Here is a 57082-nt window from a genome sequence, read left to right as displayed (position 1 = left end):
GACGAACGGCTGGCGCTGTTCATCGATGGCTCGAATTTATACGCAGCTGCCAAGTCGCTAGGTTTCGACATCGATTACAAATTGCTCAGGGCGGAATTCATGCGTCGCGGGAAATTGCTGCGCGCATTCTATTACACAGCGCTCCTGGAGAATGACGAATATTCACCGATCCGCCCCTTGGTGGACTGGCTGAACTATAACGGATTCTCAATGGTGACCAAGCCAGCCAAGGAATATACCGACAGCCAGGGTCGACGTAAGGTCAAGGGCAACATGGATATCGAACTGGCCGTGGACGCGATGGAACTTGCGCCGCGCATCGATCATATCGTGCTCTTCTCGGGCGACGGAGATTTCCGCCCATTGGTGGAAAGCCTGCAGCGCCAGGGTGTTCGGGTCTCGGTGGTTTCGACTATCCGCAGCCAGCCGCCAATGATCTCGGATGACCTGCGACGTCAGGCGGACAATTTCATCGAGCTCGAGGATTTGCGCGATGTCATCGGCCGCCCACCACGCGAACCCTCTCCAGACCGGGAAGAGGCTTTCGCAGCCGGAAAATGATACGACTGAAACGGGGCTTCGGCCTCGTTTTTTGTGAGCGTACATCTCTCGCAAAGGGACGCTTTGTGGGCAAAGTAATTATTTTTAGTAAGAGATTTAATGGCGGGTCGCACCGTCAAGTCGACATTCATCGCCCGCGCACTGCTATGGAAACTGCTATTATGACGACCCGCATTGCAAGCTAGGAGGCCTTCGAGATGTGCAGCGGTTCGACAGCCTTCGCGCTTGAGAAAATGTTCGTTAGGAGTGGATGCACCGGAAAGATCGCCGTTCATTTGGATGAGGGTCCTACCGGTTTTCCCGAGCCACCCGGTCGTCAGGAAAAAGACTACAAAACCCGCCGCAAGGCTGAATTTGACGCGGGTAGAAAGATGGCAGGCCGCTGCCTTGAGACGCTGGGTTGTCCCGATCACACCATCGGGCGAGGCCCCCATCGGGAGCCGATATGGCCTGATGGGATCGCCGGGTCGATCACCCATACGGACGGGCTTGTCATTGCCCTTGCCTGCGAGGTGCCCGCGATGGCGTCGCTTGGCGTCGGCATTGATGCGGAAAGACTGGGAAGCGTAGAGGACGATGTATACGAAACCGTGTTCACCAAGAAAGAGCGTTTGTTTCTGGCTCGCGTCAACGCCGCTGACCGAACCCTGTGGGCGACTTGCGCCTTCAGCGCGAAAGAGGCCTTCTTCAAGGCGCAGTTTCCGCTGACGCGCGGGTTTGTCGACTTTCCGGATGTTGAAATCGCGTTTGACACCGAGATCGTTGAGACCGGTACCCTCCAGCTTAAACACCACATCGCCGCCTTGGAACTCTATCGCATCGTCGTTTCCTATCGCTGGCTCCGCGACTTCGTTGTGACCGCAGCCGTGGTACTCAAAACCACGGACTAAAGACCCGGGAGGTGGGCCGCGGGGCGACTGGGACGCCTACATGATTCACACTTGGCTAAAGTGATAATCAGCGATCTGGCGGGCGCTCAGCGCCTGCTCGCCAGTGGAACGGTGGAAATACTGCAGAATTTCGAATTCCGAGTCGCCCTCGCATCCGCTGGTGAGATAGTCGGTGAATTCCGCGGCGCCACGGGCATGAACGAAGTTCCAGGTGACGGAAACCGAATCCTCGACCGCAAGAACGTCATGCAGCCATCCATGCGGAATATAGATCATCTCTCCGGGCCTGACGAAGCCGTGAAAATCCGGCTCGATTGACAGTTTTTCGAGCGATGCATCGCGCACATCAACAAAACCGCCGAAAGACGAACCGTCGCGCTCTTTGCTGAGTTCTCCTGCGCGGTCTGGGTGGTAGAGAGCCGCTTCCTTCGTGCCATGAAACTGGCAGACCACCGCATCCGAGCAGAACGGGTCGCGGTGCATCCGGGTGCGTGCGCCACGCGCGGCCACCAGCAATCCGCGATAGGGGAAAGCGTCGGAGACCGGGTTGGCGCCCGCGCCCGTCCTGCTGACCGGTACGATCAGGTCGGATGTCGGCAGGCATCCCGGCATTCTCCAGGTCGCGGCGATGCGGGCAAACGCCTCGTCCCCCCAGGCGAATTCGACATCGCGCAGCTTGTTGTACCAGCGGACGTAAGGGACATCGGGTTCCATCTCTCCCTCAAGGCCGAACCATGTCTCGATATAGTCTTCGAGCGTCTGGATATCGTCGAGTTCGAAAAGAGATCCGTAGACCAGAGATGTCAGGTCGCCGATCCGTTCGACCAGCGCCGCAGGTTCCCATTGCGCGGCGTCATAGTCCAGCCCACGCACGACGACCGGGCGATTCCTGGCGATATAGTCCGCGACGAATTCCTCTGATGAGGGCATCGCGATGCTTTCGATCGGGTTCACCATCGTTTCTCTCCTGTTGTTGTTTTCGCGTCCTCTTTCGTCGCCGTTTCGCGCGCCGGATTGCCAGACCAGCGGGTGCCGGCCTCCACCAATGATCCTTTCATCAAGAACGCATCGGCATCCAGGGTGGCATCGTCCTGCAACGTGCAGCCGTAATGGATGAAGCCACCGACCCCAACGGTACAGCGCGCACCAAGGATGATACGGTCGGATTTGAACGTGCCGTCTTCGAGCGAGTGGCATTGCAGGCTGGAACCGAAGTTCAGCATGCAGTTATCCCCGATCTCGGTCATGCTGGGTTCGGTCAGCCCGGCGCCGTCGTCAAAGACATGCTTGCCGACACGCGCGCCCTGCAATCGCAGAAAGAACGGTTTCATCGGGGTGCCGTTGAACACTGTCAGGAAGGCGTTGTAGCTTAGTTTCCAGTATCTTTCGTGGTCCCAGAAATCAGGGTCATAGAGCGAGCAGTAGCGCGACTCGAGGGGCCGGAACCCGCTGGCGGCCCGCTCGCAGAAGATCGAAATGAGCGCCGCGACCAGCACGAATGCGAGGCTTGAGAAGGTCAATGCGAGGCTGGTCTGCACTGCGCCGGCTGACGCGCTACCGAGCATGCTCAGTGAACCCACCGCCAGCAACAGAGCCACGAAGGTCAGCGCCCATGATCGCAACATGTAAAGACCCAGCGTGATCAGGTTGGAACGCAATTTCAGCCGCAGACGCTGTTCCAGAATGCCCGGTCTCTTATAGTGGTCAAACCGCTGGTCACGCGCGACAGAGCGGGGAATTTCGAAAGATGGTGACCCGAGGAGGCCCACATTCCTGCGTTCCACACCGTCAATAGGCAGCGCCGCTTTCGTGGCGATAAGGCAGTTTTCTCCCAGCCTGGCATCTGCCGGATAATGAACGTCATTGCCGACATAGGTGTCGGGCGGCATCGACACCTGCCGCAACCTGAACGCGGTGGCCGAGGTCTCCTTGTTCAGCATCCGCAACCCGTCGGAGATAAGAGTGTTGCGGTCGAAACGGCACAGGAAAGGTGAATGGTGGCGCTGATCGACGCCGAAATTCGAGCCGGTCTGTGTGGTGCGCGACAGATCGTAACCGACCGCCGAAAGCCAGTAGACGATCATCGAACTGTCGCCGAAGATCGTGTTGAGCAAGCGGTTGTTGCTGAGCCGCTCGATGGTGCGAACCAGCTCGTATTGCATGCCGTAGATCGGGTGCGACACCTCGGGTATGACAAACAGGTTCAGGATGCGCGGCACCGCCAGAACGACAAGCATCGCCAGCAGCACCCCGCCGAAATAGAGGGCCGCAGCGCTGATCGCGAGGTTTATCAGCCGACCGCCCGGGATTGCGTAGAAAGGAAAATCGAACGAAATGCCGATGTCGACGGCGATGACCGCACATATGGCCGCGACCGGCAGGGTAATCAGGCTCAGGCTCATCAGGTGCACGACAGAAAAAACCGCTTTGCGTCGTGCGGAAGGCGGGTGCGGTTCCACCCGGTCGAAGCTGCTGGTCGCCTGTTCTGCCGGTGATCCCTGATAGGTTTTTACCGCGGGCACTTTCTGGCCTTCGAGCAGGCAAGAGGTGGTGCCGATCTGGCTGCCATCCCCGATCCCGCTGTCGATATCAAGCACCACCGCATCGCAGATCAGCACATCTTGCCCGATGTCGATCATCCCCGGATACACATAGCCGTCGCGGACCGTATAGCCGGGAAAAACCACATCCTGCCGCAGGGTGCTACGTGCGCCGATGCTGACAAGATCAGTGCAGACCGGCGGCGGCGACAGGATCACCGTATCGCGCCCCACCTTCACGCCGAGCAGGCGTAGGTATGACGCGTAAAGCGGCGTTCCCGCGAACAGGTTGAGCGGGTTGGCCTGGATTGCCTGCCGCGCGATCCAGAAGCGCAGATAGCCCAGGCTCCAAAGCGGTATCGGCCGGGTGGTGAAACGACCAATGACAGCCCACTTGGTCGCGATCAGCCCGGCGGCGGTGCCGAAAAACACCAGACACGTTGTGATGGCTGCGCGCAGATAAAGCGCTGTCAGTCCATCCGCGCCCTGCGCCCAACCGTATCCAAGCACCCCCCCAAACACCACTGCGAACACGGCGGCGGCATAGACCAGCACCTGCGCCACGCCGGTCGCCACGCATGCAAAACCGGTCGCGACATAGGGCGCGTCCTTGTGCTGGTCGGACCGGCGCATCGCGCCCTGTTCAGGCGCGGCGGTGTCCCCGGCGACCCGGGTAGCGGCCCCCGTGTCGATTCCGGCCTTCTGCGCTTCGTCCTCCAGCAACGCCGCGAGGGCCGCAATCGACGTATGCTCATAGAGCTTGCGCATCGAAACGCGGCGAATGCCGAGCTTTTTTCGGATCGCGGTGACATAGGCCGCCAGTTTCAGTGAATCGGCGCCGAAATCATCGAAAAAATCCGCCTCGACCGAGACCTGCGGGATCATCAGCACATCGGCGAGCAATTGCGCCAGTTCCGCCTCGAACACGGTCCGCGGCTCGACCATGTTCGCGGTGGTTGCCCCGCGCCGCACCGTTGTCGGCGCCGGCAGCGCCTTTCGGTCCACCTTGCCGCTGGCAAGCATTGGCAGCGTGTCGATCTGCTCGTAGAAATCCGGCGTCATGTAGCTTGGCAGCGAGGCCCGCATCACCATATCAAGCTGCGCGACATCCACGCTGTCGCCGAAACGCTCAGGTGTCACGTAGGCGACAAGCGCCGCCCCGCTGCCTTCGAGGTCTCTGAGGTCGGCAACCGCCTGACCAACGCCGTCAACGCCGCGCGCAACCGCTTCGATCTCGCCCAGCTCGATCCGGTAGCCGCGCAGTTTCACCTGGGTGTCGATCCGTCCAAGGTACTCGACCTCGTTCGTGTCGGTAAGGCGTCCCAGATCACCGGTACGATAGATCCGCGCGCCGGAATTATGCGGCAGCCCGAGAAAATCCGGAATGAAGGCCTGCTGCGTCCGTTCGGGCCGGTTCAGGTAGCCGTCGCTTACACCAATGCCACCGATACAGATTTCACCCGCGCTGCCGCGCCCCACCGGATGCCCGGTGTCAGGATCAAGGATCACGACCGAGTAACTCGGCAGTGGCCCGCCAATGGTAATCCCCCGCCCCGGTTCAAGCACGCACCAGGTTGCCGTGACGGTGGTTTCGGTCGGCCCGTAGAGGTTGAGAATACGCCGCCCCGGCCTGAACCACGGGTCGATCACATCGGCAGGGCAGGTTTCGCCGGAAACCAGCAATAGCCGCAACAGCGGCAGATCGGGTTCCAGTGTCGCAAGCAATGTCGGCACGCAGCATAGCGCGGTGATCCGGTTCGCCATGAGAAACTCATGCAGATCATCGCCCGCCAGCTTCGTGCGCGCAGGTGCGGGCACCAGCGTCGCCCCGGCGATGAGTGGCAGCCAGATTTCCTCGACCGAGAAATCGAAGGCGACGGTCAGCTGCTGATACACCCGGTCCGCCGGGCGAAACCCATAAAGCTTCCCGGCGATCGTCAGGAAATTGCACAGGCTGGACTGGCGGATCGGAACGCCCTTGGGCACCCCTGTGGACCCGGACGTGTAGACGATATAGGCAAGCGGGTCGGGGTCGAAACCGGCGGTGGCCGGGATGACCGGGCCAGAGGGCAATCCCCCGATCTCCTCGGCGTGGTCGTCAAGGGCAACGACCGGCACCGGCATGGCGCCGACCTGCCCCGCGAGACCGCGCAGGGTAATGATGGCATCGGCACCGCTGTCCCTGACGACAAAGCCGGTCCGGTCCGGCGGAAAGGACGCATCCAGCGGCACATAAGCGGCATCCAGTTTCGACAGCGCAAGGATCAGGGCATAAAGATCGACCGACCGGTCAAGCAGAAGCGCGACCTTGCTTCCGGCCCTGACACCCCGCGCACCCAAAAAGCGCGCCAGCCGGTTGGCGCGCGCCAGCAGGTCGGCATATGTGCAGGTCTGCCCGCCGTGGTCGATTGCAATCTGCTGGCTGGCCGTCCCGGCAAACCGGCGGCACCGCCGCTCGAACAACTCGTGAAACCGCGAGGGCAGGTTGCCTGTTGCCGGCCCGCCCTCTGCGCTTGTCAGAACCCAGGCGTGCGCAGGCCCATCGCAGGTTTTACTGACCGGAAACTGACGCAGATGCCAGGACGGGTTGAAATCCGCCGGTGGGTGCGCGCGCGACGGCAGTCCGGGCAGTTGAACAAGCGTGTCGCTCATGACGCGCGCGGCGTGCGGGCTGCCTGCTGTTCCACGGCGGCGCGCAGGATGCCAAGACCGTCGCCCAGCACCTCATCCGGCGTGGTCAGCGGTGCGAGAACCTTCACCACTTCGCCCCGCGCACCCGAGGTTTCGATGATCAGACCGGTTGCAAAACACCGTCGCGATATCGCGCCTGCGACGCGGCCATTACCGACATCAAGGCCCAGCATCATGCCGCGCCCCTTGACCCGTGCGGCAGGGATCAGTCTGGCCATGTCCTCCAGCGCGGCACGGATCATCTTGCCGCGCCGCCGTGCGTCCCGCATCAGGCCGTCATCCGACCAGAACTTGCCCAAAGCGATCGCCGCGGTGATGAAGGCCAGGCTGTTGCCCCTGAAGGTGCCGTTATGCTCGCCCGGTGCCCATTGGTCGATATCGGGATGGATCAGCACCAGCGACATCGGCAGGCCAAAACCGGACAATGACTTTGAAAGCACGACGATATCGGGCGCAATCTCATGTGGCTCGAAGCTGAAGAAACTGCCCGTGCGGCCACAACCGGCCTGAATGTCATCGACGATCAGCAAGGCACCGTGTTTTCTGGCGATCGCTGCGATCTTCTGCATCCACCCGCCGGATGCCACATTCAGCCCGCCCTCGCCCTGTACCGTCTCGACAAGGATCGCGGCGGGCAGGTCAAAACCGCTCGACGGGTCGGAAAGCGCCTTGTCAAGCTGGTCCGCGGTATCGACGTCGGGGCCCAGATACCCGTCGAAATAGGCGCGGGTCACACCATGTAGCTGAACCGCCGCGCCCATCCGGTGATGGCGATTTGCGGTGGCTGCCAGCGCGCCGGTGCTGCACCCGTGAAACCCGTTGGTAAAGGCAATTATCTGCAAGCGGCCAGTCACCTTGCGCGCCAGCTTCATCGCCGCCTCGACCGCGTTGGTGCCGGTGGGGCCGGGAAACTGCAGCCGGTAGGCCAGAGATCGCGGTTCGAGGATCAGGCGTACGAACGTGTCGATAAACTGCGCCTTTGCTTGGGTATGCAGATCAAGACCCATCGCGACCCCGCCGGTTTCGAGATACTCCAGAAGTGCTGCAACCATGTCGGGGTCGTTATGCCCGTAGTTCAGCGCCGAGCATCCGGCGAGAAAGTCGATATAGCTTCGCCCGTTCGCGCAGGTCAGCCTGCTGCCCTTTGCCGTCGAAAAGGTCGCATCGAAAGAACGGCAATAACTCCGGACTTCGGACTCGTGCAGAAAGGGGTCGGTCTCACTTTCCGCTTTGATACGATGCAGAGGCTGGATGTTTGACATCGGATTTCTCCCCGTTTGACGCAATAAGATCTGCCTTCGACGAGAATTAGAGCCTGTGGCAAAGCGTCTGGCGACGGACCAAGGCCGCACGACCTTTCAGACCTACGTCCGAGATCATGCCGCGCGGCTTGACTTCGGTGGCCGGGCGATGCTTCGGTTGAAATCTCTCAGACCTTCGTCCGCTTCGGCGTATGCGGCCTGAGGCTATGCTACCGCCGGGATTGCGATGTCACAGGCTTGGATGTTTCATGAGCGCTCGTAAGAAGCTGACGCGATACGCAACAGGGGCCGGCACCATGACAGCGATGGTGATGTCATTGCTTGTCGTGCCGGGCCTGCTTGGTCTGAGCGAGGAGCAAGTTTGGATCGTTGCCTCTGCAGCATATGCCAAAGACGGCAACAGCGGCGGCGGTAACAGCGGCAGCGGAAGCGGCAATAGTGGCAGCGACAACAGTGGCAGCGACAACAGTGGAAAAGGCAGCAGCAACAGCGGCAAAGGCAGCAGCAATAGCGGAAGAGGGAAAGGCCGCGGCAGTTATTCGGGCAACAATTATTCGGGCAAGGGCGGCGGGGACGCGGCGGGGCGACAGGCTGCGCCCGACATAATAGTTCGCCACCTCAACGGGTGGGTCGAGGAAATTCTCGCCGGCATATATGTGGTGCGTGACGCCAAAAACAGGACCGTCATACGCCGATCCGCCACGCCAACGGATATTATGCGAATGAACGGCGCCAATAACCGTTAAAGCATTTTGCATTGAAGTGACTGAGGTTCGTCGGTTTTCGAGCGAGCGGATGGTCCTGAAACCATGCGGCGGGTATCAGTTCCGCCCCCATTTATCGGTGGCAATCAGCGCGGCTTCGACCCGGTTTCGGGCATGCAGCTTTTCCATAATTGACGTCATGTAGTGTTTTACGGTTTTTTCCTGCAGCTTTAGAACGTTTGCCACTTCCTTGTTGCTGAGTCCCTTCGCAACCTGCCGCAGGATATCCTCTTCGCGTTTGGTAAGATCGTCGATGGGATCGCGGCCTTGCCCGGTTTTCTTCTGCGTCAGCAGGGTCAGAACGCGGCCTGCCAATCCGGGGGAAATGTGTGCGTTTCCCATCGCGACGCCGGTCAACGCCACGCGCAGTTCTTCGGCAGAGACGCCCTTGAGGACATAGCCCAGCGCACCGGCCTGCAGTGCGGCGGTGACATCATTGTCATCCTCCGACACCGTGAGCATCGAGATTTTCGGAGGCGCATCCATACCGGCAATCTGCTTCACCGCACTGACGCCACCGCCGGGCATTGATACGTCCAGCACAACCAGATCGGGCCGGTGCTTTTCAACCAGCGCCACGGCTTCAGTTGCGGATGCGCCCGCGCCGACCACTTCGAACTGGCCTGTCTCTTCCAGGCTGCGGACCAGACCCTCGCGAAAAATCGGGTGGTCGTCAGCAAGCACTACTTTGATTACCATGGTCATTACCCCTCTTGTATTGGCAATGTAAGGATAAGCGTTGCGCCGGTGTCGGCCGAACTTCGTATATCAATGGCCCCCCCGATACTTTCGGCCCGGTCCATCAGTCCCATCAATCCCTGGCCGCCATCCTCGCGCAAGGTCAGCGCGGATGCGGGGTCAAATCCCGGACCGTTGTCAGAGACAGCAACAACCAGGTGATCCGTGTCAGACTGGCAGGTAATTTCCACGTTCGCGTTTGGGGCGTGTTTCAAACAATTGGTCAGGCACTCCTGCACAAACCGGAAAACACAGAGTTTGGACGTGTATCCCAAACCCGCGATCGGTGGCGTCTCGATCCGCACGGAAACCTCTTGCTCAGTGTGCCGGTCGTGATCTTCAATGGCGCGTGCAATGATCGAACTGATATCCAGGTTATCCAGATCAGGCACCGCCAGCCCGCGCGACAACGCCCGTATCTCGGTAAGGGCGGTGTTCAGCGCCCGTTTGATATCTTTGGCATCTTTCGTACCCTTCCTGGATTTCGGCAGTACCGAATCCAGACGCATCGCAGCCAATGAGATGTACTGCGCCGGGCCGTCATGCAGTTCAGATCCCAACTGCCTCAGGGCACGCTCGGCCTGGGCGTTCGCACGGCCCGAGGCGGCGACGACACGCTGTTTCAGCAAGACGTTCTGCCGCGCCATATTTTGGCTTTTTTCCAGCTGCGCCTTCAGTTGTTCCTGCTGCCGCCGGATCGTGCTGCCACCGGCCTTCACGATCCCGTAAAGCAACAGGCCGCTGACCAGAAATGAAAGCCCGACCACCATCCAGCTTGAGGAACGGGCCCGTATCAGAGCCTTCTCCAGATCATCGGCGCGCTCGTAAAACTCCGCCACCGCGATGACGTCACCGGTCCAGGGTTCGGTGATCGGGCTGTAGACCTCAAGCAGCGGAAATCCAAGCAGGGCTTCCCGCTGGCTCTCTTCGTCGTCCAGCTCTTCATACGCCGCCGAAATACGCCCGTCCCAGGCGTTCAGCAGATCCTCGGACGGTGTAAAGCTTCGTCCAATCAGAGCCTCGTCCGATGCATAGGCAATCAACCCGCCCTTTTTCCATATTTTCACGGAAACTACCCGATCGCCAACAGCCGTGCCGCTGAATATTTCCGAAAGTGAACGCCGTGCGATCTCGGACAACTCGCCGCTGTCTACCAGCTCTTGGCTGAGCGGCGAAATGAAACTGTCCATGTAAAGCGCGACCGTCGACGCGGATTTTTGCACCACCGCTTCTTCGATGCGTTTAGAAACCCAACTGCCGACGAACAGCATTGCCGCCAACATAACAATGCCGCCCGCAAACAAGAACTTTCTGGGTAGTGTCTGCCTAGCCCAAAGCGCATCAAATAATGGCATCGGTTCTCTCTGTTCCTGATCGCACAATACTACCGATCACAGGGTGGGGAATAGACGAAAGTCTGACTGAACCGACGGGCACGTTATACGAGGATAGCTGTGCCGCGCTCACAAACATCACTTATTGGTCCCGCGTCCAAAATCCGGATTTTTCAGGAATGCGAAGCCGAGATTGGCATGCGTCGTCCAGAACCGGCACGACGTTGACCAAAAACCGTCGCGCAATGGCGTCAAAAGAAAATCTTCGCCAGACCTTGGTCCGATGAAAGAGGCGGTCAAATCGCTAGATATATCTGCACTGGCCCGGGCACAGAACTTTGCTCAGTCCCCCCAATGCGACGACGATATCAGGTCGAGGACGCATCGGCGATATGAAACAAATATGCAAATCGATTGCCATCAATTCAGTTTGCGTGGCAGCAATATCTGCGGCACTCATTTCAGGTGTTCCTGACCCTGCCGCTGCCGAAGACAGCGACAGCTGGGTCGAATTGCCCCTCGACGATGCCCCTCATGTCAGCTGGCAGCTTTCCGACAGTATCTCCATTGGTGCGGCCGCCGAAGTTTCAGCCCAACGTTCAGAAAACCTGAACCCGCAACTTGCAGCGGATGAGGACGAGATCGAGATCGATCTGGGGATGCTCCACGACAACGGCGGCGCAGTAACCTCCTACCTGGAGTTCAGTTTGTCGTCCGATATTCTGCACAACAACAGGCTCAATGCCCGCGATCTGATCTTCGATGTGAACGAGGCCTATATCAGCTTCCGCAGTAACGATGGAAACCAAACGCTGACACTCGGTCGCTGGTCCGTCACCGATGATCGCGAATGGCTCTTTGATCAGGAGCTTGATGGCATCCACTTTTTTCGGCGCGGTGAGAAATTTGCCGTCGAATTGTTCTATGCGCGCGAAAGGTTGTTCAATCAGGAATTTCTGAGCAGTGAAGGTGACGATGAACCTGATTATTTCTACGCCCGCGCCTATGCCAGGTTGACCGAAAACAACGTTGGCAGCCTCTACAGCCTGTTCCAGATGGGTCGCGACCCGGGTGACCCCGATTTGCTTTGGCTGGGCGCCTCCTTGGCGGGAACGGCCACCAATGACATCACCTATTGGGCCGAATTTGCCCATGTCCGGGGCACCGAGGCAAACCGCAAGGTGCGCGGCTATGGGTTTGACGTCGGCCTCACCAAGACCTTCGACCAGTTCCGATTTAATCCGAGAGTGACGGCAGGGATTGCTTTCGGGTCGGGCGATACCCGGCGCGGCACTGACACGGCGTTTCGGCAAACAGGCCTTCAGGGTAATTCAGGGCAGTTTGGCGGTCAGACAAGTTTTGCATATTACGGTGAAGTCTTCGATCCCGAACTCAGCAACCTGACGATCCTGACGATTGGAGCAGGATTTGACTGGCTTGAAGATTCATCCCTGGACGTCATGTACCACACCTATTTCCAACACAAAGGATCAGCCAGAATTCGTGACAGTGCGCTTGGTCAAAGACCGTCCGGGCGTAGCCGCCGTCTCGGTCAGGAAATTGATGTCATTGTTGCGATCAGAGAGTTCGAGAGTTTTGATATCGATGTTTTCGGCGGTGTGTATTTTCCCGGCTCTGCTTTTTCCATGAGTGACCAAGTGGCGGGAGCAATTGGCGTGGAAATCAATGCCGATTTCTAGAGTCCGAGCCACTCCTGCCGTTCATGCTAATTTGCCGCTCCGGGCATTTGGGTTCGGAGCAATGGTTTCAGAATTAACGCGAAGCATGCTTACGCTCTCACCTCTGGACCTCCCGGCCGGTAAGCCTTACCTGTAACCCGAACAGGAGGCGTCATGACCAAACCACCGCTGACACTTTATCTGGCTGCGCCGCGCGGCTTTTGCGCCGGGGTGGATCGGGCGATCAAGATCGTCGAGAAGGCGCTGACCAAATGGGGCGCGCCGGTCTATGTGCGCCACGAGATCGTGCATAATAAATTCGTCGTTGATGACCTGCGTGCAAAGGGTGCTATCTTTGTCGAGGAACTTTCGGAATGCCCGACCGATCGTCCAGTGATTTTCTCGGCGCATGGTGTTCCCAAATCCGTGCCCGCCGAAGCCGCCGAGCGTGAGATGATCTATGTCGATGCCACCTGTCCGTTGGTGTCAAAAGTGCATATCGAAGCGGAGCGCCATTCCGCCGCCGGGCTTCAGATCATCATGATTGGTCATGCCGGTCATCCGGAAACCATCGGAACGATGGGGCAACTGCCGCAGGGCGAGGTGCTTTTGGTCGAAACGCCGGATGATGTATCCCACATCGACGTCCGTGACCCGGACAAACTGGCCTTTGTCACTCAGACCACGCTAAGCGTCGATGACACTGCCGATATCGTTACCGCACTGCAGGCACGATTTCCCAACATCCAGGGGCCCCACAAGGAAGATATCTGTTACGCCACCACCAACCGTCAGGAGGCGGTCAAGGCGATGGCAAGGCAGGTGGAGGCGATGCTGGTCGTCGGTGCCCCGAATTCATCCAATTCCCGCCGTCTGGTTGAGGTTGGTGCAAAGGCCGGATGCACCTATTCGCAACTGGTGCAGCGCGCCACGGATGTTGACTGGCGTGCGCTCGATGGGATTGCGTCGCTCGGTATCACCGCAGGCGCTTCAGCCCCCGAGGTGCTGGTGGATGAAGTAATCGCCGCGTTGAATGAGCGCTATGATCTCACGATCGCCGAGGTGGAAACGGCGAAGGAAAGCGTGCACTTCAAGGTGCCCCGCATCCTACGCGAGATCGCCTGAAGACCAAGCGACAATCGGAAACTTGTTTCGACCGGACCGTCGCGCCTGATAGAGAAAACCCCCGCCAAAATCGGCAGGGGTTTCCTTTGTTAATGGCAATGCCGGGTCAGGCGCGACGGCGGCGGCTTCCGGCGCGACCGCCACGGCCACGAACCTCTTCACCCGCTTTGGGGGGCGCTTTGTTGAACTTGATCCAGTTGCCGCCATGCGGGTCGTTGTTGGTCAGGAAGTTGGCGGCCATGATCGCCTCCATCTCTTTGCCGGCCTTCGGCTTGGTCGAACCCAGGCCGAAAAGCTGGCAGAAGGTTTCCATGTCCATATCGTCAGGAATGATCAGACCGGCCGCCGTGATCTCAGCTTTCTTGGCCTCGATTTCTGCCTGTTTCACCGGCAGGGCGATCGGGTTCATGATCGCCGAGGTCATGCCAGCACCCATCGCCATCGGCAGGAAGGCGTTGTTGATGCCGTGACGGTTGGGCAGACCGAACGAGATGTTCGAGGCGCCGCAGGTGGTGTTAACACCCAGCTCTTCGCGCAGCTTGCGCACCAGGGTGAAGACCTGCTGACCAGCAGTTGCCATTGCACCGATGGGCATGACCAGCGGGTCGACCACGATGTCATGGGCGGGGATGCCGAAATCGGCAGCGCGTTCGACGATCTTTTTGGCAACGGCGAACCGCACATCTGGGTCTTCCGAAATGCCGGTATCATCGTTCGAGATCGCCACGACGGGGACATTGTATTTCTTGACCAGCGGCAGAACCAGTTCCAGACGGTCTTCCTCTCCTGTGACAGAGTTCAGCAGCGGACGGCCCTCAGCGGTCTCCAGACCTGCTTCCAGCGCACCGGGAACCGAGCTGTCGATGCAGAGCGGCAGATCGACCAGCGCCTGAACCATCTCAACAACCTTGCGCATCAGCGGTGGCTCGGTCTCGTTTGGGTTGGGGTTCGAGTTATAGACCACACCCGCATTGATATCGAGCACCGTCGCTCCGGCGGCGGCCTGCGCGATAGCGTCGGATTCAACGGTCGAGAAGTCGCCCGCTTCCAACTCGGCCGCCAGTTTTTTGCGCCCGGTAGGGTTGATCCGCTCGCCGATCACGCAGAACGGTTCGTCAAACCCGATGACGGCAGTTTTGGTCTTACTTTCGACGATGGTGCGGGTCATGTCTTATCCTTGTTGGTTGGCGGGCGTGGTCGACGCACCGCCGTTTGCAATCGCCCAGGTGGCGTTGGTTTTTATTCCGCCCAGCGGGAAGAAATGCACATGTGAGATGTTGAAATCCGGGTTAGCGGCTTTATGCGCGGCCAGTTCGGCGACAACATCGGTCGGCTCGTACGGCAAAAGCAGTTTGGTCACGTCCATGGCGCGCTTTTGCAGTACTTTCAGTGAGGGGCCAACACCGCAGGCAATGGCGAACTTAATCAGGGTTTGCAGCTTGGCCGGACCGGCGATGCCGATATGGATGGGCAGGGTGATACCTGCCGCGGCGAGATTATCAGCCCATTCAATGATCGGCTTGGCGTCAAAGGCAAACTGGGTGGCCAGCGCCATTTCGGCATCGGTTGTCTCGTTGAATTTCTGTTTCCAGCGCAACGCGTCGTCGACATTTTTCATCGAGCCGTCGGGGTCAATGTCACGGTTGCCCTCGGGGTGACCGGCGACATGTAGGCGTTTGAATCCCGCCTTGTCGAATTCGCCGGTTTCAAGCAGTTGCATCGAGCTGTGGAAATCACCGTGGGGGGTGGTCACACCACCGGCCAGCAGCAGCGCCTGCTCGACGTTGGCCTCGCCCTGATAGCGGGCAATCCAGTCGGCCAGCGTCTTTTGATCCTTGATGATCCGCGCCGGGAAATGCGGCATCACCGGATAGCCTTCGGCATTGATGCGCTTGGCGGTGGCGACCATGTCTTCGATTGGCGTGCCTTCGATATGGGCGATGTAGACGCGGGTTCCGGCGGGCAGCAGGTCGCGGAAATCCTCGACCTTTTCGGCGGTGCGCGGCATCACTTCGATCGAATAGTCCTTGAGGAAAGCCTCGACCTGACCATTGGCGGGGGTAAACCCGGTTTTCTCACGCTTGCGAAAATTCAAAAGAGCCATTGCGGCCTCCCATAAAGATCGTGGGCTCATGCCCAGCCATCATTGGCGATCAGGGCTTTGATCCGGTCCTGATCGTATTCTGCATCCAGTCTGGCGGCCTCGGATTCGGCCACCTGATCTGCGTCACCTTCGACCGGGTAGGGCGCAGCTTTGCGCCACTCTGCCAGGTAATCATCGGTGCTCTTCGCATTCACCTTCATGGCGGCGCGGTCAATCGCCTGCTCGAAGCGCTCGGGCAGCTGCCTTTTAGCACCCCGACGGCCTTTGCCGACAATAACCTGCGCGGGGATATCCCGCCAAAATACGATGGTCACGTCTACCATGGCTGATTCCTCATTGCCCAGATGCCTTTCTCTAATGCAGCATGGCCCGACTTCGGTGTCGATTTTCGACAGAACAAAGGTCTCAAACGACGCCGCGACCATAACGCGATCCCTCGTGATGACGCTACCGCCCGGAATGCGAATTCCATTCAACATTATGATCAATTTTGTGAAAGCTTGCGCGACGTCGCTTATCGACATAGTTTGGGGTTAACTCGAAATGGAGGGCGTGACGTCATGGCGCCCAAGCGTCCCGAAGGTGCGGGCGCGTTCCCGAAAATGGTAGAGAGCCCCGCACTGAGCTCGCCCGGTCCAGCCGACCTCTATGCAGCGCTGGATTTGGGAACAAATAGTTGTCGTATGCTGATTGCCCAACCGCAGGGCAGTCAATTTACTGTTGTGGACAGCTTTTCCAAATCGGTGCAGCTGGGGGCAGGGCTTGAACGTTCGGGCCGGTTGTCGCGTTCTTCCATCTACCGGACGATCCAGGCGTTGCGGGTCTGTCAACAGAAACTCAAGCGACATCAGGTGGAAAGAATGCGGCTGGTGGCAACCGAGGCTTGCCGCCGTGCCAGCAACGGGCCGGAATTCATGGCGCGGGTGCGGCGCGAAACCGGGCTGAAGCTGGATATCATCGAGCCGCAGGAAGAGGCGCAGCTGGCGGTGGTGTCCTGTGCACCATTGGTCAGCCGCAAGACCGACCAGCTGCTGGTGGTGGATATCGGTGGCGGCTCGACCGAACTTGTCTGGATTGACCTGACGGGCGTGCCGCCCCAGGCGAGACCCAAGTCAATTATGCGGATGCATAACGGGTTTCAGAACGCGGACAGCCGGTTCCCCGCGGCCAAGGTTGTGGACTGGATCAGCGTGCCATTGGGGGTCGCAACACTGCGGGACCAGTTTAATGATGTCGAGGATGACAGCGCCCGCTTCGCGCTGATGAGCTGGTTTTTCGAGGAAAACCTGGCCGAGTTCGCGCCCTACAAGGACGAACCGCCCCGTGAGGGGTTTCAGATCGTCGGCACCAGCGGCACCGTCACCACCGTGGCCGCCAGTCATCTGGGTTTGAAACGCTATGACCGCAACAAGGTCGACGGGCTGCGCATGACCAGCGACGAGATCGACAAGGTGATCCGCAATTACCTGGCGCTTGGTCCGGCAGGGCGACGCCGCGATCCGCGCATCGGCATGGACCGGCAGGCCTTGATCATGTCAGGTGCCGCAATCCTGCAGGCGTTGCTGCGCTGCTGGCCGACGGACAGGTTGTCGGTGGCGGATCGGGGGCTGCGCGAGGGGATGCTTTATGCACAGATGTCAGAAGATGGCGTATTGAAAGACGAGGCAGAATGATGGCCAAGGGACCCGATGGCAAAAACACCTCAGGGCGGGGACAGCGCGACCTGACCGTGAAGGTGAAAACTGCGCGCGGGCGGCGGGCCTCGTCGACCCGCTGGCTGCAGCGGCAATTGAATGATCCTTATGTCAAACGAGCCCAGAATGAGGGTTACCGGGGCAGGGCGGCGTTCAAGATCATGGAACTGGATGACAAGTACCGGTTTCTGGTGCCGGGTGCGCGGGTGGTCGATCTGGGTTGTGCGCCGGGCGGGTGGTGCCAGGTGGCGGTGCCGCGCGTCAATGCATTAGGCGAGAAATCGGGCAAGGCAGTGGGCCGGATCATCGGCGTCGACATTCAGGAGGTCGAACCATTGGCGGGCTGCGAATTCCACCAGCTCGATTTCATGGATGAAGGTGCGGACGACAAGGTCAAGGAATGGCTGGGCGGCCCCGCCGATGTTGTAATGTCGGATATGGCGGCGTCATCATCGGGGCACAAGCAAACCGACCATCTGCGGATCATGTCGCTTTGCGAGGCAGCGGCCTATCTGGCTTTTGATGTTCTCGAACAAGGCGGCACATTCGTGTCCAAAGTGCTGGCCGGCGGTGCCGAGGGCGAGTTGCAGAAAATCCTGAAACAGCGTTTTGCCAAGGTGGCGAACGTCAAACCCCCGGCATCACGCTCGGACAGCTCGGAAAAATTTGTTGTTGCTAGCGGGTTTAGGGGGAATAGCTAACGCTGCTCAACGTTCCGCTTCGGGGCGAAGCGATCGGTCGGCTTGTTTCAGAAAATACTGCATGTCAGCGGTATCAGATACACGTTTGCGTGGCGCGATGCTGTCTCTTTCATTGATGATATTGTCCTGACGGATCAACTCGAACAGGCGGGTGTGCCGGGTTGGCTCGGATCTGTCTAGAGAATAGGTCATGAAACCCTCTACGTGCGCTAAGGTCGCGTTTGCAGGGATTAGACTGACATCGTAATAAGGCAATTTTTGCGCGATGGTGGCGCGAATTCAGGGCTTTTCCGTTAATTAGTTCAGAGGTTCTGGCCAATCCTGTTAAGCGCGGATTGCAGGGCATCGCGCTCCATCGTCTCGAAATCCACCGCGAGCAAGGCGCGCGCGCACCGCTCCAACTGCTGGTAGGCCGTGGCAAAGGCACTGTCCCAATTCGCTGAGTCAGCCGCAGCGGGGTCATCCACACCCCAATGTGCGCGCATCGGCGTGCCGGGCCAGACGGGGCAGGTCTCTCCGGCGGCGGACCCGCAGACGGTGATGACCAGATCCATCACCGGTGCGCTATCGGTCGCGAACTCATCCCAGCTTTTGGACCGGGCGGAACTTATGTCATGCCGCAGGTCCCCGAGCAATTTCAGGGATTGTGGGTGTACCTTGCCCGTAGGTTTTGACCCGGCGGACCATGCATGCACACGGCCCGCGCCAAAGATGTTGAGAATGCTTTCCAACAGAATCGAGCGGGCGGAGTTGCCGGTGCAGAGAACTAGAATATTCATCATGTACCTCTACGCCGGGAATGTATCTGCGGTGTGACGGTACATATTCAATCAGCCTCGTACCACCAGACCTCGGGCAGGAAATGCACCCCGTCGCCATAGATCGGCAAATTATCCTTGGGGTATTTCAGCTCTTTAGTATGCGCTATGCGACCGACCGCGTATTGGTGGATCGGTATGACATAGCGACCGCTTGTCAGCACCCGGTCAAGCGCGCGGGTGGCAGCGATGAATTCGTCGCGGGATGCCGCGCTCAGCATCGCGGCGATCATCGCCTCAGCGGCGGGGGATTTCATCCCCATCAGGTTACGGCCTCCGGGCTGATCGGCGGCCTCGCTGCCCCAATAGAACAGCTGTTCATTGCCGGGGCTGAGCGACAGGGCGCGGCGCAGGAACGCAAGATCGAAATCATATTGCGCCTCACGTTCGGCATATTGCGCCTTGTCGATGCTCTCGACTGCCAGCGTGATGCCAAGCCGTTCCAGCGCGCGGGCATAGATATCCATGATCGCGGTCGCTTGTTGAATAAGCCCGTCTTGCTGCAGCAAAACGGTTAGCTCAAAGGGCTCACCCGCAGCGTTTTTCAGCACACCGTCGTCCTCAACCGTCCAACCCGCCTCGGTCAGCAGGGTTATGGCTTTGCGGATATTGGCGCGGTTGCGTTTGCTGCCATCGCTTTGTGGCATGGCGTAACCGGTGATCGCATCATCTGGCAGATCGGCGGCAAAGGGGGCTAGCAGTTCGCGCACGCGCCCTTCGGCGGGACCCGGTAGCATTCCAAGTTCCGAGTTCGAGAAATACGAGGTAATGCGCGGTTGGCGCCCGCCGGTCAGCGTGTCGTTGATAAACTCGAAATTGAATGCGTGGATCAGTGCGTCGCGCACCCGGATGTCATCCAGTGGCGGGCGGCGGGTATTCATGACGAAACCAGTCATGCCTGATGGTTTTTGATGCGGTATTTCCGATTTCACGATGTCACCACGCTGGACCGCGGGGAAATCGTAGAGGGTTTCCCATTTCTCGGCGTTGAACTCGCGAACATAGGAAACCGCGCCGCCCTTGAACGCCTCTTTCAGGACAGTGTTGTCGCCATAGAACTCGATACGGATTTCATCGAAATTTGCGGTGCCGCGGCGCAACGGCAGATCCTTGCCCCAGTAATCGGGATTGCGGCGCAGTACGACATTGCGGCCCGTCTCGAAACTGTCAACCACATAGGGCGCAGTGCCGATGGGAATGTCGTCAATACGGCTCTCGGCGAAATCCTTACCGTCCCACTGCGCCTTTTTGAGGATTGGGCGCAGCCCGGCGACCAGGGCCAGCTCGCGGTCGGACTGGTTGAACGTGATCCTGACGCTGCGCGGGCCGGTGGCTTCGATCCGGTCGATCTTGGCCCAGATACCACGATAGCGGGCATGTCCCTTGCCGCCCAACGTCTCGTAGGACCAGATCACATCTTCGATGGTGACCGGGCTGCCATCCGAGAATCGCGCCTCGGGCCGTAGCGCGAATTCCACCCATTCGCGATTCGGTCCCGTCTCGATCGATTCGGCCAGAAGACCGTAAAGAGAGAAGGGTTCGTCGTAGGAACGGCCCATAAGTGTCTCATGTGTAAGGAAACGCAACTGCCAGGGTGACGTGCCTTTGACGGTAAACGGATTGAGCGAATCGAAGCTGCCCACATTGCCAGTGACCACACGACCGCCCTTCGGTGCGTTGCGGTTGGCGTAAGGCAAAGACACAAAATCGGGTGGTAGGGCCGGATCGCCATACATAGCTATGCCATGCGCAGGTTCGGAAAGGGCGATATGGGGGGTAAGAAATACCAGGAATGCTGCCATCAATGCCCGCGATGAGCGGAAAAATTCTGATCTCATTTCGGCAACAATCTCCCTGAGTCCTTATTCATCTGGCCCTGAACGTAGATAGGGTTTTGCGTCTTTTCAAACTTTTAGCTTGGATGCGAGCGCCAGATTGCTTATAAAGGGATCACTGCTCGATAGGTTTCTTGCCTGTATGAAACCTGCCTCAATAACTTAACGCCCGCTTCGTGCGGGCGTTTTTTTTGTGTTGTTTGGGCTGGCAGCCCCCTGCACTTTGCAACTGCAGCATGTTAAGTATCCCTCATATACAAAAGGAGAGGTGTCCCATGTCGCTATCAGGCAAGACCGCAATCATCACCGGATCGAACTCGGGCATCGGCCTGGGCGTCGCAAGCGAGCTGGCCCGTGCCGGGGCCAATGTGATTCTCAATTCCTTTACTGATTCGGAAGAGGATCACGCGCTGGCCGAGGAACTGGGTCGGGAACATGGCGTCACAGCGCGCTACATCCAGGCGGACATGTCCAAGGGTGATCAGTGCCGCGCGCTGATCGAAAAAGCCGGGGCCTGCGATATTCTGGTCAACAATGCGGGCATTCAGCATGTGGCGGGAATTGATGCATTTCCGACCGAGAAATGGGATGCGATCATCGCGATCAACATGAGTTCGTCATTTCATACCACGGCCGCGGCGCTGCCGATGATGCGCAAGGCGGGGTGGGGTAGGGTGGTCAATATCGCCTCGGCCCACGGGCTGACGGCGAGCCCCTATAAATCGGCCTATGTGGCGGCCAAGCATGGGGTTGTCGGCCTGACCAAGGTGACCGCGCTGGAAACCGCGGAAGAGCCGATCACCGCTAATGCGATCTGTCCCGGCTATGTGCTGACGCCGCTGGTTGAGGCGCAGATCCCTGACACGATGAAGGAATACGGGATGGACCGCGAGACCGTGCTGCGTGAGGTGATGCTGACGCGCCAACCCAGCCGTGAGATGGCGACGGTGGATCAGATCGGTGGCACGACGGTGTTCTTATGCTCGGACGCAGCAACGCAGATTACAGGCACGACGATCAGTGTCGATGGCGGCTGGACGGCGCTTTGATGGTGTCGAACTGCTGAGGCAATCCGACTGATGCGAGGGTTGTTGTCCCTCGCGCGCTTCAAAGTGTTTTTGGACGATGAAAGGGCAGTGTCGTGGCGGGTGTAAAACGGATCAATCTGGCTTTGCAGGGCGGGGGCGCGCATGGCGCTTTTACCTGGGGTGTGCTCGACCGGTTGCTGGAGGACGAGAGGATCGAGATTGCAGGGCTGTCCGGCACCTCGGCGGGGGCGCTGAATGGTGCGGCGCTCAAGGCAGGCTGGCTGATGGATGGACGCGACGGCGCGAGGGAGAACCTGAACTGGCTTTGGGAGCAGATCGGCGCGGTGCAGGACATGCGCATGCCCGCGTGGATGTCGGGGTTTCTGCCGTCGCCGGGTCTGGTCAGCGATGCAATGCAGCTCTCCTGGCCCTTTGCCGTCACGGATACGATGAGCCGGTTGATATCGCCTTATGCATATGGGCCGTTTTATCGCAATCCGCTGCGCCGGATCGTGGACCAGTTCCAGTATGACATGGTCTGTGCCGATCAGGGTCCTGCGTTCTGCGTCTGTGCGACCAACGTGCATAGCGGCAAGATCCGGGTCTTCACCGGCGACGAGATCAGCACCGACAGCCTGTTGGCCTCGGCCTGTCTGCCGACTTTGTTCCAGGCGGTAGAAATCGACAGTGAGCACTACTGGGATGGCGGCTATACCGGCAATCCGGCTCTTTTCCCGCTGTTCGCGCCGGCGCTGCCGCAGGATATCGTGATCGTCAATATCAACCCGCTTGATCGCGCCGAGGTGCCGAAAGCGGCGCATGAAATACAGAACCGGATCAACGAGATCAGTTTCAATTCGTCATTGCTGCGGGAACTACGCGCCATCAATTTCGTGCAGCGGCTTATCGCGGGCGGTGCCGTGGAAGAGGGCGCCATGAAACAGGTCTTGGTACATATGATCGCCGATGACGAGCTGATGCGCGAGCTGTCAGTCGCGACCAAGCTGTTGCCGAACCCCTATCTTCTTAAACGGTTGAAAGAGGCAGGGCGCAACGCTGCAGAGGGTTTTCTGGATGATCATTTTGATGATCTGAACCAATCCAGCACGACCGATCTGGAAGAGATGTTCGGCTAGCTTTCGGTTCCGCCATTCCCATTGCCGTTCTGCCCCGGATAGACGAGGCCCGCGGAAATCACCAGTTTGGCGGCATCTTCGATACTCATGTCCAGTTCGATCACGTCTTCCTTGGGAAAAAACAGCAAAAAGCCCGAGGTCGGGTTGGGGGTGGTTGGCACAAAGATGCTAAGCATTCCGCCTGTGTTTTCGGCTTTTTCCGCCACCTCGCCCTTGGCGGTGGTCGAAATGAAGCCGATGGCCCAGATGCCCTTGCGTGGGTACTGGATCAGGCAGGCTTTTTCGAAACTGCGCTCGGACTGGGCAAAAACGGTTTCGGCGATCTGTTTAACACCGGAATAGATCGTGCGGACAACCGGCATCCGTTCGACCAGCGACTCGGCATAGCTGATCAGGGATTTGCCGATCAGCCCCTTGGCGATCCAGCCGATGAAAATGGTGAAGGCCAGGAAGAAGATGACACCGACGCCGCGCAGGTTGATGCCGATGTATTTTTCCGGGTTGAAATTATAGGGCACCAGCGGCAGCACGAAGCCGTCGACCCAGCCGATCACGGACCACATCAGCCAGATCGTAAGGCCGACAGGGGCGATCACCACCAACCCTGTCAGAAAGCTGGCGCGCAGCCCTGCGAACCTGCCCGGCTTTTTCGGCTGGGGCGGTTCTTCGTCGAAAGGCGTGTTCATTTATTTGTTCAGGCAGTTGAGCATGCAGGCTATGTAAGCAGAATTCCGCCATACGACAATGGGGCAGAGCGCGGGAAATGACGTTGCTACCAGCAGTTAGAGCGTATTTGCCGATTGGCCACCGTCAGCCGGCGGCAATTTCCATAGCGACCTTGGCCCCGAGACGCGCATTGTTGAGGATCAGCGCGATATTGGCCTTCAGCGATTGCCCGTCAGATAGTTCGTGAATGCGTTTGAGCAGATAAGGTGTCAGTGCCTTTCCGCTGATGCCTTGATCCGTGGCCTCTTGCGTGGCCCGGGTGATCATCGGGGCAAGGCGACCGGCGGGAATTTCATTGGCAACCGGAATCGGATTGGCCACCAATTGGCCCCCGGACAGACCGAGTGCCGCGCGCATCCTGTGGGCGGCAGCAATCTGGGTGGCACTGTCCATGCGCAGCGGCGCGGGCAGGGGCGACGTGGCGGACCAGAAGGCTGGAAAACTGTCCTGGCCGTAGACAATAACCGGCACCCCGAGGGTTTCCAGCACTTCCAGCGTTTTCGGCAGATCGAGAATGGCCTTGGCCCCGGCGCTGACAACTGTGACAGGGCTTTGGGCCAGCTCCTGCAGATCTGCGGAGATATCAAAGCTGGCATCCGCGCCGCGATGGACACCGCCGATGCCGCCGGTGGCGAAAACCTCGATCCCTGCGCGGGCAGCGGCGATCATTGTCGCCGCCACGGTGGTCGAGCCGGTGCCGCCGCGTGCCATGCAAATGGCAAGATCGGCGCGGCTGAGCTTGGCAACGTCAAGTGCCTGAGCGAGACCTTCCAACTGTTCATCGGTCAGGCCCACATGCAGCTGCCCCTTGATCACCGCGATGGTGGCGGGCACAGCACCAGATTGCATCACGGCCTCTTCCACCCGGCGCGCAGTTGTCAGATTGTGGGGATAGGGCATGCCGTGGGTGATGATCGTGCTTTCAAGCGTAACTGCCATATCGCAGTTGATTTCGTCGTTATTGTTTCCCTGTTTTGTATCAAATCTGTTTCGATCCGAAGGTTGGGTGTTTCAATTGTTTCGCCGCGCAGTCAGTGAGAAAGACTTACCCGCCGATCAAGCCATTGAACGAATACGATAACTTCTGGGCAGCTCGAGAATGCCACCGCTGCAACATTTGAAACGTAAAACCGGCAGATATGAAAACAAACTGCAACCTTCGCGGCGCACACCCGCCGCATCGCCGTGCTGGCGGAATTGATACGACCGGCGCGGCGGCACAATATCGACTGAATTGTAGCAACAGCTAAACATACAGGAACCATATATTATGGCGCATTCCATGAATTCGAATCTGAAACAACTTCTGACAACTGACCGACCTTTCCTGACCGATGGCGGGCTTGAAACCACACTCGTCTTTCACGAGGGACTCGATCTGCCTGCTTTTGCGGCCTTTCCGCTTCTGAACGATACCAAGGGTCGCGAGACGCTGAGGAACTATTTCGACAACTTCCTGCAGCTTGCGCAACAAAATGATACCGGATTTGTCCTTGATACCCCGACATGGCGCGCAAGCCAGGGCTGGGCGGATGAGACCGGTTTCAGTAGTGAAGCGATCGACCGGATCAATGCCAGAGCGGTCAGCTTTGCCCGCGACATTGCCGCTGCATGGGGCGAGAAGGGCGTTCCAGTGGTTGTCAATGGTGTGGTTGGTCCGCAGGGGGACGGTTATGTACCCGGACAGACGATGACCGCCGAAGAAGCACAGGAATATCACGCCCGTCAGGTTGTCAGTTTCGCAACCGCAGGGGCTGATATGGTTTCAGCCGTGACCATGAACTATGTTGAAGAGGCAATCGGCATTGCACGCGCGGCGAAAGTGGCCGGGGTTCCGGTGGTGATCTCGTTCACCGTGGAAACCGACGGCAAGCTGCCGACCGGACAGGGTGTTGGTGACGCCATTGCACTCGTGGACGCGGCGACGGATGCATCACCCATCTACTACATGATCAACTGCGCGCATCCCGATCACTATTCTGCCATCCTCGGTGGGGCCGACTGGACAGCGCGCCTTGGCGGGATGCGGGCCAACGCCAGCCGGATGAGCCACGAGGAACTCGACAATGCCGAAGAGCTTGACGATGGCGATCCGGTGGAATTTGGTGAGCTGCACGCGGCAATGATGCGCGGCCTTACCGGCATCAAGGTGCTGGGCGGGTGTTGCGGCACCGATCACCGCCATGTGGGTGAAGTGGGCAAATGCTGTGTGAAAGGCCACGCCCATGCCGCTTGAAGGAGCTGACATGCAGACTGTTCTGCTACGTTCTGCGAAATCTACTGACGCGCCTCACTTCAGGCGCGTCTTTGAACTGGCCAGCGAAGGGTTGGCACCCTGGGACTGGGCGCAGTCTGCTGGTACCGGCGGGGATGCCTCGCAGATCGGTCTGGAGCGTATGCGCGACAAGTTGGCGAAGGCGGCGCCGGGAACGGCGATCGTCGCCGAAATGGGCGGCGAGGTCGCTGGCGGTATCATCACATATGATATCGGCGATGAACCGGAAGCGATCGAAGACGACACACCACCGGTATTCATCCCCTTGATCGAGCTCGAAAATCTGGCACCCGGCACGCATTACGTCAACGCGCTGGCCGTGTTCCCCGAGTTTCAGGGATGCGGCATCGGGCGCAAATTATTGCGGGCGGTTGCGGGTAATGCTGGCAAGAATGGCATGAGCCTGATTGCCGAAGATGGCAACGCGGCAGCACTTGGGCTTTACCGCAGTGAGTGGTACAGCGAGATAGCACGCCGGCCCATCGTCGAGGCCGACGGGTGGCACTGTCCCGGCACCGAGTGGATTCTGATGATCCGGCCACCGGAATAAGACCTTGCCAAGGGGCGCGTTCTGCTTTATCCGCGCCCCATCGAAATCCGCAGGTACGGGCGGGCCCTTGGGGGAGACATCCCCATATGTCCACCGGTTGAGGCATCCGCCTCTTCCCCGTGCCGAGGCGAAAACCGGAAAAGGAAAACGACATGGCTCTTCCAGAGTTCACCATGCGTCAGCTGCTTGAAGCTGGCGTTCACTTCGGCCACCAGACGCAGCGTTGGAATCCCCGTATGGGCGAATTCATCTATGGCGCGCGCAACGGCATTCACATCATGGACCTGACACAGACCGTTCCAATGCTGGACGCGGCGCTGAACGTCATCCGCGAAACCGTTGCCAAGAATGGCCGGGTTCTTTTTGTCGGCACCAAGCGTCAGGCCAGTGCGCCGGTTGCGGAAGCGGCCGAGAAATGCGCGCAATATTACATGAACCACCGCTGGCTGGGCGGCACGCTGACCAACTGGCAGACCGTGTCTAAATCGATCCAGCGCCTGAAACAGATCGACGAAGCGCTTGAAGGCGGCGCCGAGGGCCTGACCAAGAAAGAGCGTCTGGGCATCGAGCGCGATCAGGAAAAACTGCAGGCCTCGCTGGGCGGTATCCGTGAAATGGGCGGTGTGCCTGATCTTCTTTTCGTCATCGACGTAAAGAAAGAAGCGCTGGCCGTTGCTGAAGCCAACAAGCTGGGCATCCCGGTTGTGGCCGTGGTTGACACCAACTGCTCACCCGATGGCATTGATTACATCATCCCGGGTAATGATGACGCGGCGCGTGCGATCTCGCTTTATTGCGATCTGGCCTCGCGCGCGGCACTTGATGGTATGTCGGCACAAATGGGTGCGGCAGGCGTTGACCTGGGCGCGATGGAAGAAGCACCGGTTGAAGAAATCGTCGCCGAAGCACCTGCGGAAGAAGCCACTGCCGAAGCGCCGGCCGAAGCACCAGCAGAAGCCGCCGCTGAAAGCTGAGCCGCTTCTGACAGGACCGATATGGGGGCCGGGGACACCCGCCCCCAGACATGAGCATCGAATTTGAGGAGAGCCGATATGGCGATCACTGCTGCAATGGTAAAAGAACTGCGCGATTCCACGGGCGCAGGCATGATGGACGCGAAAAAAGCGCTGACCGAAAACGAAGGCGACATGGAAGCCGCGGTTGATTGGCTGCGTACCAAGGGTCTGGCGAAAGCCGCCAAGAAATCGGGCCGCACCGCTGCCGAAGGTCTGGTTGCGGTCAAGGTCGAGGGTGGTCGTGGTGTTGCGATTGAAATCAACTCTGAAACCGACTTTGTCGCCAAAAATGCCGAATTCCAAGGCATGGTTGGCGCTGTGGCCGAAGCTGCTATTGGTGCCGCCGACGTTGACGCGCTAAAAGCCACCGACATGGGCGGCAAAACCGTCGAAGAGACCATTACCGCCAAAGTTGCCACCATCGGCGAGAACATGTCGCTGCGTCGCATGGCATCAATCGAAGGTGAAAAGGTTGTTTCTTACATCCACAACGCCGCGACAAAAGGCATGGGTAAAATCGGCGTTCTGGTCGCCTATACTGGTGACGATGCCGAGTTTGCCCGCGGTGTCGGCATGCACATTGCTGCCATCAACCCGGCGTCACTGTCCGAAAATGACGTTGACCCGGCGATTGTTGAAAAGGAAAAAGCAATTCAGATGGATATCGCACGTGAGAGCGGTAAACCTGAAGAAGTCATCGAAAAGATGATTGGTGGCCGGATGAAAAAATGGTTGAGTGAAATCACTTTGCTGAACCAAGCCTATGTGAAGAGCGTTGACGGCAAAACGACTGTTGGCGATTCCGCTAAAGCAGTTGGTGTTGAAATCAAAGGTTTCGTGCGTCTGGAAGTGGGCGAAGGCATTGAAGTCGAAAAAGAAGACTTCGCCGCCGAGGTCGCCAAAGCTGTTCAGGGCTAATTGCTTAGGCGTTGAAGATATTCGGGGCATCCAATCGGGTGCCCCTTTTTATGTTGGGGGAGAGGCAAGATGAGCCAGAAAACCGTCGTCAATAGCTGGAACGAGTGGGATCCGCTTAAACATGTAATCGTTGGTCGCGCGGATGATTGTCACATCCCGCCGGAAGAACCGGCGCTGGATGCCAAGGTGCCTGAAGACAGCGACATGCGTGGCCAGTGGGGCCGCCGTCCGCAGGAAACCATTGATCGCGCCAACGAGCTTCTGGATAATTTCGCAGCGATGCTAGAAAAGCGTGGCATCCGTGTGGACCGCCCGACCTGCATCGATCACAGCTTGCCCGCGACCACGCCGGACTTTCATACCGAAAGTCAGTTTGGCTGCATGCCGCCGCGCGATGTGCTGCTGACGGTGGGCTCGGAAATGCTGGAAGCGACGATGTCCTATCGCTGCCGCTGGTTTGAATATCTGAATTACCGCCCGCTGATGCAGCAGTATTTCAACGAAGACCCGAATTTTCGCCATGAATGCGCGCCCAAGCCGCGTCTGACCGATGCCGATTACCACCCGGATTACCTGTCGGAAAAGATCGGCGTCGAAAAGCGGCTGAAATGGACTGCCGAGAAATTCTTTGTCACCACCGAGGAAGAGCCGCTGTTTGATGCCGCCGATGTGCTGCGCTTTGGTCGCGATCTGGTGGTGCAGCACGGGTTCACGACGAACCTAAAAGGCATCGAGTGGATCAGACGACATTTCCCCGATCATCGCGTGCATGCGGTAAACTTCCCCGGCGACCCGTATCCGATTCATATCGACGCGACCTTCACGCCGTTGCGTCCTGGTCTGATCCTGAACAACCCGCAGCGCCGTCTGCCTGACGATCAGCGCAAGATGTTCAATGACAATGACTGGGAAATCGTTGATGCGGCGCAACCGGCGCACAACACACCGCCACCGCTTTGCTATTCCTCGACCTGGCTTAGCATGAACGTGTTGGTGCTGGATCCGAAAACCGTCTGTGTCGAGGCTTCGGAAGTCTACCAGATGGAGCAGATGGACAAACTTGGCATGGAGGTCGTGCCGGTTGAGCTGCGTGATGCCTATGCCTTTGGCGGGGGCCTGCATTGCTGCACGGCGGATGTCTATCGCGAGGGCGTTTGCGAGGATTATTTCCCCAATATGTGAACCGGGGCAGGGCGGTGCCATCGATCACATCGGCCGGGAGTGAATTCTTCCGGCCAGTTGATCGCATCTGTCAATGCAAACGCTTTCTCGACTTTCTGTATGCATATCCGACCAGACCTAAGTACGACACATCTTAAACGGGTGCGGTGCCGCCTTGAGGAGCGACACCGCAGGTAGTAGGACTGTCCTCTATTTGGGGATGAAACGACAGTCTGGTAAGCGCCGACCACTGACCCGATCAATAAGACCAGTGGCCGACATCCGGAAGAACCGGCAGACTCGAGCGCCCTGATATCGCAGAGGTTCCAAGTCTGGTGTTCCCGGGCTCAAAGCCACCACTCACGGAACTTCACTATATTGCTACTTTACCTTGAGTAACGAAAGTCCGGATTTCCTTACCAAAGACTAAATATGGAGAATATTTGGAAACAATGTTCTCGTTTTGCGTGCATTAGGTATCAATTACGAACATTTGATTCTGAAATGCGGCCTTTAGAACCGCCTGAGCGGTGGTTTCAACACTCAGCGCCTCGCGCGCCAGCCGCAAATGTTTCTCAACCGTTGCCGGTGTCAGCTCCAGCAGCATGGCGATGTCCTGAATGGTCTTACCGTCACCGACCCATTCAAGCACCTCGCGCTGTCGCTTGGTCAGTGACCGGCCGGGCGCCGTATAGGGCAGGGACAGGATGCGCAGATGCGCCATGTTGTTCAGCGCGACGATATCCTCGCCATGCTCTTCCCATATGGCATCAACCTCCTCTTGATCCAGACCCTGGCGTGCCGTCAGGGCGATGGCGCCCTTGGTACGGGGCGAGATGGACTTGAAGCTGACGGAGTAGCCAGCGGTGACGTTCTTTGACTGGTTGAATTCCAAAACCTTGTTTTCCTGGTCGGACATGGTGCCGGAGGCGATCATCATCTTCAGCACCGACCACGAGCATGCACCGTCATGCTCCAGCGCCCAACGCACCATCGGCGCGTGAAAGAAAAGCCCTTCGCCGATGAATACGTCGGTATAGTCCGGGGCGTGGTTGGTCAGCAGCACAAAATCCTCGGGATCACCCAGTGATGTCGCTGTGCGATAGCGCGTATAACCATAGATCAGACGGTCGAACCCGTATCCGGCCATGCATCTGGTGTGCATATCCCAGAGTTCTTCGATGCTGGGCGTATTAAGCAAACGGTTAATCTGTGTTGTCGGGATCATTCGGCTTCTCCCAGATGGCGATGCATGGCTTCGACCGCCATCGGATAACCCGCCGCGCCAAAGCCACAGATCAGCCCAAGCGCGACACCGCTTATATAGGAGTGATGGCGGAATTCCTCGCGCGCATGAATGTTCGACAGATGCAGCTCGATCACCGGCAGCTCAACTGAACTGATGGCGTCGCGCAGTGCCACTGAGGTATGCGTATATGCCCCGGCGTTCAGAATGATCCCATCATGCATGCCGCGGGCTGCATGGATCATGTCCAATATCGCGCCTTCGTCATTGCTCTGATGAAACTCGATTTCAACACCAAGCGCCTGAGCCTTGTCGCGGCACATCTTCTCGATATCTGCAAGTGTCGTATGACCATAGACGTCAGGCTGCCGTTGACCCAGCAGATTAAGATTAGGCCCGTTGAGTACAAGTATTGAAGTCATGGCGATTTTCCCTCGTCGCTCTTATTAGACCGTATTGCTTGACGCTGTCGAGCATCGTGGCGTCAGGTTGTCATAATTCACCACAGTTTGGCGATTTCCGGCGTTTCGCATTTGTCTGAGCTGAGCAGGCGCGCGGTCGTGAACGCATTGACGTCGCGAGATAACTGTTTGTAAACATTACTGTTCACATCTAACGGCGTCATCTACGTTACCCGATTGCCTGTAGGTGTGATACAATAATAACATAATACTGATTATGCGCTATATAGATATAGCGGTTACCAATACTTAACGATTACAACGGTTGCACAATGTATGAATCCGATCCTCCTGATATTTTGCCCCTAATGGGATCAGGTCCTCCTCCGGGTCGGCGATCACCCGCAAGCCGAGTAGCACCGCGAGACCCGCAAAGACGGCACCGCCAGCGGCTTGCCCTACAAGAACGCCCGGCGCGCCCCAGATCGAACCGGCCCAGATCACCAACGGCCATGTGCCCAACGTGTTGCGCCCCCAGTTGATCACGGTCGAATATCCCGGATGTCCCAAATTGTTGAACGAGGCGTTGGCGACGAAGATTGCACCGTTGAAGAAGGAAGCCAGCGCCAGCGGGCCGCAGAACAAAAGGATCAGCGTCCGGGTCATCCCGGTCGCGTCGAAAAGCTCAGCGATCGATTCACGCAGGACAAAAAGCAAGGCGGCGGCCAGAAGCACATAAATACCCGTGAATGTCAGTGCGTCGACGAATGCTTCCTTGACCCTGCTCATCTGCCCTGCCCCGTAATTCTGACCGATGATCGGCCCGATTGCACCGGAAAGCGCCAATACAACGGAAAACACCACCGGTATGATCCGGCTGATCACCGCCATGCCGGCCACCGCATCGGTTCCGTATTTCGCCATTTCGCGGGTGACAATCGCACTGCCAACAGGTGTTGCCACGGTGCCCAGTACAGCGGGAACAGCGATGCGCATGGCCACTTTCGCGTCCCGCCTGACGCATTGCGGTCGGGGCTTGGAAAAGGCCTGGTAGCGCTTGATCGCCGGATAAAGTGCCATACCCAGCGTAACGATGCGCGCGACCACGGTGGCGATTGCCGCCCCGGGAAGGCCCAATCCAAGACCAAAGATCAGGATCGGATCGAGGATGCCATTCGCGGCCCCACCAGCCAGCGCCGGATACATCGCGCGCGATCCGTCGCCATAGGCACGCAATACGGCCACCGTGGTCATCGACAGGCCCGAAATCAGTGTCGTGGGCAGGATGATCCACAGATATTGTGCCGCTTTGTCCGCGACCTCGCCCGTGGCGCCCAGCAAGCCTAGAATTCCGTGGATATTGGGTAAGGCCAGCACCGGCAAAAGGATACCGACTGCGACAGACAGCAGCGCGACGCTGGTCGCGAATTCGCGAGCGTCCACCTCGTTATCGGCGCCCACAGCGCGCGACACCAGGGCGCCTGCGGCGACCGACAGGCCGATATTCACCGCGCTGGCGAAGAACATGACGGTGCTGGCATAGCCTGCTGCCGCGGCCAGCGCATCCTGCCCCAGCATCGAGATGAAGATAATATCGACCAGGTCGACGACAAACACCGCCATCAGGCCGAGGCTGGCAGTGAAGGACATGATCGACACGTGCCGCATCAGGTTGCCCTGGGTAAAGCTGGATTCGGCAAGTGCCATCAGTAACCTCTGGAAAGCCCACTGTGGGCATCATCGGTATGTAACCCTTGCGGTCGCTGTCGCAATGGCAGATTTGCCATGACCAATGTTCAAAAACGCACAAACGGGAATGTCGCTGCGCCCTGCCCTGCGGAATGAGCCGGAAGTTCCCGGCTCATCAGATCATTTGATCAGTAATATCAGAAGAACGCCTGCAACCCGGTTTGCGCGCGGCCCAGGATCAGCGCATGCACGTCATGCGTCCCCTCATAGGTGTTCACCGTTTCAAGGTTCATCATGTGCCGGATCACCTGAAATTCCTCAGAAATCCCGTTGCCGCCATGCATGTCTCGGGCGTGGCGAGCGATCTCAAGCGCCTTGCCGCAATTGTTGCGCTTGATCAGCGAGATCATCTCGGGCGCGGCATTGGCCTGATCCATGAGCCGTCCGACACGCAGCGCCGCCTGAAGCCCAAGTGCGATCTCGGTCTGCATGTTGGCCAGTTTCAACTGGAATAGCTGCGTCTGCGCCAGCGGCCGTTTGAATTGTTGCCGGTCCAGCCCGTATTGCCGCGCGCCATGCCAGCAGAATTCGGCGGCGCCCATCACACCCCAGGCGATACCGTAACGCGCCCGGTTGAGACATCCGAACGGGCCCTTCAGGCCCTGAATATTGGGTAGCAGCGCGTCTTCGCCAACGTCCACGCCGTTCAGCACAATCTCGCCGGTGATTGAGGCACGTAGCGACAGCTTGCCGCCGATCTTGGGGGCGCTCAGCCCTTTCAAGCCCTTTTCCAGTACAAATCCGCGGATCTTGCCGTCATGGGCATCCGATTTTGCCCAGATCACAAAAACATCGGCAATCGGACTGTTCGATATCCACATTTTCGAGCCTGTCAGCCGATAACCGCCCTCTGTCTTTTCGGAGCGTGTCTTCATGCCCGCAGGATCACTGCCCGCATCAGGTTCGGTCAGCCCGAAACAGCCGATCATCTCCCCGCTGGCAAGTTTGGGCAGGTATTTCTGACGCTGTTCTTCCGATCCATAGGCATAGATCGGGTACATCACGAGGCTGGATTGTACCGACATCATCGACCGATAGCCGCTGTCCACCCGCTCAACCTCGCGCGCGACAAGGCCGTAGCTGACGTAAGAACTGCCCAGCCCGCCATATTCCTCGGGGATGGTGGTGCCCAGCAGGCCCATCGAACCCATTTCACGGAAAATCTCGGGATCGGTTTCTTCGTCGCTGAACGCCTTGATTACGCGCGGCTGGAGTTTTTCCTGCGCGTAGGCACGGGCACTCACGGCGATCATACGCTCATCTTCTTCCAGTTGGTCCGTAAGGCGGAATGGATCCTCCCAGTCGAACGCCGCGAGATCAGGGGCGTCTTTGGCTTTGAGTTGGGGGGCGTCAAGTGTCATACTTCACTCCTTCGCATGAGTTTTCCGCAATTAATAATGATTTAAGTGGACAATATAGCTGTAAGAGTCGAAGTAATAGCGATTGTTTTGCATACACACATGAGTAAATTGCAATTATGAACGCACCACGTCGCCTTCTTCCATCGATCGCCTCGTTGCGGGCCATTGAAGCCCTGGACCGGTTGGGCAGCGCTACCGCAGCGGCGGATGAGCTGGCGCTGAGCCAGAGCGCGGTCAGTCGCCAGCTGCAGACACTTGAGGACCAACTGGGCGTCACACTTATTCATCGAAAGGGTCGCGGCATGGTGCTGACCCCGGAAGCGCGCGATTATGCGGTTACGATCCGACAGGCGCTGCAACAAATCACTCAGGCATCACTCAAACTTACAGTAAACCCGTCGGGTGGCAGCCTCGATCTGGCGATCCTGCCGACCTTCGGTATGCGGTGGCTGGTGCCGCGACTGGCAGATTTTACCCGACTTCACCCCGAGGTTACGATCAATCTGGCAACACGGCTGAAATCATTTAACTTTGCCTTCGAACCATTTGATGCAGCGATACATTTTGGCAATCCAGACTGGCCGAACACGAAGCACCTGAGGCTCAAGACCGAGCGTGTGATCGCTGTCTGCGCACCCGGTTTGATCAGCGCGCCGCTCAGCCGGCCCGAGGATGTGCTGCGCCTGCCGATCCTGCACATAGAAACCAGGCCGGACGCATGGCGCCATTGGTTTGAAGCGCACGGGGTCAGCGTTGACACCGTCACCGGCACCGTCCATGATCAGTTTTCTACCATCACACAAGCGGCGTTGCATGGGTTAGGCGTCGCTCTCTTGCCCGATTATCTGGTCGAGCAGGACCTTGCTACGGGCCGTCTTACAAAGGTCTGGGGAGGATCGACCGAGTCGCCAGGCGCCTATTACCTGGTATGGCCGCGGGAAAAATCCGGCGATGCCGCGCTCAGCAAATTCCGTGACTGGCTGGCTGGCCAAAGCGAGGATGAAGATCCCCTGCCCCGATGAACGACCCTTGGACGCTCACGGCTTTCACGTAAGTCATGTGTACTCGTGAGATTCTGCCGAGAATTTTAACGATCCGACAAATTCACACCAAATCTAAAACCTCTCTGCCTAAAGCTGCTCCGTAGCAATCTATTCGGAGTGGTTTCATGCGTATAATTACCGTTGCGACCTTAGCCTTTCTGGCGCTCACAGCTGGCGTCGGGGCCAAGCCAACCACGATCAGGATCGCAACAGGCGAATACAGACCCTTCACGGGCCAGGACCTTCCCGGGCACGGGTTGGTCAATACACATGTGCGCAGCGTTGCAAAGGCCGCAGGTTTTGATGTGGAATTTCACTATATGCCGTGGAAACGCGCGCTTGAGGCAACCCGTCGAGGCATTTTTGATGTATCGTCCTACTGGTATTACAGCGCGGAACGTGAGGATGATTTTATATATGTTGGTCCGATTCAGATGGATACGATCGTCTTTATGGTTCGGGATGATTTTCCGACCGAAGACTGGAACGCGCTGACAGATCTGTCCGGCTTACGCATCGGCGTCGTCCCGGGCTATACTTATACGCAAGAATTCTGGGATCTGGGTGATAGCGGTGTATTGGACCTGTTCGAAGCCCCGTCAGACGAGGCAAATCTGAAGAAGCTGCTCGCAGGTAGGATTGACGTGTTTCCAGTCAATAGCGGGGTCGGCCAGCACACGCTCGAAAATGCGTTATCGCCAGACGAACAGGCCCAGCTTAGGACACTGGAGACGCCACTTAGCACGACGCCAGGATATGTTCTTGTGTCTCGAAGCGCACCTGGCGGCGTAAGCCTTGCCGCCGCTCTGCAGCGCGTTGTCGACAGCGACGAATTCCAGCTGACAAACTGAACGGATGCGGCACCGCAACAATACCACTACCGCCAAAAGCGGGCGTGCCCTCAGCAAAGTCTTGATGAGGGTGACCCTGTTATTGGCTTTGGTATTGGGCGTGCTGGCGGCGTTTGGCCAGTTATATTTGGATTTAAGACAGCAAAAAATAGCAGTGCAGGATACGGCCGAGGCATTTCTGGAAAGCATCGTACCATCGGCAGCCTCTGCTATCTACAACTACCACCAGGAAGCTGCGGAGCAAGCAATTGAGGGCCTCTTTACCCAACAGGCGATCCGCCGCGTCAGCATCCGGAATGATACCGAGGAGGTAGCGAGCAGCGAACGCGACTTAGAACCCACCCTGCCCGCCTTTGGCCCCCTCTCCGGCAGTGATGAGGTGCTTCTGGCGCGTGATCTGATCAATCCCGAAGCTACCGACGGGGAAAAAATCGGTGAAATATTGGTGATCGTTGACCGCTCGATCGTCCCACCTGCGATTGTCCGGCGGATGGTGTCTTATTTCCTGTTCGCAACCGTAAAAAATCTGATTTTCGGCCTTGCGCTTGTGGCGCTGGTTTATGCCGCGCTTGCACGTTACATCGTGCAGATCGCTGAAGCTGCCGGGCGTTGGCGGCCCGGTTCTGGCGCAATCGATGTGCCTGAGCCGCCGAATTTCCTTAAGGATACTGAGATCGAAGTACTGGGAAAGCGGATTGAAGAAATGTCTGGAAGCGCGGCCTTTGCCATCCAGACACTTGAGCATTCAAGCCTTGAGGTTCGCAAAAGCAACACCGAGCTGAACGAGAAGTCCACCCAGCTGTCCGAGGCCGTCAAGGCACGCACCAGCGAGTTGAACGCGGCCAACAGGGCGCTCAAGCGACAGGCGGACCGCGATGCGTTGACCGGGCTTCTGAATCGTCGCGCCTTTGATCGCCAGGCCACGCGGTTCATGGAAAACGCCTGCAAAAAGAGCTTACCGGTGGCGCTGATCATGATCGATATCGATTGTTTCAAAGCCTACAATGATCACTACGGCCATCAGGCAGGTGACGATTGCCTGAAACGCATCGCTACATCGCTAAACACTTTGGCAGGCGATGATGCCGCGATCGTCGCGCGCTATGGCGGCGAGGAGTTCATCTGCCTGATCCCCGGTGGCGGGCGCAACGATGGCAACGAGCTTGCGACACGAATACATGAAGCGATCCGCGAGCTGGCGATTTCCCATGATCGTTCTGGCGTGAGCGATATGGTTACCGCCAGCATTGGATTGTCCTGGGAAACCTGCAAGCCGACTATCGACCTAGAAGCGTTGGTCAGTGCTGCGGATGAGGCGCTCTATGAAGCAAAACACAACGGCAGAAATCGCACAGTCACGTCCAGCAAGAATATCCGCGAACGGGTTCGCAAGCGCCGTGAAATCGTGGGCGACCTTCTGGCTGCGGTCGAACGGCGCGAGTTTGAGCCCTATTTTCAGTCGCAGGTCGACGCCCGGTCCGGTCGGATCGTGGGCATGGAGACGCTGGCCCGTTGGCGGCGGCCCGATGGCACGGTCGTTGGCCCCCCGGATTTCATGCCAACAGCTGAAGAAAATGACCTCGTACGGTTGATCGATGGGATCATGTTCGAAAAATGCGCTATGTTCCTGCGGAACGCGGCCGATCGCGGCATTCATCTCCCCGGCCTGTCGCTCAATCTATCGGAAGATCACCTGAAGGACGATGCGCTGATTGAGCGGTTGAAAGAGCTGCGCAGTTGCGGCAAGACGCCCATTTCGGTCGAACTGCTTGAAACCACAACGCTCGACGATCCATCGGCCGAATTGAATTGGACATTGGACAAGATACGCGATCTCGGTATTGGCATCGAGATCGACGATTTTGGCACCGGCAGAACATCGATCTTCAGCCTCATGACGTTAAGACCTGATCGGCTTAAAATCGCACGCGAGCTGGTGTTGCCCGCTCATGAAGGCGATCTGAACCGGCAACTACTGTCCTGTGTCCTTGAGATCGCCAAATCGCTGGAGATCGATGTCATCGCGGAGGGCGTTGAAACGCCAGAACAGCGTGACATCCTTTTGGGTCTCGGGTGCGACATTCATCAGGGGTTTCTCTATTCCCGCCCGATCAGCGCCAATAATCAGATGGCGCTGCTTAAGCAAGAGCAGGAGCGCAAACGTGCTTCGTGATGCACACACTGCTCAGCGGTGATATCCAGTGGCTATGAGTTTGTGCTTGTCATTTACGGTTACACTTAAAAATACTGTGAGGCTAAAGCCGCGCTTGGCACGATCAAAACACGCTAAGCCTTTGTAATCGAGTATCTAATGGCGCACCTGAGAGGATTCGAACCTCTGGCCTCTGCCTTCGGAGGGCAGCGCTCTATCCAGCTGAGCTACAGGTGCATTGCGCAGCGGTATAGGGGAAAGCCCGGACTGTCTCAATTGCAAAATGCATGTCAATGTCCGGTTTTGGGAGTGTGCCGTCAATTGCCGGATTCGAACGCGTCACGCAATAAAGCCTGGGCCAGCTAGAAGCTCGCCCAGGCTTAAGTGATTCTTTAGGAACTAGGTCGTCAGTTAGACCGGGTTGCCGTATTTGTCATAAACCGGCTCTGGTTCGACCATTACGGGCTCGGGTTCGTCTTGCTGCGCGCAGGCAGTCAGGAATGCGCCGAGCATAATCACTGTCAGGATGTTGAAGAGTTTCATATTGTTCTCCGTTGTTGGCAACATGTGCACTCTAACAACACCTTTGACCTCTTGTCGAATCCTTGTTTCAGATAACGGCGAAGCTGTGCCGGGATTGCAACTTTGCAACAAATACGCGCGTAAAACCGCCGCCCGAAACACCGTAACTATCTGATTTTTCAGACTACAGCGCATATCGGCGAAACACGCCACGCCATATGGCGAATCATGCAAAAAGCTCGTGCGCCAGCTCTAATGCGTCGATCAGTGCATCGACCTCAGATTCGGTATTGTACATCCCGAAAGAGGCTCTGCAGGTCGCAGTTACACCCAGGTGATCCATCAACGGTCCGGCGCAGTGGTGGCCCGCACGCACGGCGACACCCTTCTTGTCGAGAATTGTGCTGATGTCATGCGCGTGCGCCGCACCGTCGAGCGTGAACGAGAAAATGGCCGCTTTACCGGGTGTTGTGCCCTGCAGATTCAACCAGTTAAGGCCGGTCAGCCGATTGACGGCATAAGCGCTCAGCGCGTCTTCATGGGCAGCGATCGCCGCCATGCCGATGCCCATCATATAGTTCAGCGCGGCCCCCAAACCTATGGTCTGCACGATGCCTGGCGTGCCAGCTTCGAACTTCATCGGCGCGCTGTTATAGGTAACGACGTCTTTGTGCACCTCACGGATCATGTCGCCGCCGCCCATGAAGGGGCGCATCTCGGCTAGCCTGTCGCGGTGGACAAAGATCGCGCCCGATCCGGAGGGTCCATAAAGCTTGTGTCCGGTGATAGCGTAGAAATCGCAGCCGATATCCTCGATATTCACCGGCATATGCACTGCGCCCTGGCTGCCATCTACCAGTACCGGCACGCCCGCCGCGCGGGCGCCATCACAGATGGCTTTCACATCCACTTTTGTGCCCAGAACGTTGGAAAGCTGTGTGACCGCAATCAGCTTGGTCCGGGGCGTGATCGCATCAAGTATTTTTTGCGGATCCAGCGCGCCGGTTGCATCGACATCGACCCATTTCAGCACCACGCCTTGCCGCTCGCGCAGAAAGTGCCAGGGCACGATATTGGCGTGATGCTCCATCACGCTCAGGATGATCTCATCGCCTGCTTCCAACCGGGGCATCGCCCAGCCATAAGCGACCATATTGATCCCCTCGGTGGTCCCCGAATTCAACACGATCTGATCCTCGTCCGACACGCCCAAAAAGCGCGCCACGATACCGCGCACCGCCTCGTATTTCTCGGTGGCAATATTGCTGAGCGTGTGCAGACCGCGATGCACATTCGCGTATTCGTGGCTATAGGCAGTCGTCACCGCATCGATCACCGCCTGCGGTTTTTGAGCCGAGGCGCCGTTATCCAGATAGACCAGCGGTTTGCCGTTCACCTCCCGGCTGAGGATTGGGAAATCGGCGCGGATTTTTTCAACGTCCAGCATCGTTCAGGACACTCCGATAAAGGGGGCGGTGACCACCCCGATGATGACCGACAGCCCAAACGGAACCACGAAGGTGGCCATCAGGAAAACGGCGATGGATTTACCGATGCTTTCAAAGCGATGCGCGACGTCGATCACCGAAATCATCGCCCAGATGACCCAGATCGCGAAGACAACAAACAGGACGGCGGACAAGATGGGCAGCAGCATGCTGACAACCCCGATGCCAATCAGTAATACGATGACAGTCCCCTGAAACAGCACTATGGCCGAAAGGATATCGCGTATCTCGCCAGTGCCGCCAAACAGACGGCCTGACCATAGTAGAACAAAAATCGACAACACCACATTACCAAGGTTCAGGATCGCAAATCCCAACGGCGAGCTGTAAAACAGCATCGACGACACAAGTTGCGCCGTGGCCGGATCAGGGATCGGCATCAGATGAAACAGGCCCGAAACGATCGCTGACATAGTGACCGAGATCAGCGTCAGCGCCATCCAAAGGACCTGCGACGACAGGTTCAGCGCAATCATTGTTTGCGCGCCCTCTCGCGGGCGTGTCAGCGTCGTTTGTAGCAAATGCTTAAGAGAAATGTCTGTCATCCCTTGCCCCATTCCGCTTCGCGCAGGTTCATGGTCCAGAACCATCCGAAAACCAAAAGCCAGATCGCACCGACGATCTGCAATTCGATGCCTGAACCGATAAACCCTGCGACGAGACCATGCAGCAATATCAGCGGGCTGGCGGCAAGAAACGCCCAGAACAGTGCCATTCGGGCACCATAACCTGTGCCCTGCCCTCCCATCAGCTTGGCAATCAGATGGCTGACCAACGCCAGCGCATAAAGCAGCAAGGGTGCAATGAAAATCCACGCCATCAGCGCACCGCCCAGAAGCGGGTTCAGCTCCTGCCCGGTCAGATGTGCCTCGCGCGCAAGCCGCGGCCACTGGCCAATAAAGACCACGACACAGCCTGCCATCAGCACCGCCAATGCACGGTCTTCACGCGTTCCCAAGGACAGCAGGCGGCGCATCACCCGGCGCGGCCCGCGATAGGTGGCAACGATATCGGCTGCGACCGGCATCAGCCGCGTCTGCGCTCCAGCCAGCCTGCGAGCCGGCCGTTGATCTCCTCGCGCAACGCCTCGTCCTCGATTTCCTCGACCGCTTCGGCCAGAAAAGCGAGTGTCAGCAGGTCGGTGGCGATGGCTTTCGGAACCCCGCGCGCGCGCAGGTAGAACAGCCCCTCCTCATCGATCGCACCGCTGGTCGAGCCATGCGAACAGGCCACGTCATCGGCGTAGATTTCAAGCTCGGGCTTAGCCAGAAACTGGCTGTCCTCATCCAAGAGCAGCGACTGGCTGATCTGGTAGCCATCGGTTTTCTGGGCCCCTGCCTTGACCAGGATCTTCCCTTGAAACACACCCGTGGCGCCGTTGCGCAGAACCTTTTTAAAGACCTGACGGCTTTCGCAATTGACCGCGTCATGAGTGACGAACACCGTGTCATCATGGTGGAAATCACCGTCCCCGACACAAGCTCCGGCAACATGGGCCACGGCGTCATCGCCGGTCAGTTCGATTACACACTCATTGCGCGTCAGCACGCCGTTGGCAGTCAGCGTGAAGCTTTTGAACACGCTTTCGCGGCCAAGCTGGGCAAAAAGATGCGTGACCGCACGCCGCTTATGATCCCGCCCTTGCGCGCGGATATGATGCAGCGTGCCGCCATCCGCGATGTCAATTTCGATGCATTTGTTAAAACGCGCTGCCGCCGGGCCATTTTCAAGTATTGTCGCTTCGGCGCCGCTTTCCACCCGCACCACATGATGCAGGAAGACGTCCGATGTCTCGTCCTCGTGGGTGTAGATCAGGTTGATCGGTTTCGTCGGCTTGCCGGTCACCCGGATCGTCACACCATCGCCTGCAAAGGCTGTATTCAACGCCGCAAGCGGGCGTTCAACCGGGGTTTGCCCCTTTGTTTCAAGTGTGCCGTACAGGTCTTCGGCCCAGTGATCATCGGTGCAGCAGACATCTTCCAGCCGATCAATCTCGACGCCTGAAAGTGACAGATCGTCTGACAGTGCTGGATCAAAGACGCCATCCACAAAGACGATCTTCAGACGGTCGACATCAGTGAAAACCGGTTTTTCGTCATCGGCAAAGATCGACGCCTCGGGGGCTTGTGATTGTACCAGCGTATCGGGTCGCGTAAATTTCCAGTATTCATCGCGGCGCGACGGCAAGCCCATCGCCCGCAACCGCCCAAGCGCCGACTGGCGCGCTTGAGCAGTGCACCCGACATCGGGCACCGTCATCGTCGCCAACCGCTCTTCGGTTGTCGAGTGTTTGCGGTCGTCGAGCGCCATCACGCGACCTCCGTCAGAATGTCGGCGTAGCCGTTATTTTCAACTTCAAGCGCCAGTTCCGGCCCGCCGGTTTTCACAATGCGGCCATCGGCCATGATGTGCACAACGTCGGGTTTGATATGATCCAGCAGGCGCTGGTAATGGGTAATCACCAGAAAACCGCGGTCCGCGTCGCGCAACGCATTCACGCCCTGCGCAACCAGTTTCATCGCGTCCACATCAAGGCCCGAATCCGTCTCGTCCAGAATGCACATCTTCGGCTCAAGGACCGCCATCTGCAGGATTTCGTTTCGCTTTTTCTCACCACCCGAGAAACCGACATTGACCGGCCGCTTGAGCATGTCGGCGTCGATCTTCAAGTTCTTGGCTTTTTCGCGCACCATTTTCAGAAAGTCAGCCGCGCTCATCTCGTCCTCGCCGCGCGCCTTGCGCTGCGCATTCAGCGCCGTCCGCAGGAACGTCATGTTGCCGACGCCCGGAATCTCGACCGGATACTGAAACGCCAGGAACAGGCCTGCCGCCGCACGCTCTTCGGGTTCCATCTCCAGCAGGTCTTCGCCTTCCAGCGTCGCAGAGCCCTTGGTCACTTCGTAACCATCACGACCTGACAGAACATAGCTGAGCGTCGACTTGCCCGAACCATTGGGCCCCATGATCGCGTGGACCTTGCCCGCCTCGACACTCAGGTTGACGCCTTTCAGAATGGTCTTGGTTTCCTCTTCAAGATCAACGTGCAGGTCTTTGATTTCCAACATCTTCTTCTATTCCTTCTGTCTTACTTCGGCGCGGTCACAGCCTGCGCATCATCTCGTTTTCAGGGACGTTACGCCCCAATACCCCGCCTGCTTAGGGCCGCTTGGCTACGGTTTTGATCTTTGCCCAGCTGGAACATCGATCACCCAACGGAACCTTCAAGAGAAATCGCCACCAGTTGCTGTGCTTCCATGGCAAATTCCATCGGCAGCGCCTGCAGCACGTCCTTGCAAAAGCCGTTCACAACCAGAGCCACGGCCTCCTCCTCGTCCATGCCACGCTGGCGGCAATAGAACATTTGGTCGTCATCGACCTTCGACGTGGTAGCCTCATGCTCGACCCGGGAGGAGTTATTCTTGACCTCGATATAGGGCACCGTGTGCGCCCCGCACTGATCACCGATCAGCAGGCTGTCGCATTGGGTGTAGTTCCGGCTGTCCTTCGCCTTGGGGTGCATCGAGACCAGCCCGCGATAGGTGTTCTGCGCGTGGCCCGCGCTGATGCCTTTCGACACGATCCGCGAGCGGGTGTTTTTGCCCAGGTGGATCATCTTGGTGCCGGTGTCGGCCTGCTGGTAATTGTTGGCGATCGCGATGGAGTAGAACTCACCCTGCGATTCATTGCCACGCAGAATGCAGCTGGGATATTTCCAGGTCACTGCAGAGCCGGTTTCGACCTGAGTCCACATCACCTTGGCGCGGTCGCCCCGGCAATCAGCGCGTTTGGTCACGAAGTTATAGATCCCGCCCTTGCCGTTCTCATCACCGGGATACCAGTTCTGCACGGTCGAGTACTTCACCTCGGCGTCTTCCTCGACGATGATCTCGACCACCGCAGCATGCAACTGGCTAATATCCCGCTGCGGTGCGGTGCAGCCCTCGAGGTAACTGACGTAGCTTCCCTTGTCAGCGATGATCAGCGTGCGTTCGAACTGGCCGGTATTTTCCGCATTGATCCGGAAATAGGTGCTTAGTTCCATCGGGCAGCGCACACCGGGCGGCACATAAACAAACGAGCCGTCCGAGAAAACAGCCGAATTCAGCGTGGCATAAAAGTTGTCACTGACCGGCACGACCGACCCGAGATATTTCTTAACCAGCTCGGGATGCTCCCGGATCGCCTCGGAAATCGAGCAGAAGATCACTCCGGCTTGCATCAGCTCTTTCTGAAAGGTCGTGCCAACCGACACCGAATCAAATACCGCGTCCACAGCGACCTTACGGCCTTCAGCGGGTGCGTTTTCTGCCCCTTCTACGCCCGCGAGGATCATCTGTTCTTTCAACGGTATGCCCAGCTTTGCGTAGGTCGCCAGCAGTTTCGGATCAACCTCATCCAGCGACTTGGGTTTCACCTCCATCGACTTGGGACGGGCATAGTAATACTGGTCCTGAAAGTCGATTTCCGGGTAGTCCACCATCGCCCAGTCAGGTTCTTCCTTGGTCAGCCAGCGCTCATAGGCCTCGAGCCGCCAGTTGGTCATCCATTCCGGCTCTTCATTCTTCTCGGAAATCAGGCGCACGATATCGGGGGTCAGCCCCTTGGGGGCGTATTCCATCTCGATATCGGTTTCCCAGCCGTATTTGTAGGCGCCACCAACCTCGCGGACCGCATCGACCGTTTCCTGATCGACGCCCTCTTTCACCTGATCTCTGACTTGGGCTTCGTCCAAAACCGCCATGCTCATCTCCTCTCGATCACGCCGCGCGGGCACGATGCTTGTTCCAGTGCTTCAGCCATGTCTCGGCAAAGCGGTAAATCTCATCCTCGGTCGTCTCGGGCCCCAGGCTTACCCTGATCGCGGATTTCGCGACCTCGGCATCATATCCCATTGCCCGCAGGACCCGACTTTCACGAACCTTTCCGCTAGAGCAGGCACTGCCCGCGGAAATGGCAAATCCGGCCAGATCCATCTGCATCACCTGTGTCTCACCCTTCCAGCCGGAGGAGGCAAAGCACGAGGTGTTCGGCAGACGTTTCTCCGATTTCCCGACAAAAATAGTCTCTTTTGCCGATTCCTCAATAGATGATTCTAGAATGTTTCTAAGTTTTTCGATCTGCTGCCACTTTCCGTCAGCAAGATCCTGCATCGCGGCCTCGGCCGCCGCGCCAAAACCGACGATGCCGATCACATTTTCCGTGCCGGAGCGGCGGCCCATCTCCTGCCCGCCACCTGTTGCTAGGGCCGGGATATCCAAACCCTGCCGAACGATCAGAGCGCCAACACCCTTGGGACCGCCAAGCTTGTGGGCGGAGCAAATCGCGAGGTCAGCCCCTGACCATGAAAAAGAAAACGGGATACGCCCAACAACCTGCGTTACATCCAAGAGCAGGTAATCGGCACGCCGCACACCATAGGCAAATTGGCCATCAAGGCGATCTGGTATCTCGCTGACAACGCCGGTCTCCGAATTGGCCAGTCCCATCGCCAGCGTATGGCCCGGCCCAAACGGGCGTTCGGCCACGTTGGACAGATCGAGATGCGACCATAGCGCGTCATGGGCGGTGTCCTGAACAAACACATCGCAGCCCTCGGGGCGCATCGACAGCACCCGCGCCGCTTCGGTCGCACCAGAGGTAAACACCACCTCCTGAGGCTTGCAGCCAACCGCTTCGGCCACCTGCGCGCGCGCGCGCTCGACAATCGTCTTGGCCGCGCGTCCCTCGCCATGCACGCTTGAAGGGTTACCTACCACATCCATGGCCGCGATCATCGCGTCACGCGCCTCAGCCCTTAATGGTGCTGTCGCATTGTAATCCAGATAGGTCCGGGCCATTTAGCGCCCATCCCCGGTTTCATCTTTTCGGAAGTACTCCCGCCGAAGGTCTGAGCACGCCAAAGCATCTCCCGGCAATACCCGATAGCCTGGCTCGACACCTCTGGCGGTTGACGGCTTCATTCCTCATCCACCACATCAAAAAGATGCGGGACCGCCGGGCACGGGGCCAGTTCGTTACCTGTCACATCGCTCAGCCGGGTCTGGTGCAAGAACACGTAGACATGGGCACTGAGCCCTTCCCACAGCCGGTTGGTCATCGATTGCGCCTTTGATCCCGACGCTGCGCCCGAGGCCCCTGCCCCCTTGTGCAGCGCATCGACGGTTTCATCCACCGCAGCCAGAATGTCCGACACCCGGATATCCGACGCAGACCGCGCAAGCCGATACCCGCCGCCCGGTCCGCGTACCGAGGCCACCAGATCAGCGCGGCGCAGTTTGACGAAGAGCTGTTCCAGATAGGGGAGTGAAATGTCCTGTCGCTTGGAAATCTCGCCCAGCGTCACCAGCGCATCACCCGGTTGCAAGGCTATATCGGCCAGCGCAACCATGGCATAACGGCCCTTGGTGCTCAGTTTCATGGCCTTTACCCCCGCGAATTGATTGACCTGCCGCTGCCGAAGCCTTATCTCGCTTGCAGCGCTTCCGGCACAACCCGGAACTTAGAATTGTTCTAAGGTGCTTGAGCGATTTCGTCAAGAATATCCCGGCACCCTTAATGGGAGACACAGGCACAACATGCCCGAGGTAATTTTTCCCGGCCCCGAAGGCCGTCTTGAAGGCCGCTACCACCCGCAAAAAGAAAAAGATGCCCCGATCGCGATCGTGCTGCATCCGCACCCGCAATTCGGTGGCACGATGAACAACAAGGTTGTCTACAACCTGCATTATGCCTTTTACAACATGGGCTTCACGGTGCTGCGGTTCAACTTCCGCGGCGTTGGCCGCAGCCAGGGCGAATACGATCAGGGTGTGGGAGAGTTGAGCGACGCAGCCTCGGCGCTCGACTACCTGCAATCGATGAACAACAACTCCAAGCATTGCTGGGTCGCAGGCTTCAGCTTTGGTGCCTGGATCGGCATGCAGCTTCTGATGCGCCGCCCCGAGATCACCGGCTTCATCAGCGTGTCACCGCCTGCCAACATGTATGATTTCTCATTCCTGGCCCCCTGCCCCTCGTCCGGACTGATCATCAACGGCTCGAATGACCGGGTTGCACCGCCGCCCGACACTGTGGCGCTGGTGAACAAACTGCACGAACAGCAGGGCATTACCATCACCCATACCGAAATCGACGGCTCGGGGCATTTCTTTGAAGAGCCCTACATGGACACAATGATCGATAACGTGACCACCTACGTCAAACGTCGTTTGACCGAAAACACACGGTGATCTCATGGGTGTAACCGAGGATTTGGCCGACGATCTGGCCACCCACACGATCAAGTATATCGAAGCCTCCGGAGATGAAGATATCATCGCTGATCTGGTCAAGGTTCTGGGCGCAACATCACAGACCGCCGAAGAAGCTTTCCTGACCTCTATCCGTGTGCGCCGTGCCAACAAGAAAGCCAATGAGTTGCTGGTAGAGCGGGTCAAGGCATTCAAGGCCAAGCACGGAGGCACCGATAAAACGCCAGAAAGCTAAGCGCCGGGTGTGAGCCCAAACCAGCCAATGCTGCAAAGAGCTCGGATGATGGTTCCAATTTTACCTTGGAAGCCAGTCGATGGCGTTTAATGTAATGTAGAGCGAGGCGTCTGCCATAATGTGTAAACCGGCTGTAAGCCGATACTCCCGCATGATGCGGCTTGCTCTGCTCACATCATAACCGGAAGGCTGTGACATGTTCCGGGATCGGCACGCCCTCGATGTTTCGGCTGTCTGCGATCGGGGCGCCAACTTGGGTGTGAACCGGAATGACACCCGCCCAGATGGGCAAGGCATAATCCGGTTCTTCGTCTATCGGGCCACCTTCACGGATTTTCGCGCTGCCTTCGCTGATCTCCATGCCCAGCACCATAGTTGCCTTCAGATCCTGCGCGTGATCGGGCCTCAGGCGCTCATAGCGGCCCGGAAACAACCCTTCTACAAACCGGCGAAGCTTTGCCAACTTTTCATCCGGGTTTTCCACTTTGACTGCCGTTCCAAACAGCGTCACAGAGCGCGAATTGACCGAGTGATGCATCCCCGACCGCGCCAGCACAAAACCATCGAGGATCGCAACCGACAGACTCACCTCGGCATCGCGGGAGTTGCGCAGCGCCCGGCTAGCGGAAGAACCATGCCAATAGACATGATTACCTTCGCGCCATTGCAGTGTCGGGGTCACAAAGGGCCGCCCGTCAATGATGTAGCCCACACTGCACATGGGTTGAGCATCTAGAATGGTGTTGATGGTGTCGCGGTCGAAATGTCCACGCTCGCGCGAGCGACGCAGGCGGGTTCGGTCGGTTACGTCGAGTGTCTCGGTCATGGTTGCGGTCCAAATTCGTTCTTGTCCCTGTCTTGATGCCGCCATATTGGTTATTTTAAAATGTCCAATATAGAAAATAAACATAATGCCAATTTGAATCGCGACCTCTTTGCGATCTCGCTTGATCCGGCGGGTAATACCTCGTTGCAGGCGCAATTGTTGGAAGCGCTTCGCGCGATCATCGTAACCTCGCAAAACCTGACCGGTGCCCGCCTGCCTGCCAGCCGGATACTGGCGGCAGAGTTGTCGATCTCACGCACCACGGTTCAGGTCGTGTATGACCAGATGATCAGTGAGGGCTATCTTGTGACACGCCGTGGCAGCGGTACCTATGTGGCGCATGACATAACCCATCTCAGATCGCCAACACCGCAGGCCCGGCCAGCCCGACCCGTGTTGAAGCCCTGGCAGCCATTCCAAACCGGGCTGCCGGATCAATCCCTGCTTCCTTATCAAACATGGGCACGTCAGCTTGAGCGGGCCTGGCGCACCCCCGAACCCGACCTTCTTATGCGTCCGGACCCGTTGGGATGGTATCCGCTGCGCGAGGCGATTGCCGATCACCTTGCCGCCTGGCGAAATCTCCATTGCGATCCGGAACAGGTCTTCATCACCTCGGGCGCATGGGAGGCGCTTGAAGGGATCTTTTGCGGATTGGTCGGGTCAGGCAAGACGGTGGCGGTTGAAGACCCGTGCTGGCCCAAGACGCATGACATCCTGCGGGTAACCGGGTGCAAAATTCACGCCGTGCGCATCGACGCTGAGGGGTTGGATGCCGGAAAAATCCCCGACGACGTATCGGCCGTCATTGTCACGCCCTCCCGGCACTACCCGACGGGGCTGAACCTTCCGTTGTCGCGCCGAACTGCACTTCTTGACTGGGCAAAGCGTACCGGGGCCTTGGTGATCGAAGACGATTACGACAGTGAGTTTCGCTATCGTGGTCAGCCATTGCCGTCCTTATCCGGTCTCGATGGGCGCGCCAATACGATCTATCTGGGCAGCTTTTCAAAACTAGTCAGTCCCGCGTTGCGGATCGGGTATCTGGTGGTTCCGATACATCTGCTAGACCAAATCCGCCGCCACCTCGGTCGGGTCGGCCCTCGCGCCTCACTGATCCCACAACCCGCTCTCGCCACATTCATGCAAAGCGGTGAATTTGCGATCCATCTCCGCCGGATGCGGCGCACCTATGCCCGTCGTCAAAGTCATTTACTTGACGCTCTGCAACCGGTCTCGGACCTCCTGGACCTTCAGCCGGATCCGTCAGGTATGCATCTTTGTCTTTCGCTTAAGCCGCAATTGGCGAGGCGTGTTTCCGACCAGGAAATTTGCCGCCGCGCGAAGAAGATCGGACTTCATGTCGGTGCGTTATCGGATCACTGCGTTCTTCCCGATAAGATGCAGGGGCTGTTGCTGGGCTATGCCGCCTTTGACGAACAGGCATTGTCCGAGGCAGCCGATCGTTTTGCGAACCTGCTGCGGTCGGTATGATCAGGATACCCGGAACAGTGGCAGCTATCCCTTCTTGCGTTTCTTTTCCGCAACCACCTTTTCGGCCAGATCGCGTGCGATGGCGAAGGCCCCCTTGATCTTGTCGCCCTCTTTTTTCCAGTCGCGCCGTACGACGATCTTGTTGTCACGCACCTTGGCCAGCCCGCGCTGGTCCTTGATAAACTCGACCAACCCGGCGGGCGAGGCGAACTTGTCATTGTGAAACTGGATCGTGGCGCCCTTGGGGCCGCCATCCAGCTTGGCGATACCGGCTTTCTTGCACATCGCCTTGATCCGCACGATCAGCATCAGCATGTTGACCTCGCGCGGCAGCTTGCCGAACCGGTCGATCAGCTCCGCAGCGAAACCCTCAAGTTCAACTTTGCGCTGCAACCCGCTGAGGCGGCGGTATAATCCAAGGCGCACATCGAGATCGGGCACGTAGTCCTCGGGGATCAGTACCGGAACGCCCAGATTGATCTGCGGTGCCCATTGATCATCAGCATCGGAAAGACCTTCCAACTCGCCGGCCTTGATCTTGGCAATCGCCTCTTCCAGCATCGACTGATAAAGTTCATAGCCGACATCGCGCATCTGGCCGGATTGCTCCTCGCCCAGCAGGTTCCCGGCACCGCGAATGTCCAGATCCTGAGAAGCCAGCGTAAACCCCGCCCCAAGCGTATCCAGACTGCCCAGCACCCGCAGGCGCTTTTCAGCGGTGGGCGTCAGGCGCACACGCGGCTTGGTGGTCAGATAGGCATAGGCGCGGGTTTTCGAGCGCCCTACCCGACCCCGGATCTGATAAAGCTGGCTGAGACCGAACATATCCGCCCGATGAATGACCATCGTGTTGGCGGTCGGAATATCCAGCCCCGATTCCACGATCGTGGTGGCCAGTAGCACATCATATTTGCCATCGTAAAAGGCGTTCATCCGCTGATCCAGCTCTCCGGCGGCCATCTGGCCGTGGGCGATGACATAGCTGAGTTCGGGCAATTGAGTATTCAGGAAATCCTCGATCTCGGGCAGATCCGAGATACGCGGCACCACGTAAAAGCTCTGCCCGCCGCGATAATGCTCGCGCATCAGCGCCTCGCGGATGGTGATCGTGTCAAAGTCGCTCACATAGGTGCGGATCGACAGGCGATCGACGGGCGGTGTGCCTATGATGCTCAGATCGCGCACGCCTGACAGGGAAAGTTGCAGCGTCCGCGGAATGGGCGTGGCGGTCAGGGTCAGCACATGCACGTCGCTGCGCAACTGCTTCAGACGCTCTTTGTGGGCGACGCCAAAGCGTTGTTCTTCGTCAATCACCAGCAGCCCGAGGTTTTTGAACCGAATACCCTTGGCCAGAAGCGCATGGGTGCCGATGACGATATCCACCTGTCCGCGTGCCAGTTCGTCCCGGGTTTTCGCCGCGCCGCCTGACGATACAAAGCGCGATAGCGGTTTGACGCTGATCGGGAAACCCCGGAACCGTTCCGCGAAGCTTTGGTAATGCTGCCGTGCCAATAGGGTAGTGGGTGCGATCACCGCCACCTGCATGCCCTGCATCGCCGCCACGAAGGCGGCACGCATTGCTACCTCGGTCTTGCCGAAACCGACATCGCCGCAGATCAGCCGATCCATCGGCGTGCCCGCTTCCAGATCGCTCAGGACATCCTCGATCGCGCGCAGCTGATCGTCGGTCTCCTGATAGGGGAATCGGGCCGAAAACTCCTCCCAGGCGTGATGCTCGGCAGCAAGCTTTGGCGCGCTGCGCAGGGCGCGCTCGGCCGCGATCCGGATCAGCCTGTCGGCCATCTCGCGAATGCGCTCTTTAAGCTTGGATTTCTTGGCCTGCCACGCGCCCCCGCCCAGCCTGTCCAGCAAACCTTCGTCGTGGCCGTAGCGGCTGAGCAGTTCGATATTTTCTACCGGCAGGTAAAGCCGCGCGCTTTCGGCATATTCCAGCACCAGGCATTCATGGGCGGCACCGGCAGCGGCGATCACCTCCATCCCGTGATAGCGCCCGATCCCGTGATCCACATGTACGACCAGATCACCGGCCGAAAGCGTCTGCGCTTCGGTCAGGAAATGCTCGGCCCGGCGGCGTCTTTTCGGCGCGCGGATCAGGCGATCCCCCAGAATATCCTGCTCGGTGATCACGGCCAGATCAGGGCTTTCAAACCCGTGTTCCAGCGCCCAGACCGCCAGATGCAGCCCGCGTTTATCGATCCGGCCTGCGCTTTTCACCGTGACCGCACCGATCATGCCCTCGTCTTCGAGCAACCCCTCAAGCCGCTCACGAGCGCCCTCGGAATAGGCCGCAACCAGGACCGGGCCCGAACTTAACTTCGCCTCGACATGGGTCTTGAGCGCACTGAAAAGCCCTATGGATTCCATCTGCCGCTCAGGCGCGAAATTGCGCCCGATACGGCCGCCCGCGTCGATCACGCCGGGGCCAAGCGCCTGCGGCAGCGGTGCCAGTTGAAGCAGGCGATGGCCTGCCACGGCACTGTCCCAGGCCACCTCATCCAGATATAAGAGCCCCGGCGGCACGGGCTTGTAGACCGTATCGCCGCGCGTCTTTTGCGACAGGGCATGGGTGCGCGCCTCGTACTGGTCCTCAACACTCTCCCACCGGGCTAAACGGGCGGGTGTTACCTGATCATCCAACGCAAAGGTGGCACCGGGAAGGTAGTCAAAAAGCGTCTCAAGTCGGTCATGAAAGAACGGCAGCCAATGTTCGATACCCTGATGTTTGCGCCCGGCGCTCACTGCTTCGTACAACGGATCATCGGTGCCCGCCGCGCCAAATTCGATCCGGTAATTCTGCCGGAACCGGGTGATGGCGGCTTCGTCCAGAATGACCTCCGAGACCGGGGCCAGCTCGATCACCTCAAGCTTTTCGGTGGTGCGCTGAGTGACAGGATCAAACCGGCGGATGCCATCCAGTACATCGCCGAACATGTCCAACCGCACCGGGCCGCTGCCGCCCGGCGGATAGATATCGATGATGCCGCCGCGCACCGCATAATCCCCGGGTTCCATCACCGTGGGCGCCTGCGCATACCCCATCCGCGCGAGATAGGCCCGCAGCGCCTTTTCATCCATCTGGTAGTCAACCCGGGCGCTGAAGGTCGCTTTTTGCAGGACATCGCGCGCAGGCAACCGCTGGCTGATGGAATTGAGCGTGGTCAACAGTACAAACCGATCCGGCATCCCGTGCACCAGCCCGGCAAGTGTGGCCATGCGCGCCGCCGAATTATCTGCATTAGGCGACACCCGGTCATAAGGCAGACAGTCCCAGCCGGGAAATTGCATCACCGGCATGTCGGGTGCAAAGAATCTGAGGGCTGCCGCCATCGCCGCCATGCGCTTGTCATCACGCGCGATATGCACGACCGGCTGGCCCTGACGTGCGACTTCATCAAGGATCAGGCGCGCGTCAAACCCTTCGGGCGCACCGCCCACCGTAATGTGTTCAGTTTTGCCCATGTCATGTGTCCCGTCAGCCGCCTAATACGCCGACCGTCATATTCTGCAGCATTCCCCACATCGCTGTGACGAAAATCGACACCACGCCGATCAATTGGGTGATGATCCGGTGGCGTTGCAACTGCCTGAAAAGTGCCTCGCCGCGCAAAGCATTCTGCTGTATGCGCCGTGCCGTGATAATCGACAAAAGCCCGACAATGCTCATCGGGAATCCCAGCAGAAAAAGCGCCTGAGCGAATTCTTGACCGTAGACAAATCCCATCAGCACCAGAACGGTCAGCATGAAAAAGGCGAACCCTGCCATGAGCAAGCCGGACGTGTCGGCTATATGGAGAATACGATTGGTGTAGATGCGCACCAGGTCTTCGAAATCGATGACGCCCTGCCCCTCTTCTTCCTTGTGTGCACGCTGCGCCACGTCCCAGGGTACGCCAAGCACCCAGTGACTGGTTGATGACCACATCACCGCCAGCGCAATCCAGAACCACAGGTTGCTGAAACTGCGCATGTCGATTAACTCGAAAACACTATTATACCAGTCCACTGCCGCGCCCCTGAAGTGACTTTGATGTCCCTCTTAGCGCCCGGGCGCGTCAATTCCTACCCTTGAGATGCGCGAATTTCCGTGTCACTCAGAAAACCGCAACATCAGGAAAGTCCGCTCATGCGTCCGAGCCAAGCCCCCTTCCCCGCCACGCGCCTGCGCCGCACTCGCCGCTCGCCCGCGATCCGCGCCCTGGTGTCGGAAACTACGCTCACCCCCGCCGATCTGATCTGGCCGGTCTTTGTTCGTGATGGCGACGGGGTGGAGGAGCCCGTGCCGTCCATGCCCGGTGTCATACGCCGCAGTGTCGACAAGGTGGTCGAAGCGGCACGCGAAGCCGCTGATCTGGGCATCCCTGCCATCTGCCTTTTTCCCTACACCTCTCAGGAAAACCGCAGCGCCGACTGCGCCGAAGCCTGGAATCCTGATAACCTCTCCAATCGCGCCACGAGGGCGATCAAACAGGCGGTGCCCGATATCGCGATCATGACCGACGTGGCGCTCGATCCCTATTCCGACACCGGCCATGATGGTTTTGTTGTGGGCGATGAGATTGTGAATGATGAAACCGTCGAGGCGTTGGTGAAACAGGCACTCAGCCAGGCCGAGGCTGGCGTGGATATCATCGGCCCGTCGGATATGATGGATGGCCGGATCGGTGCTATTCGCAATGCACTGGAAAGCGCGGGTCACAAGAATGTCCTGCTGCTCAGTTATGCCGCCAAATACGCCTCGGCCTTTTATGGCCCCTTCCGCGATGCGGTCGGCGCGTCGGGGGCGCTGAAGGGGGATAAGAAAACCTACCAGATGGACCCGGCCAATTCGGACGAGGCATTGCGGCTGGTAGACCGCGATCTGCGCGAGGGCGCCGATATGGTCATGGTCAAGCCCGGCCTGCCCTATCTGGACATCTGCCGCCGGGTCAAGGACACGTTTGGCGCACCGACCTATGCCTATCAGGTCTCGGGCGAATACGCGATGATCATGGGCGCTGCGCAAAACGGTTGGATCGACGGGGACCGCGCGATGATGGAAAGCCTCATGGCCTTCAAGCGCGCGGGCTGTGACGGGGTATTGACCTATTTCGCCCCGGCCGTCGCCCGAGCGCTCGGCTGACACTATCCCGATATGTAGCTCAGACCACCGCCTGTTGTTGATGGGTTTTTCAAGGCGGCTACAATCTGCGCAGGTGACAATCCATAGTGACAGCGCCGGTTTGAGCCCCTATACTCGGTGCCAGACCGGCGACAGAAACGCTGGCAATTAAGTCAGGCAACCAGACAGGTAAATCCATGAGCAATTTCAGCAGACGCAGCTTTGTGCTGGCCGCCCTTGCGGGCGCTACGACAGCCGCCGCGTGCAATAACGGTGTCGGCAGTCAGGGTGGTGCGCGTATCGACGCCCGCGCCGATTCTACCCTCAACTATCTCTTTACCAACTACCCCAACACGCAGGACCTTGCCGCCAGATCCGCGGGCATGCTGGTCATGCCCCTGATCACCGAGGCCGGATTTGGCGTCGGCGGCGGTTTTGGCCGCGGCGCGCTGCGGGTCAATGGTACGACCGTCGACTATTATTCCGCGACCAAGGGTAGTTTCGGGCTACAGATCGGCGGCCAGCAGTTTTCCCATGTACTGTTCTTCATGACCGAAGGCGCGCTGTCGAATTTCCGCCGTTCATCGGGCTGGGCCGCGGGCGCGGATATCGAATATGTCTTCAAGAACGAAGGTGAGAACCTGAGGGCCGAGACCACGGCGATAAACTCGCCCGTGGTTGCGGTTATTTTCGGCCAGGCCGGCGCAATGGCCGGGGCATCACTTGAAGGCGTGAAATACACCCGCATCATTCCCTGATCGCCCCTCCTCGGGCAGCCGGGTATTCGAAGAAACCTGAGGGCGCAACGCCTGGCCTTCAGGTTTATTAAGCTGATCCATAAGCGCCTGTGAGCCAGGAAAAAGCCGGCATTCGAGTGACCAAAGCCAAGGTCTGCGTTTGTTCGCAGAAAGACGAACCCGTTGGCTATAGCAGCGAACTGCACCGAAAAAGTCTGATTTTATCTGACTTCGTCGATGCTGAAATGGATGTAACCGTGTGTGAGACCCAAAACGACGCTGATCTTTTTTGGGCCTTTAGCGTAATACTCGTGTGCAACGGTCAGATACCGGTTGATTTTCGGATTCACGCCGACCTTTCGGAAGCCTAGTTTCTTAGCCTCTTGGCCAAAAAACTCCATCATGCCCTGCTCTGCACCCAGAGCCAGGTATTGAAATCCGAAAATGCACAACCTTTCCGGTTTCGTTCGAAAGAAATCCACCCGCACTTTAGGGCGGGAAAGAACCGCCTGACGTACCTTTAGTGTCTTATTGTAGACGATGAAGCGTTTCTTGACCCTTTCAGAATATCCGTGTTTCAGCAATTGTTGAAAGCTATCCTGTGACTTTGCCATTTCGGAGAGGCAGGTTTGTATAAGTAACTTTATCTCTCCCATGACTTCCTTGGCAGCAGGGTTCGTTTGCGCCGTCAAAGAGGTAGCGAGACATAAGAAAACCGTGAATGCAACTACGTGAAATTTAAACTCGTTGATCATCTCGAAGCCTCAATGTGTTTTTTGGTCAACTAATTCCGCTTCAGCATCGTTCCGTCAACAGCAATCTTTCACCTGCGTTTAAGGCTGAAACACACTAAACATTTTTGCTGGTCACGGCCCGTCGCATATGCAGCACCCTCCGGCTGTACTGCCACCGCTTCGATCCAAGGCGTTTTTTTGCATATTTAGCCAAACCGTAAATGCTCACGATGCGGACAAAGTGACTAAACCCAACTTTCTGGAATGCGGTGTGGTGAAACTAGTTTTTAGTTTGCAGGGCGCTTACG

General features: G+C 58.2%; 52 protein-coding genes and 1 tRNA gene (1 of these 53 cut by a window edge). 22 read left to right on the top strand and 31 right to left on the bottom strand.

What is annotated here, in order from left to right:
- Together LC334_RS13860 and LC334_RS13855 are read left to right on the top strand one after the other, a co-directional pair.
- Positions 1 to 561: the 3' portion of a LabA-like NYN domain-containing protein gene (locus LC334_RS13860; protein WP_085801202.1), read on the top strand. 12 nt of this gene lie to the left of the window's left edge; only the last 561 of its 573 coding nucleotides appear in the window; its start codon lies off the left edge, out of view; its stop codon occupies positions 559 to 561.
- A 275-nt stretch (positions 562 to 836) separates the two neighbouring features.
- The gene (locus tag LC334_RS13855) at positions 837 to 1451 is read left to right on the top strand and encodes a 4'-phosphopantetheinyl transferase family protein (protein ID WP_223413000.1); all 615 of its coding nucleotides are present in this window, start codon (positions 837 to 839) and stop codon (positions 1449 to 1451) included.
- 45 nt (positions 1452 to 1496) lie between these two features.
- On the opposite strand, the gene LC334_RS13850 is transcribed toward LC334_RS13855, so the two are convergent.
- The 3 genes from LC334_RS13850 to ectB are packed head-to-tail and all read right to left on the bottom strand — an operon-like array spanning position 1497 to position 7944.
- Entirely contained in the window at positions 1497 to 2408 is a 912-nt protein-coding gene (locus LC334_RS13850) for a cupin-like domain-containing protein (protein WP_085801204.1), read from the bottom strand.
- The gene (locus LC334_RS13845; protein WP_085801205.1) at positions 2402 to 6643 is read right to left on the bottom strand and encodes a Pls/PosA family non-ribosomal peptide synthetase; all 4242 of its coding nucleotides are present in this window, start codon (positions 6641 to 6643) and stop codon (positions 2402 to 2404) included. Before LC334_RS13845 ends, LC334_RS13850 begins: the two co-directional genes overlap by 7 nt.
- Complete coding sequence (ectB, locus tag LC334_RS13840; RefSeq protein WP_085801206.1) at positions 6640 to 7944, bottom strand: diaminobutyrate--2-oxoglutarate transaminase; 1305 nt, start codon at positions 7942 to 7944, stop codon at positions 6640 to 6642. The genes LC334_RS13845 and ectB overlap by 4 nt, the downstream gene beginning before the upstream one ends.
- Before the next feature lie 296 nt (positions 7945 to 8240).
- Here ectB and LC334_RS13835 point away from each other — a divergent pair, with 296 nt between their 5' ends.
- Positions 8241 to 8690, top strand: a complete 450-nt coding sequence (locus LC334_RS13835; RefSeq protein WP_223412999.1) for a hypothetical protein — start codon at positions 8241 to 8243, stop codon at positions 8688 to 8690.
- 75 nt (positions 8691 to 8765) lie between these two features.
- On the opposite strand, the gene LC334_RS13830 is transcribed toward LC334_RS13835, so the two are convergent.
- Both LC334_RS13830 and LC334_RS13825 read right to left on the bottom strand, forming a co-directional pair.
- On the bottom strand, positions 8766 to 9407 hold the full coding sequence (locus LC334_RS13830) for a response regulator (protein WP_217809120.1): 642 nt from the start codon (positions 9405 to 9407) through the stop codon (positions 8766 to 8768).
- A 5-nt stretch (positions 9408 to 9412) separates the two neighbouring features.
- Complete coding sequence (locus tag LC334_RS13825; protein WP_085801209.1) at positions 9413 to 10801, bottom strand: sensor histidine kinase; 1389 nt, start codon at positions 10799 to 10801, stop codon at positions 9413 to 9415.
- A 413-nt stretch (positions 10802 to 11214) separates the two neighbouring features.
- Here LC334_RS13825 and LC334_RS13820 point away from each other — a divergent pair, with 413 nt between their 5' ends.
- Together LC334_RS13820 and ispH are read left to right on the top strand one after the other, a co-directional pair.
- Complete coding sequence (locus LC334_RS13820; RefSeq protein WP_223412998.1) at positions 11215 to 12480, top strand: alginate export family protein; 1266 nt, start codon at positions 11215 to 11217, stop codon at positions 12478 to 12480.
- Between the two features lie 153 nt (positions 12481 to 12633).
- Positions 12634 to 13584, top strand: a complete 951-nt coding sequence (ispH, locus tag LC334_RS13815) for a 4-hydroxy-3-methylbut-2-enyl diphosphate reductase (protein WP_085801211.1) — start codon at positions 12634 to 12636, stop codon at positions 13582 to 13584.
- 106 nt (positions 13585 to 13690) lie between these two features.
- Here ispH and LC334_RS13810 read toward each other — a convergent pair whose 3' ends face one another.
- From LC334_RS13810 to LC334_RS13800, 3 genes are read right to left on the bottom strand one after another with little or no spacing between them, the layout of a single operon-like run.
- Positions 13691 to 14752: a methyltetrahydrofolate cobalamin methyltransferase gene (locus LC334_RS13810; protein WP_085801212.1), complete on the bottom strand. Its 1062-nt coding sequence runs from the start codon at positions 14750 to 14752 to the stop codon at positions 13691 to 13693.
- 3 nt (positions 14753 to 14755) lie between these two features.
- On the bottom strand, positions 14756 to 15688 hold the full coding sequence (locus tag LC334_RS13805) for a methylenetetrahydrofolate reductase (RefSeq protein WP_085801213.1): 933 nt from the start codon (positions 15686 to 15688) through the stop codon (positions 14756 to 14758).
- 26 nt (positions 15689 to 15714) lie between these two features.
- A complete protein-coding gene (locus tag LC334_RS13800; protein ID WP_085801255.1) occupies positions 15715 to 16011 on the bottom strand; it encodes a virulence factor in 297 nt (98 codons plus the stop codon).
- A 237-nt stretch (positions 16012 to 16248) separates the two neighbouring features.
- On the opposite strand from LC334_RS13800, the gene LC334_RS13795 reads away from it, so the two are divergent.
- Together LC334_RS13795 and LC334_RS13790 are read left to right on the top strand one after the other, a co-directional pair.
- Entirely contained in the window at positions 16249 to 17361 is a 1113-nt protein-coding gene (locus LC334_RS13795) for a Ppx/GppA phosphatase family protein (RefSeq protein ID WP_085801214.1), read from the top strand.
- Positions 17361 to 18083: an RlmE family RNA methyltransferase gene (locus LC334_RS13790; RefSeq protein ID WP_085801256.1), complete on the top strand. Its 723-nt coding sequence runs from the start codon at positions 17361 to 17363 to the stop codon at positions 18081 to 18083. The genes LC334_RS13795 and LC334_RS13790 overlap by 1 nt, the downstream gene beginning before the upstream one ends.
- Positions 18084 to 18089: 6 nt before the next feature.
- Here the strand turns inward: LC334_RS13790 and LC334_RS13785 are convergent, their stop codons facing one another.
- From LC334_RS13785 to LC334_RS13775, 3 genes are all read right to left on the bottom strand, one after another.
- The gene (locus tag LC334_RS13785; RefSeq protein WP_085801215.1) at positions 18090 to 18275 is read right to left on the bottom strand and encodes a hypothetical protein; all 186 of its coding nucleotides are present in this window, start codon (positions 18273 to 18275) and stop codon (positions 18090 to 18092) included.
- 110 nt (positions 18276 to 18385) lie between these two features.
- Positions 18386 to 18862 (bottom strand): arsenate reductase ArsC, encoded by a 477-nt coding sequence (locus LC334_RS13780; protein ID WP_085801257.1) that lies wholly within the window; start codon positions 18860 to 18862, stop codon positions 18386 to 18388.
- A gap of 47 nt (positions 18863 to 18909) precedes the next feature.
- Positions 18910 to 20739, bottom strand: a complete 1830-nt coding sequence (locus tag LC334_RS13775; protein ID WP_085801216.1) for an extracellular solute-binding protein — start codon at positions 20737 to 20739, stop codon at positions 18910 to 18912.
- A gap of 272 nt (positions 20740 to 21011) precedes the next feature.
- Here LC334_RS13775 and LC334_RS13770 point away from each other — a divergent pair, with 272 nt between their 5' ends.
- Positions 21012 to 21785: a 3-hydroxybutyrate dehydrogenase gene (locus LC334_RS13770; protein WP_085801217.1), complete on the top strand. Its 774-nt coding sequence runs from the start codon at positions 21012 to 21014 to the stop codon at positions 21783 to 21785.
- 92 nt (positions 21786 to 21877) lie between these two features.
- Positions 21878 to 22900, top strand: a complete 1023-nt coding sequence (locus LC334_RS13765) for a patatin-like phospholipase family protein (RefSeq protein ID WP_085801218.1) — start codon at positions 21878 to 21880, stop codon at positions 22898 to 22900.
- Here the strand turns inward: LC334_RS13765 and LC334_RS13760 are convergent.
- A complete protein-coding gene (locus tag LC334_RS13760; RefSeq protein ID WP_085801219.1) occupies positions 22897 to 23586 on the bottom strand; it encodes a DUF502 domain-containing protein in 690 nt (229 codons plus the stop codon). The two genes, LC334_RS13765 and LC334_RS13760, sit on opposite strands and share 4 nt — an antisense overlap.
- Before the next feature lie 124 nt (positions 23587 to 23710).
- Positions 23711 to 24565, bottom strand: a complete 855-nt coding sequence (locus tag LC334_RS13755) for a pseudouridine-5'-phosphate glycosidase (protein WP_085801220.1) — start codon at positions 24563 to 24565, stop codon at positions 23711 to 23713.
- Between the two features lie 343 nt (positions 24566 to 24908).
- Between LC334_RS13755 and LC334_RS13750 the strand changes: the two genes are divergently transcribed.
- The 5 genes from LC334_RS13750 (at position 24909) to LC334_RS13730 (ending at position 29567) form a co-directional block, all read left to right on the top strand.
- Positions 24909 to 25862, top strand: coding sequence for a homocysteine S-methyltransferase family protein (locus LC334_RS13750; protein ID WP_085801258.1), 954 nt, complete (start codon positions 24909 to 24911; stop codon positions 25860 to 25862).
- Between the two features lie 10 nt (positions 25863 to 25872).
- Positions 25873 to 26451: a GNAT family N-acetyltransferase gene (locus LC334_RS13745; protein ID WP_176237716.1), complete on the top strand. Its 579-nt coding sequence runs from the start codon at positions 25873 to 25875 to the stop codon at positions 26449 to 26451.
- 152 nt (positions 26452 to 26603) lie between these two features.
- Positions 26604 to 27425, top strand: a complete 822-nt coding sequence (gene rpsB / locus LC334_RS13740) for a 30S ribosomal protein S2 (RefSeq protein WP_085801222.1) — start codon at positions 26604 to 26606, stop codon at positions 27423 to 27425.
- 78 nt (positions 27426 to 27503) lie between these two features.
- Entirely contained in the window at positions 27504 to 28385 is an 882-nt protein-coding gene (tsf, locus tag LC334_RS13735) for a translation elongation factor Ts (protein WP_085801223.1), read from the top strand.
- A 69-nt stretch (positions 28386 to 28454) separates the two neighbouring features.
- Complete coding sequence (locus LC334_RS13730) at positions 28455 to 29567, top strand: serine/threonine protein kinase (RefSeq protein ID WP_085801224.1); 1113 nt, start codon at positions 28455 to 28457, stop codon at positions 29565 to 29567.
- A gap of 451 nt (positions 29568 to 30018) precedes the next feature.
- Here the strand turns inward: LC334_RS13730 and LC334_RS13725 are convergent, their stop codons facing one another.
- The 4 genes from LC334_RS13725 to LC334_RS13710 form a co-directional block, all read right to left on the bottom strand.
- Positions 30019 to 30774 (bottom strand): LuxR family transcriptional regulator, encoded by a 756-nt coding sequence (locus LC334_RS13725; protein ID WP_085801225.1) that lies wholly within the window; start codon positions 30772 to 30774, stop codon positions 30019 to 30021.
- A complete protein-coding gene (aroQ, locus tag LC334_RS13720; RefSeq protein WP_085801226.1) occupies positions 30771 to 31214 on the bottom strand; it encodes a type II 3-dehydroquinate dehydratase in 444 nt (147 codons plus the stop codon). The genes LC334_RS13725 and aroQ overlap by 4 nt, the downstream gene beginning before the upstream one ends.
- Before the next feature lie 288 nt (positions 31215 to 31502).
- Positions 31503 to 32900 carry an MATE family efflux transporter gene (locus LC334_RS13715; RefSeq protein ID WP_085801227.1) on the bottom strand — a complete coding sequence of 466 codons (1398 nt, stop codon included), beginning with the start codon at positions 32898 to 32900 and terminating at the stop codon, positions 31503 to 31505.
- Between the two features lie 179 nt (positions 32901 to 33079).
- A complete protein-coding gene (locus LC334_RS13710; protein WP_085801228.1) occupies positions 33080 to 34303 on the bottom strand; it encodes an acyl-CoA dehydrogenase in 1224 nt (407 codons plus the stop codon).
- A gap of 116 nt (positions 34304 to 34419) precedes the next feature.
- Between LC334_RS13710 and LC334_RS13705 the strand changes: the two genes are divergently transcribed.
- The 3 genes from LC334_RS13705 (at position 34420) to LC334_RS13695 (ending at position 38370) form a co-directional block, all read left to right on the top strand.
- Entirely contained in the window at positions 34420 to 35325 is a 906-nt protein-coding gene (locus tag LC334_RS13705; protein ID WP_085801229.1) for a LysR family transcriptional regulator, read from the top strand.
- Positions 35326 to 35471: 146 nt separating this feature from the next.
- Complete coding sequence (locus LC334_RS13700) at positions 35472 to 36197, top strand: substrate-binding periplasmic protein (RefSeq protein WP_085801230.1); 726 nt, start codon at positions 35472 to 35474, stop codon at positions 36195 to 36197.
- 154 nt (positions 36198 to 36351) lie between these two features.
- Complete coding sequence (locus LC334_RS13695) at positions 36352 to 38370, top strand: putative bifunctional diguanylate cyclase/phosphodiesterase (RefSeq protein WP_176237717.1); 2019 nt, start codon at positions 36352 to 36354, stop codon at positions 38368 to 38370.
- Positions 38371 to 38509: 139 nt separating this feature from the next.
- Here LC334_RS13695 and LC334_RS13690 read toward each other — a convergent pair.
- From LC334_RS13690 to LC334_RS13650, 10 genes are all read right to left on the bottom strand, one after another.
- Positions 38510 to 38586 (bottom strand) — tRNA-Arg (locus tag LC334_RS13690).
- A 174-nt stretch (positions 38587 to 38760) separates the two neighbouring features.
- Positions 38761 to 38892 carry a hypothetical protein gene (locus LC334_RS23065; protein ID WP_263286509.1) on the bottom strand — a complete coding sequence of 44 codons (132 nt, stop codon included), beginning with the start codon at positions 38890 to 38892 and terminating at the stop codon, positions 38761 to 38763.
- Between the two features lie 205 nt (positions 38893 to 39097).
- Positions 39098 to 40318: a cysteine desulfurase gene (locus tag LC334_RS13685; protein ID WP_085801232.1), complete on the bottom strand. Its 1221-nt coding sequence runs from the start codon at positions 40316 to 40318 to the stop codon at positions 39098 to 39100.
- A 3-nt stretch (positions 40319 to 40321) separates the two neighbouring features.
- The gene (locus LC334_RS13680; RefSeq protein ID WP_176237718.1) at positions 40322 to 40924 is read right to left on the bottom strand and encodes a Yip1 family protein; all 603 of its coding nucleotides are present in this window, start codon (positions 40922 to 40924) and stop codon (positions 40322 to 40324) included.
- A complete protein-coding gene (locus tag LC334_RS13675) occupies positions 40921 to 41406 on the bottom strand; it encodes a YIP1 family protein (RefSeq protein WP_085801234.1) in 486 nt (161 codons plus the stop codon). Before LC334_RS13675 ends, LC334_RS13680 begins: the two co-directional genes overlap by 4 nt.
- On the bottom strand, positions 41406 to 42689 hold the full coding sequence (gene sufD / locus LC334_RS13670; protein ID WP_085801235.1) for a Fe-S cluster assembly protein SufD: 1284 nt from the start codon (positions 42687 to 42689) through the stop codon (positions 41406 to 41408). The genes LC334_RS13675 and sufD overlap by 1 nt, the downstream gene beginning before the upstream one ends.
- Positions 42689 to 43444, bottom strand: a complete 756-nt coding sequence (sufC, locus tag LC334_RS13665) for a Fe-S cluster assembly ATPase SufC (RefSeq protein ID WP_085801236.1) — start codon at positions 43442 to 43444, stop codon at positions 42689 to 42691. The genes sufD and sufC overlap by 1 nt, the downstream gene beginning before the upstream one ends.
- Before the next feature lie 140 nt (positions 43445 to 43584).
- Complete coding sequence (gene sufB, locus LC334_RS13660; RefSeq protein WP_085801259.1) at positions 43585 to 45120, bottom strand: Fe-S cluster assembly protein SufB; 1536 nt, start codon at positions 45118 to 45120, stop codon at positions 43585 to 43587.
- A 16-nt stretch (positions 45121 to 45136) separates the two neighbouring features.
- Positions 45137 to 46216, bottom strand: coding sequence for a cysteine desulfurase family protein (locus LC334_RS13655; protein ID WP_085801237.1), 1080 nt, complete (start codon positions 46214 to 46216; stop codon positions 45137 to 45139).
- A 119-nt stretch (positions 46217 to 46335) separates the two neighbouring features.
- A complete protein-coding gene (locus LC334_RS13650) occupies positions 46336 to 46797 on the bottom strand; it encodes a Fe-S cluster assembly transcriptional regulator IscR (RefSeq protein ID WP_085801238.1) in 462 nt (153 codons plus the stop codon).
- A gap of 157 nt (positions 46798 to 46954) precedes the next feature.
- On the opposite strand from LC334_RS13650, the gene LC334_RS13645 reads away from it, so the two are divergent.
- Positions 46955 to 47608: an alpha/beta hydrolase gene (locus tag LC334_RS13645; RefSeq protein ID WP_085801239.1), complete on the top strand. Its 654-nt coding sequence runs from the start codon at positions 46955 to 46957 to the stop codon at positions 47606 to 47608.
- Positions 47609 to 47612: 4 nt separating this feature from the next.
- Entirely contained in the window at positions 47613 to 47864 is a 252-nt protein-coding gene (locus tag LC334_RS13640) for a hypothetical protein (protein ID WP_085801240.1), read from the top strand.
- Between the two features lie 175 nt (positions 47865 to 48039).
- Here the strand turns inward: LC334_RS13640 and LC334_RS13635 are convergent, their stop codons facing one another.
- Positions 48040 to 48690 carry a pyridoxamine 5'-phosphate oxidase family protein gene (locus tag LC334_RS13635; RefSeq protein WP_085801241.1) on the bottom strand — a complete coding sequence of 217 codons (651 nt, stop codon included), beginning with the start codon at positions 48688 to 48690 and terminating at the stop codon, positions 48040 to 48042.
- Positions 48691 to 48783: 93 nt separating this feature from the next.
- Between LC334_RS13635 and pdxR the strand changes: the two genes are divergently transcribed.
- Positions 48784 to 50184, top strand: a complete 1401-nt coding sequence (gene pdxR, locus LC334_RS13630) for a MocR-like pyridoxine biosynthesis transcription factor PdxR (protein WP_223412997.1) — start codon at positions 48784 to 48786, stop codon at positions 50182 to 50184.
- A gap of 24 nt (positions 50185 to 50208) precedes the next feature.
- Here pdxR and mfd read toward each other — a convergent pair whose 3' ends face one another.
- Positions 50209 to 53664, bottom strand: coding sequence for a transcription-repair coupling factor (mfd, locus tag LC334_RS13625; RefSeq protein ID WP_085801243.1), 3456 nt, complete (start codon positions 53662 to 53664; stop codon positions 50209 to 50211).
- Between the two features lie 13 nt (positions 53665 to 53677).
- The gene (locus tag LC334_RS13620) at positions 53678 to 54208 is read right to left on the bottom strand and encodes a component of SufBCD complex (protein WP_085801244.1); all 531 of its coding nucleotides are present in this window, start codon (positions 54206 to 54208) and stop codon (positions 53678 to 53680) included.
- A 120-nt stretch (positions 54209 to 54328) separates the two neighbouring features.
- On the opposite strand from LC334_RS13620, the gene hemB reads away from it, so the two are divergent.
- Both hemB and LC334_RS13610 read left to right on the top strand, forming a co-directional pair.
- Positions 54329 to 55324 carry a porphobilinogen synthase gene (gene hemB / locus LC334_RS13615; protein WP_085801245.1) on the top strand — a complete coding sequence of 332 codons (996 nt, stop codon included), beginning with the start codon at positions 54329 to 54331 and terminating at the stop codon, positions 55322 to 55324.
- A gap of 176 nt (positions 55325 to 55500) precedes the next feature.
- Entirely contained in the window at positions 55501 to 56061 is a 561-nt protein-coding gene (locus LC334_RS13610; RefSeq protein ID WP_085801246.1) for a lipid-binding SYLF domain-containing protein, read from the top strand.
- A 200-nt stretch (positions 56062 to 56261) separates the two neighbouring features.
- Here the strand turns inward: LC334_RS13610 and LC334_RS13605 are convergent, their stop codons facing one another.
- Positions 56262 to 56795: a hypothetical protein gene (locus LC334_RS13605; protein ID WP_085801247.1), complete on the bottom strand. Its 534-nt coding sequence runs from the start codon at positions 56793 to 56795 to the stop codon at positions 56262 to 56264.
- Positions 56796 to 57082: the final 287 nt, after the last annotated feature.

Origin of the sequence: Roseovarius aestuarii (assembly GCF_019966515.1) — a bacterium.
Taxonomy (GTDB): domain Bacteria; phylum Pseudomonadota; class Alphaproteobacteria; order Rhodobacterales; family Rhodobacteraceae; genus Roseovarius; species Roseovarius aestuarii.
The sequence above is the reverse complement of the archived record's forward strand: the minus strand, read 5'-3'. Positions and strand labels throughout refer to the sequence as shown.

Bases quoted from the DNA above. Each gene is read 5' to 3' on its own strand.
- LC334_RS13850 (WP_085801204.1), bottom strand. From the start codon at position 2,408: ATGGTGAACCCGATCGAAAGCATCGCGATGCCCTCATCAGAGGAATTC.
- LC334_RS13845 (WP_085801205.1), bottom strand. From the start codon at position 6,643: ATGAGCGACACGCTTGTTCAACTGCCCGGACTGCCGTCGCGCGCGCAC.
- ectB (WP_085801206.1), bottom strand. From the start codon at position 7,944: ATGTCAAACATCCAGCCTCTGCATCGTATCAAAGCGGAAAGTGAGACC.
- LC334_RS13835 (WP_223412999.1), top strand. From the start codon at position 8,241: ATGACAGCGATGGTGATGTCATTGCTTGTCGTGCCGGGCCTGCTTGGT.
- LC334_RS13830 (WP_217809120.1), bottom strand. From the start codon at position 9,407: ATGGTAATCAAAGTAGTGCTTGCTGACGACCACCCGATTTTTCGCGAG.
- LC334_RS13825 (WP_085801209.1), bottom strand. From the start codon at position 10,801: ATGCCATTATTTGATGCGCTTTGGGCTAGGCAGACACTACCCAGAAAG.
- ispH (WP_085801211.1), top strand. From the start codon at position 12,634: ATGACCAAACCACCGCTGACACTTTATCTGGCTGCGCCGCGCGGCTTT.
- LC334_RS13810 (WP_085801212.1), bottom strand. From the start codon at position 14,752: ATGACCCGCACCATCGTCGAAAGTAAGACCAAAACTGCCGTCATCGGG.
- LC334_RS13805 (WP_085801213.1), bottom strand. From the start codon at position 15,688: ATGGCTCTTTTGAATTTTCGCAAGCGTGAGAAAACCGGGTTTACCCCC.
- LC334_RS13800 (WP_085801255.1), bottom strand. From the start codon at position 16,011: ATGGTAGACGTGACCATCGTATTTTGGCGGGATATCCCCGCGCAGGTT.
- LC334_RS13795 (WP_085801214.1), top strand. From the start codon at position 16,249: ATGGCGCCCAAGCGTCCCGAAGGTGCGGGCGCGTTCCCGAAAATGGTA.
- LC334_RS13790 (WP_085801256.1), top strand. From the start codon at position 17,361: ATGGCCAAGGGACCCGATGGCAAAAACACCTCAGGGCGGGGACAGCGC.
- LC334_RS13785 (WP_085801215.1), bottom strand. From the start codon at position 18,275: ATGACCTATTCTCTAGACAGATCCGAGCCAACCCGGCACACCCGCCTG.
- LC334_RS13780 (WP_085801257.1), bottom strand. From the start codon at position 18,862: ATGAATATTCTAGTTCTCTGCACCGGCAACTCCGCCCGCTCGATTCTG.
- LC334_RS13775 (WP_085801216.1), bottom strand. From the start codon at position 20,739: ATGAGATCAGAATTTTTCCGCTCATCGCGGGCATTGATGGCAGCATTC.
- LC334_RS13770 (WP_085801217.1), top strand. From the start codon at position 21,012: ATGTCGCTATCAGGCAAGACCGCAATCATCACCGGATCGAACTCGGGC.
- LC334_RS13760 (WP_085801219.1), bottom strand. From the start codon at position 23,586: ATGAACACGCCTTTCGACGAAGAACCGCCCCAGCCGAAAAAGCCGGGC.
- LC334_RS13755 (WP_085801220.1), bottom strand. From the start codon at position 24,565: ATGGCAGTTACGCTTGAAAGCACGATCATCACCCACGGCATGCCCTAT.
- LC334_RS13750 (WP_085801258.1), top strand. From the start codon at position 24,909: ATGAATTCGAATCTGAAACAACTTCTGACAACTGACCGACCTTTCCTG.
- LC334_RS13745 (WP_176237716.1), top strand. From the start codon at position 25,873: ATGCAGACTGTTCTGCTACGTTCTGCGAAATCTACTGACGCGCCTCAC.
- rpsB (WP_085801222.1), top strand. From the start codon at position 26,604: ATGGCTCTTCCAGAGTTCACCATGCGTCAGCTGCTTGAAGCTGGCGTT.
- tsf (WP_085801223.1), top strand. From the start codon at position 27,504: ATGGCGATCACTGCTGCAATGGTAAAAGAACTGCGCGATTCCACGGGC.
- LC334_RS13730 (WP_085801224.1), top strand. From the start codon at position 28,455: ATGAGCCAGAAAACCGTCGTCAATAGCTGGAACGAGTGGGATCCGCTT.
- LC334_RS13725 (WP_085801225.1), bottom strand. From the start codon at position 30,774: ATGATCCCGACAACACAGATTAACCGTTTGCTTAATACGCCCAGCATC.
- aroQ (WP_085801226.1), bottom strand. From the start codon at position 31,214: ATGACTTCAATACTTGTACTCAACGGGCCTAATCTTAATCTGCTGGGT.
- LC334_RS13715 (WP_085801227.1), bottom strand. From the start codon at position 32,900: ATGGCACTTGCCGAATCCAGCTTTACCCAGGGCAACCTGATGCGGCAC.
- LC334_RS13710 (WP_085801228.1), bottom strand. From the start codon at position 34,303: ATGACACTTGACGCCCCCCAACTCAAAGCCAAAGACGCCCCTGATCTC.
- LC334_RS13705 (WP_085801229.1), top strand. From the start codon at position 34,420: ATGAACGCACCACGTCGCCTTCTTCCATCGATCGCCTCGTTGCGGGCC.
- LC334_RS13700 (WP_085801230.1), top strand. From the start codon at position 35,472: ATGCGTATAATTACCGTTGCGACCTTAGCCTTTCTGGCGCTCACAGCT.
- LC334_RS23065 (WP_263286509.1), bottom strand. From the start codon at position 38,892: ATGAAACTCTTCAACATCCTGACAGTGATTATGCTCGGCGCATTCCTG.
- LC334_RS13685 (WP_085801232.1), bottom strand. From the start codon at position 40,318: ATGCTGGACGTTGAAAAAATCCGCGCCGATTTCCCAATCCTCAGCCGG.
- LC334_RS13680 (WP_176237718.1), bottom strand. From the start codon at position 40,924: ATGACAGACATTTCTCTTAAGCATTTGCTACAAACGACGCTGACACGC.
- LC334_RS13675 (WP_085801234.1), bottom strand. From the start codon at position 41,406: ATGCCGGTCGCAGCCGATATCGTTGCCACCTATCGCGGGCCGCGCCGG.
- sufD (WP_085801235.1), bottom strand. From the start codon at position 42,689: ATGGCGCTCGACGACCGCAAACACTCGACAACCGAAGAGCGGTTGGCG.
- sufC (WP_085801236.1), bottom strand. From the start codon at position 43,444: ATGTTGGAAATCAAAGACCTGCACGTTGATCTTGAAGAGGAAACCAAG.
- sufB (WP_085801259.1), bottom strand. From the start codon at position 45,120: ATGGCGGTTTTGGACGAAGCCCAAGTCAGAGATCAGGTGAAAGAGGGC.
- LC334_RS13655 (WP_085801237.1), bottom strand. From the start codon at position 46,216: ATGGCCCGGACCTATCTGGATTACAATGCGACAGCACCATTAAGGGCT.
- LC334_RS13650 (WP_085801238.1), bottom strand. From the start codon at position 46,797: ATGAAACTGAGCACCAAGGGCCGTTATGCCATGGTTGCGCTGGCCGAT.
- LC334_RS13645 (WP_085801239.1), top strand. From the start codon at position 46,955: ATGCCCGAGGTAATTTTTCCCGGCCCCGAAGGCCGTCTTGAAGGCCGC.
- LC334_RS13640 (WP_085801240.1), top strand. From the start codon at position 47,613: ATGGGTGTAACCGAGGATTTGGCCGACGATCTGGCCACCCACACGATC.
- LC334_RS13635 (WP_085801241.1), bottom strand. From the start codon at position 48,690: ATGACCGAGACACTCGACGTAACCGACCGAACCCGCCTGCGTCGCTCG.
- mfd (WP_085801243.1), bottom strand. From the start codon at position 53,664: ATGGGCAAAACTGAACACATTACGGTGGGCGGTGCGCCCGAAGGGTTT.
- hemB (WP_085801245.1), top strand. From the start codon at position 54,329: ATGCGTCCGAGCCAAGCCCCCTTCCCCGCCACGCGCCTGCGCCGCACT.
- LC334_RS13610 (WP_085801246.1), top strand. From the start codon at position 55,501: ATGAGCAATTTCAGCAGACGCAGCTTTGTGCTGGCCGCCCTTGCGGGC.
- LC334_RS13605 (WP_085801247.1), bottom strand. From the start codon at position 56,795: ATGATCAACGAGTTTAAATTTCACGTAGTTGCATTCACGGTTTTCTTA.